Consider the following 57,671-nt stretch of genomic DNA (forward strand, 5'->3'; position numbering starts at 1 on the left):
GCGGGGTGGAGAAAGTGTCTTAAACAGGGACGTTTCTGACAAGCCTCCATGGATGGATTCACGGCGGCTTTCGGAACCCTGCCAGGCTGGGAGCTCGCAGACGCCGAGGCTGTCGACATATCGACTCTGGAAAAGCCGGCCCGGCCAGCGATCACAGATCGCTGTCGTTCGCTGCGCGAAGATCAAAATGGATTCCCGTCTTCGCGAGAATGACCGGGGTGAGAATTGCCGGTTGAGCGCACAGCCTGTCGGGGTGGAGAAAGTGTCTGAAACAGGTCGATAATTGCTCCTGCATAATCGACACTTCCGCCATCCCTGGCGGTCGGGACTGCCGCCAAGCCTCCATGGACGGATTCACGGCGTCTTTCGGAACCCCGCCAGGCTGGGAGCGATGAACTTCGACTCAGCTGAACAAACCGATTTTCATCAGCCCCGCAAACTCAACACCGGCCACCCATGCTTTTGCGCATGCTCACGCAAGGTATCGTCAGGATCGACCGCCACAGGGTGATCCACCATGCTCAGCAGCGGCAGGTCATTATGTGAATCACTGTAGAAATAACTGCCGTCCAGACTCTCCTCGTTCTCCACCAGCCAGCGCTCGAGCCGGGTTACCTTGCCCTCACGGAAACAAGGGATATCCGTAGTTCGTCCGGTATAGCGACCCTCGGCAGTTTCGCATTCGGTAGCCAAAAGAATATCGATACCCAGGCGCGCAGCGATTGGGCCGGTAATGAAACGGTTGGTCGCCGTGATGATCATCAGCGTATCGCCCGCCTGACGGTGCTTGTCGATCAGCGTTAGAGCCTGAGGCAGAATGATCGGCTCGATCATCTCCGCCATAAAGCGGCCATGCCATTCATCGAGCTGGGCTTGAGGATGCTCGGCAAGCAGCTGCAGACAGAAATTGAGATAGATCTCGATATCCAGCCGGCCGGCTAGATAATCATTGAAGAATCTGTCGTTTTGCGCCTGATAGGCCTGCGCATCAACAATATTGTTCTGGACGATGAACTCGCCCCAGCTGTGGTCGCTGTCGCCGCCCAGCAGCGTATTGTCGAGATCAAAAATAGCCAGTGGCACGGTGTACTCCCGGGTGATTGGAATGGCAGCCTGCAAGGATAATCCAGACTGTAGACAAAAGCTTGGGCTGTGGAGTCAAGTTGTTTCAACTATGCAATTGCTGCGCCGCGCGTCTTTGTGGAACAATGCAGTGGATCATCAAACAAGGAACAAGGCAGTGATTGACCCTGATGGCTTCCGTCCCAATGTAGGCATCATCCTGACCAACGGGTCAGGGCAGGTGCTGTGGGCACGCCGTATCGGTCAGGATGCCTGGCAGTTTCCCCAGGGCGGGATACAGCGCAATGAAACACCTGAACAGGCCCTGTATCGAGAACTCCATGAAGAAGTCGGGCTCATGCCCGAAGATGTCGAGATTCTCGCCTGTACGCGTGGCTGGTTGCGTTACCGCTTGCCGCAGCGGCTGATCCGCAGTCACTCGCAACCCATTTGTGTAGGACAGAAGCAGAAGTGGTTTTTGCTACGCCTGACGGCTGACGAGCAACGCGTTTGCATGACCAAGACACCCAAGCCCGAGTTCGATGGCTGGCGCTGGGTCAGTTACTGGTACCCCCTCGGTCAGGTGGTTGCGTTCAAGCGTGACGTCTATCGCCGTGCGATGAAGGAATTGGCACCTAGGTTGCCTCTGGAACTGGTGCAGTTTTGAGCATGCTCAATACCCTGCGCCGCATAGTGCAGGAGGTCAACGCGGCGCGGGACCTGACGACGGCCCTGGATATTATTGTCCAGCGCGTGCGCGAGGCCATGGGCACGGAAGTCTGTTCGGTCTACCTGCTTGATCCGGTCACCTCCCGCTATGTCCTTATGGCCACCGAAGGTCTCAACAAGGATGCCGTAGGCGCCGTCAGTCTGGCCAATAACGAAGGTCTTATCGGTTTTGTCGGTGCCCGCGAAGAGCCGGTCAACCTTGAGGATGCCGCGTCCCACCCCAAATTCCGCTACTTCGCCGAAACCGGCGAAGAGCGCTTCGCCTCCTTTCTTGGAGCGCCAATCATTCACCACCGGCGGGTAATGGGTGTACTGGTGGTGCAGCAGAAAGAGCGGCGCCAGTTTGACGAGTCGGAGGAGTCTTTCCTCGTTACCATGAGCGCTCAGCTCGCTGGAGTCATTGCCCATGCCGAAGCGACCGGCTCCATCCGCGGCCTGGGTTGGGGCGGCGAGCCGGTGCAGGACACCCGCTTCGATGCAGTGCCCGGGGCGCCCGGCGTTGCCATAGGCCAGGCCGTGGTGATTCTGCCCCCGGCTGATCTAAAAGCCGTACCAGACAAGACCGTCAAGGATATAGACGCCGAGATCGAGCTGTTTCGTAGCGCTGTGGCGACAGTACGCCAGGACATGCAGGACCTGTCCGCCCGGCTTTCGACCCAGTTGCGCCCGGAAGAGCTGGCACTGTTCGATGTCTATCAGATGATGCTTGAAGACGCCGCGCTGGGTAACGAAGTAGTCAACGTCATCCGCACGGGTCAATGGGCCCAGGGGGCGCTGCGCGAGGTCGTCAGCTCCCATGTCGGGCGTTTCGAGATGATGGATGATCCGTACCTGCGTGAACGTGCCTCGGACGTCAAAGACCTGGGTCGACGCATTCTTGCCTACCTTCAGGAGGCGGGAAAGCAGGAACTGGTATTCCCGGAGCACACGATTCTCGTCAGCGAAGAACTGTCGCCTGTCATGCTGGGCGAGGTGCCGAAGGATAAACTGGTAGGCCTGGTGTCGGTTTTGGGTTCGGGCAGCTCCCACGTGGCTATCCTGGCTCGGGCCATGGGCATCCCTACGGTAATGGGCGCAATTGATCTGCCCTACACCCGCATGGACGGTCTGGAACTGATCATCGACGGTAATCACGGTGAGGTGTACGCCAGTCCGTCGGCAGAGTTGCGCCGGCATTACCTGGAACTGGTGCGTGAAGAGCTCGAACTGACCCAGGGCCTGGAAAAACTCAAGGAAGTGCCCTGTGTGACCACCGATGGTCATCGCATGCCACTGTGGGTCAATACCGGTTTGCTGGCCGATGTGGCGCGATCGCTTGATCGCGGCGCAGAGGGTGTGGGTCTGTATCGTACCGAAGTGCCGTTCATGATTCAGGACCGCTTTCCTAGTGAAAAGGAACAGCAGGCTACCTATCGGGAGCAGCTCGAGGCTTTTCATCCTCTACCGGTCACCATGCGCAGCCTGGATATCGGCGGCGACAAAGCGCTTACCTATTTTCCAATCAAGGAAGACAACCCGTTTCTTGGTTGGCGGGGCATCCGGGTCACCTTGGACCATCCCGAAATCTTTCTGTTGCAGACCAGAGCCATGCTCAAGGCCAGTCGTGGTCTGAACAACCTGCGCATCATGCTGCCCATGATCAGCAGTGTGTATGAAGTCGAGGAAGCATTGCACCTGATACACCGGGCGCACAGTGAAGTCTGCGACGAAGGTGTTGCGGTGCCCATGCCGCCAGTAGGTGTGATGATCGAAGTGCCAGCTGCCGTGTACCAGGCCCGAGAGCTGATTCAGATGGTGGATTTTCTCTCGGTGGGTACCAACGATCTCACGCAATATCTGCTCGCGGTCGATCGTAACAACCCTCGTGTGGCGGATCTGTATCACTCATTGCATCCAGCAGTGTTGCAAGCGCTTCTCAAGGTGGCAGCAGCCTGCCGTGACGCGGGCAAACCCATGAGCGTGTGTGGCGAGATGGCCGGCGACCCGGCTTCTGCTGTGTTATTGATGGCCATGGGCTGTGATGTGCTGTCCATGAACGCGACCAATCTGCCCAAGGTGAAATGGCTGCTACGCCAGATCAGTCTGTCCGACGCCAAGGCTTTGCTCGACGAAGTGATTGAGCTGGATAACCCCTATCTGGTGCAAAGCACGCTGCACCTGGCCCTGCGCAACATGGGCCTGGAGCGGGTACTACGGCAGGGCCGCTAATCCAGCTGCCATGATGACTCGCCGAGCATCACTCCCATCGAGCCGTAGCGTCTCTCCAAAAATTCAATCTCGCCCTCTCTGCCCAGTCGCACAAAGGTGCTGGCCCGTGTGCCGTATTCCTTGCCGATAATAAAAGCAGCGGAAAGGGCGCGCTCGAGCTCCAGGCGGATGCCGGTGTCAGGCAGTTCGGCGTCAGGATAAATACGGTTGTTGGCCAGTAGCTCGAGCAACTCCACCGGCTTACCATCAGGGTCTGCTGCAAGGCCGTCGCGCAGGCATCTCTGCTTCGGCCAGTCACTGTCCAGATTGCCGTTGGACAACCCATATATCCCCGGACTGACCAGGATCGCCTGTTTATCGTGGCTATTGAAATACCAGAGCTGCTGCGCATCGCCAATGATCAGGTTGAAGCCGCCATACTCATCTGCTTCGGCGACCAACTGCTCCAGATACTCACCTGGTGCAATATCCGATGCCAGGTAGTTCAACGCCAGCCCGCCACGCGAGCGCGGTGCAGCCTTTGCAATCGGTGCACGGATATTGGTCAGAGCGGCAAATCGCTGGCTCCGGGTTACTCCCAGCCAGGTGCCGCCGGCGTCGAGATCCTTGCCGGCGAGCAGATCCGGCAGTTTTTCCTCAACCCAGAAGCCCGCCTCATGGGTGGGGCGGGCATGAAACTCGTCTCGATTGCCCAGTAACGTCAGCGGGTATTCACCCACCTGCCAGGCAAAAGCCATCAGACACATTGGCGTCTCCTTGTGTGGATGCCAAGTCTAGCGGCTTTTTGTCTGGTGGCGGAAATCGGAATTTCCGATCTGTAGGTATTTCCTGATTTCCATACGCATGGAAAAAAGGCCGATCTTTTCAGATCGGCCTTTCATCGCACTGCCGCAGGGATATTACCGGCAGGCGTCAGTCAACAATCGGCACCGGTGTGAGTGGTGCAGGGAGTACATCGGTAGCGATGACGGTATAGATGCTGCCAGCGTTCAATGCCGTTGCCGGGAGATCGATCACCGTGGTGGGTGTCGCAGTAATATTCACCTTAAGGTCATAGCTTCCCGCTGGCACGGTCAGATAGCTCGAGGCGGTGAAGTAGGGGACGTTCTCCAGCGGTTGAAGGACTGTGTCGTTGGCGAGAACGTCCACATTGGGCGCATCGGGGGCGGCGTGGATGACCCGAATCTTGGCGTTGTCGCCAGTTGCTGGAGTCAGGTCGTCCTCAAGGCTCCCGACCCGGGAGCAGGATTTAGGCAAAGGCCACAACCGAATAAAGATCAATACCCATACAAAAACCATCTACAAGTTATACAAAAGGCGTGTTCGTGTTTTTCTGTGTATAGGTGTGCGGCTTCTCGGCCTACTCCCTGATCTTGTAGCCGCCGTCTACTGCGGTCGGGGCAGGCTTGAAACACATATTTCAGCTACACTAGCGGGCCCGCAACGCGGGGCTACAAATTCAAAACAGCCGGGGGTGTTGTGGAGTTTCTGGTCTATCTCGTTCTGGGCGGTTTTGCCGGTGTGCTCGCCGGGCTGTTTGGTGTGGGTGGCGGTATGATTATCGTGCCGGTACTGGTTTACAGCTTTGCAGTTCAGGGGTTTTCTCCGGATGTTCTGACGCATATGGCGGTGGGTACGTCGCTCGCTACTATCGCATTCACATCGATCAATGCCATACGCGCGCACCACCTCAAAGGTGCGGTTCGTTGGCATTTATTCGTTTGGATGACCCTGGGTATTGTTTTCGGCACCGCCCTTGGCGCGCTGACAGCGGCGACGCTGGCTGGTCCCTTGCTACAGAAAATCATCGGTGTGTTTGCTATTTGTGTGGCTGCGCAGATGGCCTTTGAGCTCAGACCAAAGGCTGCCCTGGATGTTCCGGGTAAGCCCGGTCTGACTCTGGCCGGTGGTTTTATTGGCTGGGCATCGGCTATTTTCGGTATTGGCGGCGGCAGTCTTACGGTACCCTTTCTGGTCTGGCGTAGCGTACCCATGCAACAGGCGGTCGCCACATCCTCTGCCTGCGGGTTAACGATTGCGATTGCCGGTGCTATCAGTTTTATCGTCACTGGCTGGGCCATCGAGCCGCGCCCGGAGTGGAGCTTGGGTTACGTGTATCTGCCGGCCGTGATAGGTATCGCTGCCACCAGTATGCTGTCTGCTGGCTTCGGCGCGCGGTTGGCCCATCGCCTGTCACAGCGACTGCTCAAGCGACTTTTTGCGCTTTTATTGTTGTGCGTGGGTATCAATTTCTTGATGTAGGGAACCGTCATGCTGGCTTATCCGCAGATCGATCCGGTAGCAATTTCGCTGGGTCCGTTACAGATTCACTGGTACGGTCTGATGTACCTGGTAGGCATTGGGGGGGCCTGGTGGCTAGCCAGCCGCCGACTGAAGTCCTTCGACTCCACGTGGACCAAAGAGACTCTGTCTGACCTGGTGTTCTGGGTCGCGCTAGGGGTGATGGCCGGCGGGCGACTGGGCTACATTCTGTTCTACGACTTGCAGTCCTATCTGGAAAACCCCTTGCTGGTGTTACAGGTCTGGAAGGGCGGAATGTCCTTTCACGGCGGGCTGTTAGGCGTTTTGCTGGCGGTCTGGTGGTTTGCACGCCGCACCGATAAGCGTTTTTTCGAACTGATGGACTTCGTCGCCCCGCTGGTGCCGATAGGGCTGGGAGCTGGACGCATTGGTAACTTTATAAATGCGGAGCTCTGGGGTAAGGCCACCGATGTTCCCTGGGCGATGATCTTCCCGACCGACCCGCTGCAACTGGCCAGGCATCCGTCGCAGCTGTATCAGTTCGCGCTGGAAGGCGTGGCGCTGTTTATCATTCTCTGGTTGTACTCGAGCAAGCCGCGACCAACGATGGCTGTGAGCGGGCTGTTTGGTGTCTGCTATGGCGCCTTCCGGTTCTTCGTCGAATTTTTCCGTGAGCCGGACGCACATATCGGTTATCTGGCTTTTGGCTGGCTGACCATGGGGCAGCTATTGTCGCTGCCGATGATTCTGATTGGGGCTGCGCTGATGGTGTGGGCCTACCGTAATGAGGGTGCCAAGCGTGAAACAGTATCTTGATCTGATGCGCCACGTGCGCGAGAAAGGAACCTTCAAGAGTGATCGTACCGGTACCGGCACCTACAGCGTGTTCGGCCACCAGATGCGCTTTGATCTGGCTGAGGGCTTCCCTCTGGTGACCACCAAGAAGTGCCACCTCAAGTCGATTATTCATGAACTGTTGTGGTTTCTGCAGGGCGACACCAATATCGCCTATCTCAAGCGCAATGGCGTCTCCATCTGGGACGACTGGGCAGACGAGAATGGGGACCTGGGGCCGGTGTACGGCTACCAGTGGCGCTCTTGGCCGGCGCCCAGTGGTGAGTCTATCGACCAGATCAGCAAGTTGCTGGAGATGATCCGCAGCAATCCGGATTCCCGTCGCCTGATCGTTTCTGCCTGGAACCCGGCACTGGTCGATGAAATGGCGCTGCCGCCTTGTCATGCCTTGTTCCAGTTCTACGTGGCAGACGGCAAGCTGAGTTGCCAGTTGTATCAGCGTTCGGCCGATATCTTTCTGGGCGTGCCATTCAATATTGCCAGCTACGCACTGCTTACCCTGATGGTTGCTCAGGTTTGCGGCCTGCAGCCGGGCGATTTCGTCTGGACTGGCGGCGACTGTCACCTGTATGCCAATCATCTGGAGCAGGCAGATCTGCAGCTCAGTCGCGAGCCTTTTCCGCTGGCGACCATGCGTCTGAATACCGGAGTGACGGATCTGTTTGCTTTCACCGCAGAGGATTTTGCTTTGGAAAACTACCAGGCACATCCCCATATCAAGGCGCCGGTGGCTGTATGAGCGATGCCTCCAGCCCGCGTATTGCCATGATTGCGGCCATGGGTCTGAATCGGGTCATCGGCCGTGACAACAAGTTGCCCTGGCATCTGCCGGAAGATCTCAAATACTTTCGCAGCGTGACCTGGGGCAAGCCCATTGTGATGGGGCGCAAGACCTTTGATTCTCTTGGGCGGCCGCTGCCGGGTCGCACCAATATCGTGATCAGCAACAGGCAGGGGTTACAGATCCCGGGTGCTTCGGTCCAGACAACCATTGATGCGGCCATGCAGCAGGCCTCTCGACAGGCGGTGCTGGATGGCGTTGAAGAGGTAATGGTGATCGGCGGTGAGACCCTGTATCGGCAAATGCTGGAGCGCGCTGACAGGTTGTATCTGACTCTGGTTGAAGCCGAGCCGGAAGGGGATGCCTGGTTCCCTCCGATTGACGCGGATGACTGGGAGTTGCTGGAGAAGCGGGATGTACTAGGTTCGGATAGTTATCCCGCGCATTCCTATCAGGTTCTGGACAGGCTCAGGGGCTGACCAATCACGTCCTCAAGGGGGCGCGGTCGACCGATCCAGAAGCCCTGGAGAAAATCGCCTCCCCAGTTGGATAGCTGATCGGCACTGTGCGCGTTCTCAACGTAATTGGCGACTGTCTGCTTACCCATCCCGCGCGACAGGGTTACCAGGTTCTTCAGGTAGTTGGCGCGATCGTCAGAATCCCTCGACAGCTGACGGGCGTCCAGCTTGATACCCTTGATCGGCAGTCGAGCCAGATAGCCCAGGGCACCGTACTCCTCACCAAAATGGTCCAGCCAGATGTCCACTCCGAGCGCTGCCAGGTTCCGGCATAAGGTTTCAGCCTGTCCGGCATGCTTCAATAGGGCGTCTTCGCGGAGCTCCAGCTGGACCACGCCAGGGCTTATACGATGTTTGCTGAGAAGCTGTCTGAGCTGATCGGTGAAGCGCGGTTGTTTCAGCTCGCGGTCGCTGAGATTGATCGACAATCGACAATCAATCCCTGCATCGCGCCATTGTTTGACGGCCCCCAGGGCCTGGCTGATGACCCAGTGCCCCATGGGTAATATAAGGCCGCTGTGCTCTGCCAGGCGCAGAAATCCATCCGGCGTCAACATGCCCAGTTGCGGGTGTTGCCAGCGCAACAGTGCTTCCCAGGCTACGGTATGCCCGTTTCGGGTATCCACGATGGGTTGGTAGTGCAGCCGGAACTGGCCCTCCAGCAAACCGTGGCGCAGGCCCTGTTCTATGTCCAGGTTGTGCTGGGTTTCAGCGTCTTCCTCGGGGCTGTAGAAGCGATAGCCGTTACGTCCGCCTGCCTTGGCCCGGTACAGCGCCTGATCGGCGTGGGAGAGGAGCTCCTGCGCGGTTGCCCCGTGTTGCGGATGTGTGGCAATACCGACACTGGCAGAAATGAGCAGATGATGGCCGTTCAGGGTGATGGGCTCACTCAGCGCATGAATGATCTTGCTCGCAATCAGCGCGGCATCATTGGCGTCGTGTAAATCGTTAAGCAAGGCTACGAACTCGTCCCCGCCAATCCGGGTAATCAGATCGACATCACGCATACTGCGACGCAAGCGGTTGGCAATGACGGCAAGCAACAGGTCGCCAAGGCCATGACCGAAGCTGTCGTTGATCTGTTTGAAATAATCCAGATCGATATACAGCAGCGCGAAACTGGTATGGCTGCGCTTGCTGCGCAGTAGCAGGCGGTCCAACTCCTCTTCGAGCATGGCCCGATTGCCCAGCCCGGTCAGCGGGTCCTGTTTGGCCTGCTGCGCAAGCTTGCCACCGCTCTGGCGGCGCCAACCAGCGTGGCGGAGTGCCCGCTGCAAACCCGTTGTTGTAATGCTCCGCCGCAACAAGACCTCATCGGCGCCGTCCCTGATAGCCTGACTGTCGGTTTCCGGGGAGTCATCATCACGGATCATCAGGGTCAGGGTGGGCTGGGAAACACGACGAACTTCTTGCAGTAAAGCAAGGTCTTCGGGGATCAGGCAATAGCGAAAGTCACCGTTGGCCAGTCGATGGGAGGCTTCTTTGGGGCGGTTGCAGACTTCAATTTCCAGCACAAGTTCGTCAAGGCTCCGTAGAAGTGCAAGCAAATGCTCACGCTTGTCCGGGTCCGCTTCTACCAGCAGTGCCCTGTGTTCGACTGTGTCCATCTGTCTGCGCCCGGTCTCTTTTTGCTTATATCATTTAGCCATTAGTCGAATGATTTTACCGCCGCAGTCCTTCCCTGGCTCAATGTTGAGTTGCGAAAGGACGCTCTGTCCGACAGATGGTAAGACAATCTCGCTGACCGTCCGGTTCATTGACGCTTTCAGATGCTGCCTGTGCGTCATGTCGTATCGCTGGCGCTACTAATGCTCACCCGTCCAGCATTGCCTTGTCGCGCACGGCACCTTTGTCCGCACTTGTTGCCAGCAGTGCATAGGCTTTAAGTGCAGTAGTTATTTTGCGCGGACGCTTCTCAACCGGTTTCCAGCCTTTTTTGTCCTGCTCAATGCGGCGATGGGAAAGCTCTTCATCACTGACCAGCAGATTGATGCTGCGGTTGGGAATATCGATGAGCACCTTGTCGCCATCGCGTACCAGACCAATCGCGCCGCCAGCGGCAGCCTCGGGGGAGGCATGGCCGATTGACAGGCCGGAGGTGCCGCCTGAAAAACGACCGTCAGTCAGCAAGGCGCAGTCCTTGCCAAGCCCCTTGGATTTAAGGTAGCTGGTGGGGTAGAGCATTTCCTGCATGCCGGGTCCGCCTTTGGGACCTTCGTACCGAATGATCACGATATCGCCGGGCTTTACTTCGTCAGCGAGAATGCCTTTTACAGCGCTGTCCTGACTTTCGAAGATTTTTGCGTTGCCTTCGAACACATGGATGGACTCATCTACCCCGGCTGTCTTCACCACGCAGCCATCCAGGGCGATGTTGCCGTATAGCACAGCGAGGCCGCCTTCCTGGGAGTAGGCATGTTCTACGCTGCGGATACAGCCGCCTTCGCGGTCCAGGTCAAGGGTGTCCCAGCGGGTGGACTGGCTGAATGCAGTCTGGGTCGGGATGCCGGCCGGGCCGGCGCGAAAGAAGGTATGCACTGCTTCGTCGTCGGTAACCGTGATATCCCATTTCGCAATGGCTTCCTCCATGCTGGCGCTGTGCACAGTAGGTACCTGGGTATGCAGCAGACCACCGCGTGCCAGGGAGCCGAGGATGCTGAAAATGCCTCCGGCGCGGTGCACGTCTTCCATGTGGTACTTCTGAATGTTCGGGGCTACCTTGCATAACTGTGGCACCTTGCGTGACAGCCGGTCGATGTCACGCAGGTCAAACTCGATCTCACCCTCCTGAGCAATCGCCAGCAGGTGCAAAATAGTGTTGGTCGATCCGCCCATGGCGATGTCCAGGGTCATCGCGTTTTCAAACGCATCAAAACTGGCGATATTGCGGGGCAGCACGCTTTCGTCGCCATCGCCGTAGTATCGCTGGCACAGATCAACAATGGTGCGGCCTGCCTGTAGAAACAGCTGCTCACGGTCGCTGTGTGTCGCGAGCGTGGAGCCGTTGCCTGGCAGGGCCAGGCCCAGCGCTTCGGCCAGGCAGTTCATCGAGTTGGCGGTGAACATGCCAGAGCAGGAGCCGCAGGTGGGACAGGCGCTGCGCTCATACTCGGCGACCTTTTCGTCGCTGGCAGTTTCATCGGCGGCGATAACCATAGCATCGACCAGATCCAGGCCATGGCTGGCCAGTTTGGTCTTGCCGGCTTCCATCGGCCCGCCGGAAACGAATACGACTGGTACGTTGAGGCGCAGGGCGGCCATCAGCATACCGGGGGTGATCTTGTCGCAGTTGGAAATGCAGACAATGGCATCGGCGCAGTGGGCGTTGACCATATACTCCACTGAGTCGGCGATGATCTCACGCGATGGCAGGGAATAGAGCATGCCGTCATGGCCCATCGCGATGCCGTCATCAACGGCAATGGTATTGAATTCCTTGGCAACGCCGCCGGCTTTTTCGATCTCGCGCGCGACCAGTTGGCCCATGTCTTTCAAGTGGACGTGGCCAGGTACGAACTGCGTAAAGGAGTTGGCTACCGCGATAATCGGTTTCTTGAAGTCTTCATCCTTCATGCCGGTTGCACGCCACAGGGCGCGTGCACCAGCCATGTTGCGACCGAAGGTAGAGGTTTTCGAGCGGTAATCGGGCATGACGGCAATCTCGTTGGCTTGGCAATCACGCAAGCATACCAAGTTGCCGACCGCCGTGCAGCAGGACGGGCATCCAGACGGTTGGTCGGCCTGGTTTAGAGGGCCTTCTCGAACACCTTGGAGTTACGCTGGAAGTTGTACAGCGACGCGCGCTTGGCAGGCAGGCGCTCGACCGAACTGGGCACGAAGCCACGTTCGCGAAACCAGTGAGCAGTACGTGTTGTCAGCACGAATAGGGTGTCGAGTCTCAGAGCCCGGGCCTGGGCCTCAATGTGGTCGAGCAACTGATCGCCGCGACCGCCATGGCGGTAGTTTGGGTCGATCGCGACGCAGGCCAGTTCTGCTGCACTGGAGTCTTCCAAGGGGTAAAGCGCCGCGCAGCCGATGATCATTCCATCACGCTCGACCAGGGTGAACTGGCCGATCTCGGTTTCCAGGATTTCCCGCGAGCGCCGGACCAGAATGCCGGCCTCTTCCAGTGGACGCAATAGTTCGAGCAAACCGCCCACATCGTCTATCGTTGCAGTGCGGATTACTTCGAAAGCTTCCTGGGTAACCAACGTACCGCCGCCATCGCGGGTGAAAAGCTCGGTCAGAAGTGCGCCATCATCGCTGTAACTGACAATGTGCGCGCGTCTTACGCCCTTGCTGCAGGCTTTGCAGGCAGCGGCGAGCAATGAACCCGGCAGGCTGTTGCCCAGGGTATTCAGAAATGGCTGTGCGCGGGTGGGTTTGAGTTCGCGAAGCAGTTCGCCCTCGGCGCTGATTATGCCCTGATCAGGGCCGAACAGAATCAACTTGTCGGCTTCAAGTGCGCTGGCTGCACTGGTGGCCACGTCTTCGCAGGCCAGGTTGAATACTTCACCGGTGGGCGAGTAGCCGATCGAGGACAGCAGCACGATGGCGCTTTCGTCCAGATGCCGGCTAATGGCCTTGCGGTCGATGCGCCGCACTTCACCGGTATGATGGAAGTCCACGCCATCAACTACACCAATGGGTTTTGCGGTAACGAAATTGCCACTCACTACCCGCAGTCTCGACCCCTGTCCGGAGGCTGAGGGAGCAGAACAAAGCTGCGCCTCGATGGCTATGCGCAGACTGCCCACAGCGTCCATGACGCAAGCAAGGGTGTCGTTATCGGTAATGCGCAGGTCGTTATGGTATCGGGAGGAGATGCCTCGGACGCTCTGCCGCTCCTCAATCTGTGGGCGAGAACCATGGACCAGAACGAGCCTGACACCGAGGCTGTTGAGCAGGATAATATCGTGCACGATATTGCCAAAATTGGGATGTGCGAGAGCCTCGCCCGGCAACAACACGACAAAGGTGCAGTCACGGTGGGTGTTGATGTAAGGCGTCGAGCGGCGGAACCAATTGACGTAATCGAGCATGTTTGGACGGTCCGGGCAAAACAGCAGTTTAGGGACATTGATGGATTTGCTTCAAGCGCTGTTTGCGCGCAACTGGGGCAGGGGCCATGACCGCGGAGCCTATTGAGGGCAAGATAGCCATTAAACCTGCAGCAAAAGAGAGTGAGATGTGAGCGCAAAAGACCAGGACTTCACGATTGTAGATACGCCGGATGCGGCTGTTGATCGACTGGCTCAGCTATTTGAGCAGGCTACCGGTGCGTTGCGGGTAGCGCTTGATGACTATCTGCGCGACCGCAGCCGGCCCAGTGAGGAGCAGTTGCGGCAGTTTCGTTATCCGGAGCTGCGCCTGACCTACGAATCCCAGGGCGAGGCTGCCGCGACGGTCCGCGCCTACGCCAAGGTACAGGTGCCGGGTGTCTACAGCGTCACCGTCACTCACCCTGAGGATTTTCGCCGCTATCTTCTCGAACAGTTGGGCCCTTTGATGCGTGATTTCACCCTGCAGGTCGAGGTTGGCGTCAGCGATCAGGCGATTCCTTATCCCTACGTGCTTGAATACGCTGACCTTGCTGCATCGGGCGTAACGCCCAACGAGCTCGCACGGATTTTTCCCAGTACTGACCTCTCGGCGGTCACTGACAGCACGGCAGATGGACTGTATGACTGGGAGAGTGCTTCGCGGCTGCCCTTGGCTCTTTTCGATGCGGCGCGGGTGGACTTCTCGCTTCGGCGCCTGGTGCATTACACCGGTAGTGACTGGCGGCATGTACAGCCATGGATATTGCTGACCAACTACCACCGCTATGTGGATCAGTTCATCCGCCATGGCCTGGATATGCTGGCGCAGGACTCGCGCTTTGAGCGTATGGTGCTGCCCGGCAATGTGGTAATCGAGCGGGGTATGTCCGAGGAGCACGCGCAGACATTGGTAGCGGGCGTACTCTGGCACCGCTATCAGATGCCGGCCTATCACCTGCAAGCATCCGAGGGTGATGGCATAACGTTGGTCAATATCGGAGTAGGCCCTTCCAATGCGAAGAACATCACCGATCACCTTGCGGTACTGCGACCGCACTGCTGGCTGATGATCGGGCACTGTGGAGGCTTACGTCAGTCCCAGACCATTGGCGATTACGTGCTGGCCCATGCCTACATGCGTCGTGATGGTATTCTGGATCGGGTACTGCCACCGAACATTCCCCTGCCGGCGCTGGCAGAGGTGCAACTGGCGCTGCAGGAAGCGGCGGCGCAGGTCACCGGCGAGCGGGGCGATGATCTGAAGCGGCGTCTGCGTACCGGCACAGTATTGACCTATGACGATCGCAACTGGGAGTTGCGTTGGGCTCAGGAACGTCCGCTGATCAATCAGGCCCGCGCTATAGCCGTCGATATGGAAAGCGGTACCATTGCTGCCCAGGGTTATCGCCTGCGGGTGCCCTACGGAACGCTGTTGTGCGTGTCGGACAAGCCACTACACAGTGAGCTCAAGCTTCCCGGCGCTGCGGGTGCCTTTTACGAGCGCGCCGTGACGCAGCATTTGCATATCGGTATTGCAGCTGTGGATTTGCTACGCAACCAGCTGAATGCGTTGCACTCGCGCAAGCTGCGCAGTTTTGACGAGCCACCGTTTCGTTAGACCGGACGCTGCTCAGGTCAGGCAGAATTGCTTGATCAGGCCGCGCAAAACCTTCACGGCCGGATCGATGCGGTCCATCTCCAGATACTCATCAGGCTGGTGGGCCTGATCGATGTCGCCGGGGCCAAGTATCAGCGTTTGCATGCCGAGACGGTTTAGGTAGGGGCCTTCTGTAGCAAAGGCCACGCTTCCGGCGGTATAGCCAGTGAGCTGCTCGCAGGCCTTGACGATCGCTGCGTCTGCTGCGGTTTCGAATGGTGGCACGCCGGGAAAGAGCGGGTTATAACTGATATCCACCTGCTGCTCTGCAGCGATTATCTTCAGTTGCTGGCGAATATCCGCGCGCAGTGCGTCCGGGTCCATGCCCGGCAATGGGCGGATATCGAATTCCAGAGCACATTTGCCACAGATGCGGTTGGGGTTGTCGCCACCATGAATGCAGCCCAGATTCATGGTCGGAACCGGCACGCCGAACAAAGGGTCGTTCCAGCGCTTTTGCCATTGCTTGCGCATGCTCAGCAAATCGCCGATGACCCGGTGCATGGCTTCCAACGCGTTACTGCCCAGGGAGGGGTCCGACGAGTGGCCGGACTGGCCCGCGATGTCGATGCGCTCCATCATGATGCCCTTGTGGACCCTTACTGGCTTGAGCCCTGTTGGTTCGCCGATGACTGCGTGACGCGCGTTGGACAGGTCACTTGCGGCCAGCGCCTGGGCGCCACTCATGGAACTCTCCTCGTCGGCGGTGGCGAGAATGATCAGTGGATGCTTGAACTGGTGGTCGGTGTATTCCTTGAGCGCCTCTATGACCAGCGCAAAGAAGCTTTTCATGTCGCAACTGCCCAATCCATACCAGCGACCATCCGCTTCGGTCAGTTTGAAAGGGTCGTGCTTCCAGAGTTCGGGGTCGCAGGGCACTGTGTCCGTATGGCCAGCCAGCACCAGCCCGCCAGGACCTGATCCCAGTGTGGCTATGAGATTGGCCTTGCCAGGCTCATCGGGTATTGGCTGAATTCGACAGCTGAATCCCAAGTCCTCAAACCAGGCGGCGAGCAGGTTAACCACGTCGAGGTTGGACTGATCGAGCTCCGGTTGGCTGCAGCTGATCGATTGGGTCTGGAGCAGGGCATCGAACTGTGCCCTGAGAGAGGGAAGAGCCATAGAAACTCCTGGCGGTCTGAGCTGACTGATTCAGGTCAGCTTAGCCCGCCAGGCTTTCAGCGTCAGCCGAAAATGCTGCTGAGGATAAAGAAAAACACAATTGAGAGTGCGGCACCGGCGGGCAGGGTAATGACCCAGGAACTGAAGATGGTGCCAATCACGCGCAGATTCAGAGCGCCGATCCCGCGCGCCATGCCTACCCCCAGCACCGCCCCGACCAGGGTGTGGGTGGTTGAAATAGGTAGGCCAATGCCCGAGGCAGAAACCACTGTGGTGGCGGTTGCCAGCTCCGCGGCGAACCCGCGGCTGGGCGTCAGCTCGGTGATGTGCCGCCCGATAGTGGCAATGACCCGGTAGCCATAGGTAGCCAGACCGATAACGATACCCACCCCGCCCAGCAACAGGACCCAGGCCGGCACGACTGAGCGCGCAGCAACTTCGCCACCGGTCTGCAACACGCCGACGATTGCCGCCAACGGGCCTACCGCATTGGCGACATCGTTGGAACCATGGGCAAAAGCCATGGCGCAGGCGGTGAAAATCATCAGGACCGCAAAGACCTTCTCCACACTGGCGAAGTGGAAATCCTTGTCCGCTGCTGGGTCGGCCTTGATCCGCGTCAGCAGAATCATGCCCAGCGCCATCACCAGAACCCCGACGCCGATGGCAAGAAGAAAGCCCTGGAAGTTGCTGATATCCAGGCCGACATGTTTGAGTCCCTTGGTCAGCGTCATAAGGGTGACTACAAAGCCCACTGCAAACATGTAGATGGGGACGTAGCGTTTGGCGTTGGTGAACGGATCATCGGTGTTGAGGATCAGCTTGTGCACGCTCATGAAAATCATGAAAGCGACAATGCCCGACAGCAGCGGAGAGATAACCCAGCTGGCGACGATGGGCACCACTCCGCCCCAGTTCACCGCGTCCATCGAAACACCCACAGCGCCAAAACCGATGACAGCGCCGATAATCGAATGCGTAGTGGATACCGGCCAGCCCTTCAGCGAGGCGATGAGCAGCCAGGTCCCGGCGGCCAGCAGTGAGGCCATCATGCCGAAGATCATCTGTTCGCCGCTGATCAGGTCCGAATCGAGAATGCCGCTACGGATTGTCTGGGTAACCGAGCCGCCAGCCAGATAGGCACCGAGAAACTCGAAGACGATGGCAATCATGATTGCCTGTTTTATGGTCAGCGCGCGGGAGCCCACGGAGGTCCCCATGGCGTTGGCGACATCATTGGCGCCAATGCCCCAGGCCATGAAAAATCCGAACAGGCAGGCAAGTATCAGCAGGATGGTGCCGTATTCTGCAATAAGGGTCATGTCGGAGTTACTCTGTTTGGGTGCATGAAGAGACTGACCACTAGCGGGCCATCAGTTGTTCCAGGCGGTTGCCGACGCGCTGAGCGCGGTCTGCAACATCGCCGATCCATTCGATGATCTGGTAGAGAAACATCACGTTGACTGGGGGGAGTTCGCTTTCCAGTTTGAACAGGTCTGCACGTAACTTGATCTGTAGCGTGTCGGTGTCGTGTTCGATGGCGTCGAGCTCTTCGATCAGGCTTTCCACCAGGGCCACTTCGCGGCCGGAAAATCCGGTTTCCAGCAGCTCGTCCAGCTCGTTCATGGCCTTTAGCGCCTGTGCTACGGCATCCACCGAACGCTGGACGAAGGTCTGGAATACAGGCCGAATCGGCGCGGGTATTTCCATCTGACGGCCGAGCATCAAGCCGGCTATATCCTTGGCGCGATTGGCCACTTTGTCCTGTACACTGAGTAGCTCCAGCAGGTCTGAGCGTGGCACCGGCAAAAACAGACTTTTGGGCAGGTGTACCCGGACATCTTTCTTCAATTTGTCGGCATCGCGCTCCAGCTGGGAAATGTGCTGCTGCAGGCGTTCGGCTTCGGTCCAGTCATTAGCCGCTACGGCGTCCATGAAAGGCACCAGTTGGGCTGCACACTCATGAGCCTTGACCATATGGTGCTGCATCGGGCCAATCGGCGAGCGGCCAAACAGGCTGAGAAAGGGGTTGCTGGGCATGAGGCCTCCGGGATGTATTTGCCGCGAGATTATAGGCGCTGAGCGGTCAATCGTCACCAGAGCGTCATGTTAACGTCATTTAAAAGTCATAAATGACCCTGGCAGCACATCACTTCTGTTGCCTGTCTCACGCGTTGCGTCCTGCGCCTGAGCCGTAAAGAATTCCGACATTGGACCCTCTCCCTGTCCAGTGTGCTTGTTGAATACAATCGAGATCATGGAACACCCGATGGCCAAAGAAACCGAAATCAAGTTGCGCACTACGCCCGAAACCCTTGAAGCCTTGCGCGCGCATCCATTGCTGGAGGCCCGCCGCCAGGGCGAGTGGCAATCAGGGCCCTTGCTCAACCAGTACTACGATACCCCCGAGCGGGATCTCTCCGGGGCGAAGGTTGCATTGCGGATGCGTCGCGACGGTGATCGTGCGATTCAGACTCTCAAAAGCAGAGGGCAGAGCGTGTCGGGTCTGTCCGAGCGTAACGAATTCGACTGGTACCCCGACAAGCCGGAGCTTGACGTATCCCTGCTGGATGACAGCTGTTGGCCCCAGGCGCTGGCCGATCTGGACAAGAGTCTGTTGCAGCCGATATTCACCACGGATTTTCAGCGTACCAAGGTACTGCTGCGCTGGGAGCGTGAATCGGCAGACGGAATGGAAGTCGTCGAGGTAGAAGCCGCGCTGGACCTGGGTAAGGTAGTAGCTCAGGAGCGCGAAGAGATCATTTGCGAGCTGGAGCTGGAAGTTCGTCAGGGCCCAGCAGTTGCGGTTCTTGAACTGGCCCTGGAGTTGGCCGGAGATCTGCCGCTGATGCCTTGTGACATCAGCAAGGCCGAGCGGGGTTACCGGCTCTTCGATCAGGCCAGTTACGATCTGCGACTTCAATCCCCGCAATGGACGGCTGAGTCGACAGTCGATGAGGTCATCGCCGGCTCGACCCGGCAGCTGCTGGGGCAAAGCCAGCGCCTGGCAGAGCAGTACCGCTATTCCCAACAGTGGCGCCTGTTTCGCGACATGACTACGCATCTGGCAGCGTTACGTGCGTCTTTTGGCGTTTTCGATCTGGCCTTGCCCAAATCGAGCGCGCAACAGTTCACCCGGCCGCTCGACTCTCTGCTTGAGCGTTTCAGGCCATTGGTGCTGGCAGGCTGGGCTGATGATGATAGTGGGCGCAGTGCCCGTGATCAGGCGCCGGATGTATATGCTGGTGCCGTGAATGAGCTCGCCTGGGGTCAGTTGTTTATCGGTCTGGCATTATGGCTGGAGCAGGCAGCTTGGCAGCATAACCGGCCGCCCAAGGGCGATCGCATTGGAGCGCTGCCACTACCGCACTGGTTGCTCGCAGCCGTGGCCAAGGAAATCCAGGAGCTGAGAGTACCGCACCATAACGATCCGGACGGCGCCGTCAGCCAATGGCAGGATCAGCAGCCGCGGCTGGGCCGGTTGTACTATCTTCTATCCCAGTTTCGCCAGTTCCTGCCGGTTCCGGAGCCTGACCGTCTGTTTGGCGAACTGAACAAGCTGCAGGCATTGCTTGAGCAATATCCGTCCATCGACGACGAGCAGAGGCCCTTGTTGCTGGATGCATTACGTAAACAGGGTCAGCGTTTGCGCAAGCTCAACGCCTGGCGCGAGCTGAATGCCTGAGCACAATGCCATCTGGTGATACGGGGGATGCGTGGAGAAACTGAATCAACTGGCGATACCCGGAAGTGACCGCCCGCTGGATCTGGGCGATTTTCTCAATGTGCTGGCGTCCCAGGGACGCCTGAGTATGGACACCGCGGAGCAGCTGAGCATGTTGCGCCGCGCTGCTACCGGGGAGACTGCCAAGCTGCACCCGCTGGAGTTCATTGCCGCGCAGGCGCCAGAGGATTTGTCCCGCCCTGGCAAGATACTCGACCTGGAGACTCTCTCGCGCTGGCTTGCTGATGAGGCGGAGCAGCCGTTCTATCGTATCGATCCGCTGAAGATCAACGTGGCAGCGGTTACTCCATTGATGTCCTTCGCCTTCGCCCAGCGCCATCGCATTCTTGCGCTTGAGGTCAACGAGCGCGAGGTGGTGATCGCCAGTGCGCAGCCCTTCGTCAGCAGCTGGGAAACCAACCTGGTGCACGTGCTCAAGCGTGAGATTCGGCGGGTGGTGGCCAGTCCGGCGGATATTCAACGTTATTCGGTGGAGTTCTTCAGACTCGCACGGTCGGTAACCGGGGCCAACGCCACGGATCAGAAAAGCAGCGCGATAGGCAACTTCGAACAGTTGCTCAATCTCGGCAGCATGGGCCAAGAGCCTGATGCCAATGATGCTCACGTGGTCAATATCGTCGACTGGCTGTTCCAGTACGCCTTCGAGCAGCGCGCCAGCGATATTCATATCGAGCCGCGGCGCGAGGCGGGCAGTGTACGCCTGAGGATCGACGGTGTGCTGCACACGGTTTATCAATTCCCGCTGCAGGTGTCGGTTGCGGTCGTCAGTCGGCTGAAAACCCTGGGGCGCATGAATGTGGCGGAAAAGCGCAAGCCACAGGATGGCCGGATAAAGACCAAGTCGCCCCAGGGCAATGAAATAGAACTGCGCCTGTCGACCCTGCCCACCGCCTTCGGTGAGAAAATGGTCATGCGGATCTTTGATCCCGACGTGCTGTTGCGCAGCTTCGATCAGTTGGGATTTTCCTCCGAGGATCAGCGACGCTGGCAGGCAATGGTCGGGCAGCCCAACGGAATTGTATTGGTTACCGGGCCAACCGGGTCAGGCAAAACGACCACCCTGTACACCACCCTCAAGCAGTTGGCCACGCCCGAGGTGAACGTATGCACCATCGAAGACCCGATCGAAATGGTCGAGGACAGCTTCAATCAGATGCAGGTGCAGCACAATATTGATCTGGATTTTGCGGGTGGCGTACGCGCCCTGATGCGCCAGGATCCGGACATCATCATGGTGGGTGAAATTCGCGACCTTGAGACTGCGGAAATGGCCATTCAGGCTGCGCTCACCGGTCACCTGGTGCTTTCGACCCTGCACACCAATGACGCACCCAGTTCGATCAGCCGGCTTATCGAGCTGGGTGTGCCGGCCTATCTGATCAAGGCTACGGTGCTTGGGGTCATGGCGCAGCGTCTGGTACGAACCCTGTGCAACCACTGCAAGGCGCCGGCCGAAGTGGATGCTGATGCCTGGACAGAACTGACTAGGCCCTGGAATGCGCCGCTACCCACTCGCGCACATCGTCCGGTAGGTTGTCCGCAGTGTCGAGAAACCGGTTACCGCGGACGTGCAGGGGTTTACGAGTTGATGACCCTGAGTGACGCGCTCAAACCCCTGGTGCAAGCCGATATCGACCTGAACGCTCTGCGCCGGCAGGCCTACAAGGACGGCATGCACAGCCTCAGGTTGTCGGGTGCGCAAAAGGTCGCGGCCGGCGAAACGACCATCGAGGAAGTGCTGCGAGTGACGCCCAGCAGTCAGCAGGCCTGAGCACTGCTCGTCGCAGTGCTGCCGAGTGGGTAGAATGCGCGCACTGATGTTAATGGGATCCCTTAGATGAATTACCGCCATAGCTACCACGCCGGAAACCATGCCGATGTTTTCAAGCATGCGGTGCTGCTGCGCATGTCGCAGCTCATGCAGCGTAAGGAGACGCCCTACTGTTATCTCGATAGCCACGCGGGCACTGCGCTCTATGATCTGCAGGGTGAGGCGTCCGGCAAGACCGGGGAGTATCTCGAGGGTATAGCTCGCCTGTGGGGGCGAAAGGACCTTCCGGCGTTGCTGCAGGGGTATGTGGACAGTGTGGGTGAGCAAAATCAGGACACTGATTTGCGTTACTACCCCGGCTCACCTCAGCTGATCGCTGCTGGACTGCGCGAACAGGACCGGATGATCCTGAGTGAGCTGCACCCGGAAGATGCCGCTATTTTGCGCGAGCATTTTATCGGTGATCCCCGCGTCGCAGTTCACCAGCGTGACGGTTATGAGCTGGCCAAGGCGTTCTTGCCAGTGGCCGAAAAACGCGCGCTCTGGTTGCTGGATCCGCCTTTCGAGCGAGGTGACGATTTTGATCGGTGTCTGACTGCCATGCAGGTGGCGATCCAGCGGATGCGCCAGACGGTCATAGCCCTCTGGTATCCGATCAAGGACGAGCGCCTGTTGCGTGACTTCTATCGACAGACTGCAGCTGCAGGACTGCCGAAGGTCCTGCGAGTCGAGCTGACCGTCCGCCCGGCTGATACCTCTTTGGGGCTCAATGGATCAGGCCTCATACTGGTCAATCCGCCATGGCCGCTCTGGGAGGAACTGGAAGAGGTATTGCCCTGGCTCGCCAGTCAGTTGGCACAGTCGGGCAGTGGCGCATGGCGCCTGGACTGGCTGGCAGGTGGCCCCTGAGGTCCGGAATTCGACTCGGTCCCGGTCACCGGTGCCGCCCGAGACTGGCAAAAACGGCTCTTTTGGCTAGGCTTACCTGTGTAGACGTGGGCGCCGTCGGATATCCCCGTGAGGGCGGACACTTATAGAGAGCGAAATCTGCGCCGGAACATATCGCATCTTTTGGTGTCCATGTATTGTCCGGCTCACAAGGCCGGACAATTTCGTTCCAGGATCTCAACTTTAAGGAGCTCGACCATGGCTGAAGCTAAAAAGAGTACACCGGTAACCGACAATTCGACGGTTAATAGCGAAAAAGACGCAGGTAAGGAGGCAGTTATGGCAGCCTATAGCAATCTGGTAGAAGCCAAGGAACACTTCAAGCACGCAGCAGAAGCCGCGGGCCTGGATCTGAAGAACGAAGCGTCGGATCAGTTTTTGAAAGGCAAGGCGAAAGCGGGTGAACTGAGCAGTCAAGCCAACAGCTACGTTCAGGAAAAACCCCTCACCAGTCTGGGTATCGCATTTGCGGCCGGCTTCCTCATTTCGCAGCTGTATAGCAGGAAATGAGCGAGATCCCAGGCGAAACCAATCTGCAGAGTGGCGATCCTGGGAGAGGCCCCGAGCCTGGGCAGGATGAACTTCAGGCCTGGTTAGACTGGTTCAAACATGCGGCCTCGGCCGGGGGTGATCTGGCAAAGCTGGCGAAATTGGAGCTGAGCCTTGCCCTGGGCGACACCAAAAGGATTGTGCTGCTTGCCTTGGTGGCTGTTCCTCTGGTCGTGCTTGCCTGGTTGGGGCTTTCCATCCTGGTGGCCTGGCTGGTGTTTCTGCCGGTGCAATCGGTGGGGGCCGCGATTGGGATATTTATTGCAGTACAGATCATCCCTCTGGCGATTATCCTGTGGTGCATCAAACGGTATAGTAAAAGCTGGGCCTTCGCGGCAACCCGCGAACACCTGCAGGCGTTCAAGGAGGGTGCTGAGAGTGCCGCGAAAACAACTGATTGAAGATATTCGCCAGCTGGATGGCAAGCTGTCACTCGAGCAAAGTCTCCTCAAGCTGAATGGGCGGGAACGTGTTGCGTATCTGCGCAGCCTCTCACCATGGCTGCTCATCGGTGCTGGTGCGGCGGGTGGAGTAGCCCTGGGCCTGCTTGGTAGCAATGGTAGGTCCAAGCTGATGTCCGCTGGCATGACTGGGGTGCATCTCTGGCGATTGAAATCGTTGGCGAGCTCTCTGGCTGGCGGCGGCGAAGCGGAAGTGGCTAATGTAGCCGTCTTTGGAGGAGACATCGCTTGACCACCGCCGATGGCGGTGATCTACCCAGCAAAAAGCGGCAGTTTGATTCCCGGGAGGCTGGTGCTCAGGGCAAGTCGCCTATGTACAAGGTGACGCTCTGGCTCCTGGCACTTGCTCTTCTTTATACCCTCTATTTCGCCAAATCACTGTTGATGCCCCTGGTCGTGGCGTTGCTTTTTGCGCTCTTGCTCAGCCCGTTGGTGGCGGTGTTGAAACGTCTCTACGTGCCCAGAACACTGTCGGCAATCCTGATTATCTGTGCGATTGGCGGGCCCTTCACTTTGTTGGCCATCGAGCTTGCCGAGCCTGCGCAAAAGTGGGCCAAGCAACTGCCCGAGCTATCCGAGCGCCTTACCAAGCAACTCGATAATCTGACCGAGTCATCCAAACCGGTTTCGATTCAGAGTGCCGTGCAGGAAGAGGAGTCGGATGGATTCAGCTTCTTCGGACTCTTTGAACGAGAGAAAAAACAGCCAACCCCACCCCCGGTTTCACAGTCGTCCGATGATGTAGGGGAAAGCGTCAGCAAGCATGTAAAGCAGGGTGGTATGGAGTTGATGGTGGCTATTCTGGCAGCCACGCCCGTTATGATTGCTCAGCTCCTCACCTGCGTTATTCTGATTCTCTTTCTGCTGATATTCGGTCCGCGATTATTCAATGCGTATATTCATATATTCGTGCCACCGGACACGCGTGAGGAAAGGGTCAATCTCGTAGGTACCATCCAGCTTGAGCTATCACGGTATATCGGCACGGTCAGTGTGATTAATGCTGGGCTCGGTATGACAACGGGGCTGGCGCTGTGGCTCTTCGGAGTGGAAGACGCTCTGCTCTGGGGAGTACTGGTCGGTTTGCTCAACTTTGCTCCCTACGTAGGGCCTATCTTCGGCATGGCCATGCTCTGTCTTGCGGGGCTTGCCCAGTATGGTCCGGTAGCCCTGGCGGCGTTGCCGGTGTTGATCTATTTTTCCATCAATCTTCTCGAGGCGCAGTTTGTCACGCCCCTGGTGCTGGGTAAGAATATGCGCCTGAACCCCTTGATACTGATTGTCTGGCTGTTCATCTGGGGCTGGTTGTGGGGCGCGGTGGGTGTGTTGATCGCAGTACCCTTGCTGGTCTGTATCAAGCTCGCGGTCGGCAAGCTGCCAATGACTGATCGCTGGGTAAGGCTCATAGAAACCCGGGCCTGAGGGCGTCGGCCTGAGGTTCGCTCGGGCGGGTTGAGGGTTGGGTTTCAGGCCGGTTTGGGTGGCTGCCGGACCAGGGCGAGTGCTGACACAATCAGAACCCCACCCAACAGCATGGAGAGGGTGGGCTGCTCGGCAAACAGAAACCAGGCAAACAAAATGCCGTAGACTGGTTCCAGCGCGAAGAACAGCGAAGCCACCCTGGCTTTGAGAACCTGCAAGCTGGCTACAAATAGCCCGTGGGCCAGCCCGGTGCATAGCAAGCCGAGCAGGGCGATCCACAGCCAGTCCAGAGGTGCCATCTGGCCGACGGCCATTGGCGCGAAGGGTAACAGGCACCCCAAGATCACCAGGTTTTGCCAACAGGCAATCTGCACAGGGTGTAGGTCGCCAGCGGTATAGCGATTGCCTACCGAGGCGCCGGCAAAGCAGAGGCCCGAGAGCAGCGCCCAGAGCAGGCCGGCTGTCGCCTGGTTGCCCAGGCTGAAGTCGGGCGTAACCAACGCCAGGCCGATACAGATTAGCACGACCTTGAGCAGGTCCAGACGACTTGCCGACTCCTTCCACAGCAGCCATTCAAGCATGACAACAAAAGCCGGAAAGCTGGCAAACCCCAACGTGGCTATGCCAACACCAGCAATTTTCACCGCGTGAAAAAAGGTCATCCAGTGTACGCCCAGCAGAATGCCGCAAGCTGCCAGCTGCATGAGGCGCGTTCTGTTAATGCCGCGCAAGATGGGAGAGCTGAATATGCGCGCAAAGATCAGTAGCGCGAGCACTGCAAAGAATGCCCTGCCCAGCACTATGGCGATGGGCCCCGCCTGGGTGAGTTTGCCAAAGATGCCGGTAAGTCCGAACATGAGCGCGGCGACGTGCATGCTGGCGATCGCCCGGCTCGTTGTCATCTGCATGCTGTCATCCTGGTTCGTCAATGGTGGTCTGGCCGCGCAGTCTACCCAGCGCTGCCAACCTGGCCAAGCTACAGCTATGGCCGCACAGTTCACCGCCGCGGTGGGTAGATGTTACATTGGCATCATTTGGTAACATTCAAACAAGAGCAAGGGTCCCGAATTGAGTGATCAAACCCACGGTCTGGCGCAATGGACGGCTCGCCTGAATAATGCCGAACTGCCTGCAATGGCAGTGGTAGTACATGACTTGCTGCGACTTTCCCAGTCGCAAACCGCTTCGGTCAGGCAACTGGCGGAAGTTCTTCTACGTGATGCCTCACTTACTTCCAAGGTGCTGCGGGTCAGCAATAGCGTTTACTGTAATCCGGGCCGTGAGGTTATCCGCACGATTTCCCGAGCTGTTGTGGTGATCGGCTTCGACCAGGTGCGGATGATCGGCCTGTCAGTCAGCCTGCTCGATGGTCTGCTGAAGGACTCGCCGCGTGAACAGCTGCAGTCACTTTTGGCGCGTTCCTTTCACGGTGCAATGCAGGCGCGCAATCTTGCGGACTACAGGGCCTTGCCGGAAAAGGAAGAGATTTTCATAGCGACACTTTTGCGCCACCTCGGCGAGATGGCGTTCTGGAGTCACGGCGGCAAACAGGCTGACCTGCTTGCGGACGCGCTCGCGGTGCCTGGGGTTGACCGGGACAAAACGGTAAAGCGTGTAGTAGGCGCCAGTTTTGATCAGTTGACCTTCGGTTTGCTCAAGACCTGGAATATGGGTGAGATCGGTCAGTTGGTCAAAGCCAGTCATAGCTCCTCCGGGCCTGCCGCGCGAGCAGTTACTTTGGGCTCTGCCATTGCCGAGGCTGCCCGAGAGGGTTGGGCAGGGGAAACAATGCAGGCCTTGCTGGATCCGGTTGCGGAGCTGACCGGAACCACTCGCGAAGAGGCCATGCAGCAGATTCTGGCCAGTGCTGACGAGGCGGTCCGGGTCGCTGGCACTTGCTCCAACGCCGACCTGGGAGCATGGATACCCCGTACCGATGACCTCCCTCTGGATCTCTCCGAGTTGCTACAGATGGATGCTGTGCCCGCGCAGTCGGCACGCACAGCGGTACAGGAGCCCCTGTTGCAGCCAAATGTAGAGATGCTCAAGCTGTCGGTGCAGAACATGATGCTGATGACCAAAAGCCCGATCAATCTCGAAAATACCCTGACCGGTGTGATCAATGGAATGCACTTGGGAGCTGGGCTGGAGCGGGTCATGCTTGCTGTTTTGGCGGATAACCAGACGCGTTTTCGGGCACGGCGAGTAGCCGGTAAGGGAACCCAGAGCTGGGCCCAGGATTTCAATTTGCCCTGTGTGGTATCCAATCCTCATATATTCAGTTACGCGTTGCAAAACAACGAAGTGATTTGGATGGGTACGCCGACTAGCAGCGGCTTAAAGGATTTGATTACGTCCGACATTACCAGCTGGCTGGGTGAGGGCCCGTTCTTTATTGCGCCGGTAATCGCCGGCACCCGGCGAATTGGCATTCTTTATGGCGATATGCGACTGTCGGGAAGGCCCTTGACCAAGGCTCAGTTCACGGCTTTTCAGCGTCTGACCGAACTCACTGGAAGCTGCCTGAAAGCCCTGAGCGGGCGCGGCTGATCAACTACCCTGCATGCATATACCTGTACCGGCAAGATTGCAGTAGCCACCCGGATTCTTGTGCAGGTATTGCTGGTGGTAGGGTTCTGCATAATAGAAGGTCGGGGCCGGAATGATCTCGGTAGTGACCGCATCCATGCCGGCTTGCAATAACAGATCGGCGTAATTGGCCTTGCTGACTTCTGCCGCCGCCTGCTGTGCCGGAGTACTCAGGTAAATGCCCGAGCGGTACTGTGTGCCGGTATCGTTGCCCTGACGCATGCCCTGGGTAGGGTCATGATTTTCCCAGAAAGTCTTGAGCAGCTCCTCGAAGCTCACTTCCTCCGGATCGAAGACCACCAGAACCACTTCGTTGTGACCGGTCATGCCCGAGCAGACTTCCTCGTAGGTGGGGTTGGGAGTCAGCCCTGCGCAATAGCCGACGGCGGTGGTGTGCACCCCAGGAATCTTCCAGAACAACCTTTCCACTCCCCAGAAGCAGCCCATGCCAAAGATGACCTGCTGCATCCCCGCTGGAAAAGGGGCATGCAAGGAAGTGCCGAGCACGGTGTGGATCTGGCTGGTCTGGATGGCTTCATCCCGGCCTGGCAGGGCCTCTTCAGCGGTGGGCAGGCGCATTTTATGTTCGGGAATACGGCGGAAAAACATGGGCGACTCCGGGCAGAGGGGCAGGGCGAATTTGAATTTCATGGTGCGCCTGGCAGTGACTACCTGTCCAGCCGCGGATTCATTGCTGTGTGTGTCCTGTCAGATGCTCAGGTCAAGCGCCTGGAGCAGGTCAGGAGGCAGCTTGCCCGTCGCGACAAAGTGCGGGTTGAGCCAGGTGTCTCGAGCCGGATAGCCGAAACGCTGTCCGTCCAGGCCGAGAACCTGCCCGCCGGCGCCTTCGAGCACCGCCTGGGCTGCGGCTGTATCCCATTGACTGGTAGGGGCGAACCGCGGGTAGAGATCGGCGTTGCCCTCGGCCAATAGGCAGAACTTGAGTGAGCTGCCGATATTCACCAGATCGATCTGCTGTAGTGATGTCAGGCGGCTGAGCAGTGCTTCTTGTTCCGGACTGGTGTGTCTGCGACTGGCAACCACTGTCAAAGTCTCGCTCGTACTGCGGCAGCGGATAGCTTCGGCGGGCTCCCTGCCGGAGCGGCGCCATGCACCGAGCGATTGGCCTCCCCAATAGAGATTGTCACGGGCTGGCACGCCTACCACTCCAAAACGGATCTGCCCCTGCTCTATCAGCGCTATGTTGACGGTGAACTCATCCGTGCCGGCAATAAACTCCTTGGTACCGTCTAGCGGATCGACCAGCCAGAACCGTTGCCAGTGTTGCCGCTCAGTCAGGGGCACTTGCGCGTCTTCCTCAGATAGTACCGGGATCTCGGGCGTTAGCTGGCGCAGGCCCTCCAGAATCAGGTGGTGTGCTGCAAGATCCGCTGCGGTCACCGGAGAGTCATCGGATTTGGCGGTAACCTCAGGCTTCTGACGCCACCATTTCAATGTTTCCCGTCCCGCCCGCTCGGTCAGCGCCAGTAGTGCATCGGTATTGAAGGGCAGGCTGTCGAGTGAGCGGGTCATCTGTGCAGCTCTCCGCGCTGCTCGAGCAGGTCGCGCACAAGGTATAGTGCGGCGAGGGCGCGGCCTTCTGTAAAGTCCTCACGTGCAGCCAAGTCGCTGAGTGCGTAGAGGTCGACACTGTCGACCCGCATGGGTTCGGGTTCGTCACCCGGCAAACGCTTTTCGTAGAGGTCGCGGGCCAGCACTATGGCAATCTGCTGACTCATGTAGTTGGGAGACAGGGAGAGGTGGGTCAGATATTCCAGGCGGCGGGCGCCAAAGCCGGCCTCTTCCATCAATTCACGGTTAGCGGCATCAAGTACATCTTCGCCAGGTTCCACCAGGCCCTTGGGGACGGACATCTGGTAGTTGCCCATGCCGCCACAATATTCCTCTATCAAGACCACCCGGCGCTCGTCCTGCATGGCTATCACCATCACCGCCCCATACCCCTGGCTGCGGTTGACCAGGCGCTCGTAGGTGCGCTCGACGCCGTTGCTGAAACGCAGTTGCACCTGCTCGACGGTAAATAGTCTGCTCTTTGCGACGATCTGCGCCTCGAGGGTTTCGGGCAGTTTTGGCATTGGGTGCTCCGTGGTTAACAGCGTTTGGCTTGGGTATCATAGCGGCACATGTCACCAAAGCCCAAACGCCCATGCTGAACTGGAACAACATCGATACCGTCCTGCTGGATATGGACGGGACCCTGCTGGACCTGCATTTTGACAACCACTTCTGGGTCGAGTATCTGCCGCAGCGTTACGCCGAGCATCATGGTCAGTCGGTCGAGTGGGCCAAGGCCGAGATTTATCCTCTGATGAAGGAAAAGCAGGGGCAACTGGACTGGTACTGCCTGGATTTCTGGACCCGTGAGCTGGCCATGCCGATCGTTGAGCTCAAGCGCGAAGTAGCGCACCTGATCAGCCTCAGGCCTGACGCGGAAGTATTTCTGCGGGCGCTACAGGCCAGTGGCCGTGATGTGATATTGATCACCAATGCGCACCGTGGCTCCCTGTCATTGAAGCTGGAGCGCGTCGAGTTGCGAACCTACTTTCAGCGTCTGATCAGCTCCCATGACTTCGGTTTTCCGAAAGAGGCGCAGGCTTTCTGGGTTGCATTGCAAGCTGAAGTCCCCTTTGATCCGCAGCGCACGCTCTTCATTGATGACAGCCTGGGAATTCTGCGAGCTGCCAGGGACTACGGTGTCAGCCACCTGCTGGCGGTCAGGCAGCCAGACAGTCGCGGAGCCTTGCGTGATACCGAGGAGTTTGATGCCGTGGAGGACTACCGCGATCTGGCGGCAGCCTGCCAGGGCTAATATTGTTCAGCCTTCGCCCTTGGTCCGGGTCTGATTGGGCTTGGCGTTCTTTTCAATGTACTCGATGATCAATCCGGCGATATTGCGGCCGGTGGTTGACTCGATACCCTCCAGCCCCGGGGAGGAGTTGACCTCCATGACCACCGGGCCATGGTTGGAGCGCAGAATATCCACACCTGCGACGTTAAGGCCCATCACCTTGGCAGCGCGTACTGCGGTCATGCGCTCTTCCGGGGTGATCTTGATCAGGCTGGCGCTGCCGCCGCGATGCAGGTTGGAGCGAAACTCGCCAGGCTTGGCCTGGCGTTTCATTGCTGCGATGACCTTGTCGCCCACGACCAGGCAGCGAATGTCCGCTCCGCCCGCTTCCTTTATATATTCCTGCACCATGATGTTGGCCTTCAGGCCCATGAACGCCTCGAGCACTGATTCAGCAGCCTGCTCGGTTTCGCACATCACCACGCCAATGCCTTGCGTGCCTTCCAGCAGCTTGATAACCAGCGGCGCGCCGCCGACCATGCTGATCAGGTCCGGTATGTCGTCGGGTGAGTGAGCGAAACCGGTGACCGGCAGGCCAACCCCCTTGCGGGCCAGCAGCTGCAGTGAGCGCAGCTTGTCCCGGGAGCGGGTGATGGCGACTGATTCGTTCAGGGGGAAAACGCCCATCATCTCGAACTGGCGCAATACCGCCGCGCCATAAAAGGTAACCGACGCACCAATGCGCGGAATGATCGCATCGAAGCCTTCCAGCTCGGCGCCCTTGTAATGGATGGTCGGCTTGTGACTGGCGATGTTCATGTAGGCGCGCAGGGTGTCGATAACGCGCACCTCGTGGCCGCGTTCGCGTGCCGCTTCGACCAGTCGGCGGGTGGAATACAGGTTGGCGTTACGCGACAGTACCGCAATCTTCATGGTGGTTCCTTCAGGGGGTTACGGCGAACAGAGAGGTTTGGGGTTTTTCCTGGACAAATCGGCGGCCGGGATCAATTACCAGCTCGCCTTCCAGCATGGCGGTACAGCCCATCAACACGCGATAGCGCATGGATTTACGGCAGGTGAGCGTGAAATACACCGACCAGCAACGGTCACCGAGTACCAGTGGCGTACGTATGACATGACGCTCCTGCAAATGACCATTGGAGCTGCGGATGGATTTGTATTCCACCAGTTCCGCCTCGCAGCGCTGGGCCCGTTGTTTCTTCTGGCTACCAATGTGCGCATTGAAGCGCACCCAGGTTGCACCTTTGCGCTCGAACGTCTCGATATCACTGGCATGTAATGCCGAGGTTCTTGCCCCGGTATCTATTTTTGCCATGATCTGGTCGATGCCAAGCTCGGGCAGGCCAATCCACTCGCGCAACCCGATAACATTAAGGTGATCAAAAGTTTTCAAGCAGACAGCTCCTGGTGCATTTGGCGCGCATCATGGGGCAAGTCATGGGCGACGACAAGCCTGATACACTCGGCCTGAATGAGGAGTACAGACCCTATGGGCGATGATAGCAAGGTACGGTTGGATAAATGGCTCTGGGCCGCTCGATTTTTCAAGACTCGAGGTCTGGCGAAGGCGGCCATAGAAGGCGGCAAGGTGCAATGCCGGGGTGAGCGCTGCAAGCCCAGTAGAGAGCCGAAGGTGGGTGAGCAATTGCAGATACGTCAGGGCTTCGAGCAGCGTACGGTGACTATTCTCGAGCTCAGCGGCCAGCGGCGTGGGGCTGCTGAGGCGCAGTTGCTTTACGAAGAAACGGCCGACAGTCTTCGCCAGCGCGAGGAAGCTGCAGCCAAGCGCAAGGCCATGGGGCCCGGTCTGCTGATCAGTGAGCATCGCCCGAACAAGAAGCAGCGCAGACAGATCCATCAGTTTCGCAATGCACGCAATTCACCCGAGGATGGGTGAAGGGGTATAATCGCCATTTGCCAGGGGCTGATCATGGCGTATCAAGATACCACCCAACGTTTTCTGTTTGAAAACGCCGACGTGCGCGGCGAACTGGTCGCGCTGGAGACCAGCTACCGCGAGGTGCTGGCCAAGCACGACTATCCCGAGCCGGTTCGTGAGCTACTGGGCCAGATGCTAGCTGCGGCGGTGTTGTTGTCGACGACTATCAAGTACGACGGCCTGCTGATACTGCAGGCGACTTCTTCGGGTCCTGTTTCGACACTGATGGTCGAGTGCGCCAGTGACCAGGCCGTGCGAGGGATAGCCCGGTACGATGTGGATATGACCGATGGCAGTCTGGCCGATCTGATGCCCGGCGGCATCCTGGCCATTACCGTAGATCCCCAGGAGGGACAGCGCTACCAGGGTATCGTCTCCCTTGATGGGGCCACCCTGGCCGAGTGCCTTAACGGCTACTTTGAAAACTCCGAACAGTTGCCGACCAGGTTCAGGTTGCAGGCCGACGGGCGCTCTGCCAGGGGATTGTTGCTGCAGGCGCTGCCTGCCGATCGTCAGCGGGATCCGGAGCAGCGCGCAGCAACATGGGAACACCTGAATATTCTTGCTGACACGCTCACGGCTGAAGAGCTGCTGTCCCTCGATAACCAGACAATTCTGCGCAGGCTCTTTCACGAAGAGGACGTACGATTGTTCGATCATCAGGCGGTGCGATTCGAGTGCAGCTGTTCAATGGAGCGCTCGGGTAATGCCCTGGTGAGCCTGGGGCGAGATGACGCCATGGCATTGCTCGATGAGCAAAACGGTGAAATCGAGATCGACTGTCAATTCTGCAATACCCGCTATCTGTTTGATCAGGCCCGCCTGGAGGCGCTGTTTCACTCGGCACAGGAGCATGCCAGGCGGTTGCATTGATCAGCGAAGGCGAAATACATGCATTGCAACTCAAGTAGATAGTCAACGGCTATGGTCATGATGAATAACGAGTGCTGATCAGGTTTAGCGCGGCTGGTTTTTTTTTGGCATAATGGCGCGCCCGCGCGCTGACCTGGCGTACACACGAAGAGCTGAGGCCGATCTGTCGGTCCCATGGAGATTTCGGCCCACGCCGAACGAGGATGAGGTTTGATGACGCACAGTAACCATACGGTTTATACCGACCTGAGTATTCCACACCTCGTTGAGCTGGCTATTCAGCGTAACGAAGGTCAGTTGGCCGATAACGGCGCGCTCGTGGTCAAGACCGGTGAGCGCACCGGCCGTTCACCCATGGACCGCTTCATTGTCGAGGAGCCATCGACGCAGGACTCCATCGCCTGGGGCCCTATCAATCGTCCGTTTCCGGCTGACAAGTTCGATGCCTTGTGGAAGCGCGTTGCAGGCTATCTGGCTGAACGCACCAGTTTTGTGTCCCACGTGCATGTTGGCGCCGATCCTGAGCATTATCTGCCTGTGGTGATGGCTACTGAAACAGCCTGGCACAACCTGTTCGGGCGCACGCTTTTCATCAACCCGGAAGAGTTCAATCCGGCTGCCAGGGACCGTTGGCATATCATCAATGCGCCGCATTTTGTTTGTGAGCCCGAGCGCGATGGCACCAACAGTAATGGTTGCGTGATCATCAACTTTGCCGAGCGCAAGGTGCTTTTGGCTGGCATGCAGTACGCCGGTGAAATGAAGAAGGCGATGTTTTCGGTACAGAATTTCCTGCTTCCGGCCAAGGACGTTTTGCCTATGCACTGCGCCGCCAACGTCGGCGACGAAGGTGATACCACGCTGTTCTTTGGTTTGTCCGGCACTGGTAAGACCACACTCTCTGCTGACCCTGCGCGTAATCTGATTGGTGATGACGAGCACGGCTGGGCTACCGGTAGCGTGTTCAACATCGAAGGTGGTTGCTATGCAAAGTGTATCGACCTGTCGGAAAAGAATGAGCCAGTCATCTGGAAGGCGATCAAGTTCGGATCCATTATCGAGAACGTGGTCATCGATCCTCAGAGCCGGACTGCGGACTACGCTGATGTCAGCCTGACCCAGAATACCCGGGTTGCCTACCCGCTGAAGCACGTTGAAAAGCGTGTTGAAGCAAACCGTGCCGGTGAGCCGAACGCGATTATCTTTTTGACCTGCGATCTTACCGGTGTGCTGCCCCCTGTATCGATTCTGAACAACGAGCAGGCCGCCTACCATTTCCTCTCCGGTTACACCGCTCTGGTCGGCTCGACCGAGATGGGTTCCGGCGATGGCATCAAGTCGACTTTCTCCACCTGTTTTGGTGCGCCATTCTTCCCGCGGCCTGCCGGCGAGTATGCCGAATTGCTGATCAAGCGGATCAACGCCTTCGGCAGCAAGGTGTACCTGGTTAATACCGGTTGGACCGGGGGCAGCTACGGTACCGGCAAACGCTTCAGCATTCCTACCACCCGCGCAATCATCGCGGCTGTGCAGTCCGGTGCGCTGATTGGTACCGAAACTGAACACCTGCCAGTGATCAACCTCGATGTGCCAACCTCGGTACCCGGTGTCGATACCCATTTGCTGAACCCGCGTAATACCTGGGCAGATCCGTCCGAGTACGACGCGGCTGCACAGGCCTTGACTAAATTGTTTGTCGACAATTTCAAGAAGTTTGATGTTGCGCCCGAGATTGTTCAAGCGGGCCCGCAGCTCTAAGCCGCCAGGCGCTGCGTTGTAAAGCAAGACCAAGCCCGCCATTGGCGGGCTTTTTTGTAGGCGGGAGCGGGCCTCTGAGGAGGCTGGCTGCTATTTCGGCTGCTTTGGAGTGTGGGCTTTGCACGCTATTGGCTGGCCACTACCCAGGCTTTTTCAAGATAGTGTCCATAACCGCATTTTTAGGGTTGACAGTCTGACTGCGCCCGGTAAAATGGCGCGCCTTGGCAGGGGATATGTAACGACAGTTACTGCCCAAGTCAGGTTGTTTTAGGTAATTCCGCGATAGCTCAGTTGGTAGAGCAAATGACTGTTAATCATTGGGTCCCAGGTTCGAGTCCTGGTCGCGGAGCCATCTAGAACCGGATCGGGGTATAGCGCAGCCTGGTAGCGCGCCTGCTTTGGGAGCAGGATGTCGAGAGTTCGAATCCCTCTACCCCGACCACTTTTTTCCCGGATGTGTCGCTTGACATGTCCTTTGAGTACCGGGTCGTTAGCTCAGTTGGTAGAGCAGTTGGCTTTTAACCAATTGGTCGTAGGTTCGAATCCTACACGACCCACCACTCACTCCCTTTCGCTTCAATCATCCACGCAAAAAATATTCATCGGCATTTGGCCGACCTTTCCCGTGTCTGACTTTGCCGCGGCCTGCGTCTGCAGGGACGCGCCACTATGGTAGTGGCCACGCCCGGCTGCAGGGCTTGTGGGCTAGTGTAATTTCAGCCTTGGCGCTGTGCTGCTACCGATCCTGTCGCTGAGCATCAACATCAGGGTGCGTGGCACGCCGTACAGCGCCATCTGGTGCATTCGGTACAGGGACACATAGAACATCCGCGCCAACTTGCCTTCAAGCATCACGCTCCCTGTGAGGTTGCCCATCAGGTTGCCTACCGCGCTGAAGGTCGAGAGTGAGATAAGTGATCCATAATCCCGGTAGACGTATTCCTGTAACGGCTTGCCCTCTATTAGCCGTTTGAGATTTTTTGCCAGCAAGGTGGCCTGCTGATGAGCTGCCTGCGCCCGTGGCGGTACAAAACGTCCGTCTTCACCCGTAGGGCACGCAGCGCAATCGCCAAAGGCGAATATTCGTGAGTCTAGTGTCGTTTGCAGGGTGGTATAGACTGCCAACTGATTGATCCTGTTGGTCTCCAAGCCAAGGTGGGCAAGAAACGCAGGTGCCTTGATGCCCGCCGCCCAGACTTTCAGGGAAGCGGCAATGTGCTCGCCATTGGCCAGGAGCAGGCCTTCGTTGGTTACCGTTTTGACCGGCGATCCGGTATGCAGATGGACACCCAGCTCCTTCAAGGTTTGGGTCACTGGCTCGCTGATACGCTCGGGTAACGCCGGAAGTACCCGTGCACTGGCTTCCACCAGATTGATGTGCAGGTCTTCGGGGCGAATGCGGTTCAACCCATAAGCCTGCAATAATCGCGCGGCGTGGTGCAGTTCGGCAGCCAGCTCGACACCGGTAGCGCCGGCACCGATGATCGCGACATTGATCTTCTCGCTGATAAGCCCCTCGCTGCTGGCCTGCGCTTTCATGTACTGATTGAGCAGCAGTCGATGAAAACGTTCAGCCTGTTCACGCGTATCCAGAAACAGACAATGATCTGCGGCGCCTTCGGTGTTGAAATCGTTGGTGTTGCTGCCTACCGAGATTACCAGATAGTCGTAGCCGATCTCCCGTCGGGGGATGAGTTCTTCACCATTCTCGTCCTGGATTGACCGAAGGCAAATGACACGACGCTCACGGTCGATGCTGTCCATGGCGCCCAGCTGAAAGTGAAAGTGGTTCCACTTGGCCTGGGCCACGTAGTTGAGTTCATCGCCACTGGAGTTGAGTGATCCGGCCGCCACTTCATGAAGCAGTGGTTTCCAGATGTGGGTCATGTTGGTATCAACCAGGGTAATTCGCGCCTTGTTGCGCTTGCCCAGGTGTCGGCCCAGGCGGGTAGCCAGCTCAAGACCGCCGGCGCCACCACCCACGACCAGGATGCGGGGTAAAGATTCGAATGTTGTTGCTTGGGACATGGCAGAGACTCGACACAAAGAATGATTCCGGGTCGGTCAAGCAGCGGTACGCCCGTTACACCAGTACCAAGGAGGCGAGCATACGTGCGATGAGGCCCATGCCAATGACTGAAGCGAGAATGACTCCGAGCAACAGCCAGACATTGAAAGGCTTGCGCTCGACTCGGTTGGCCGGTTGATTGAGATACGCATCAACGCGTTCCTGATCTTCTGGATAGAGGCGGCTGGGCATGCTGGGACCTTTGGCTTGGGCGCAACGCAGGGTTACGGGAGCTGGCTTGACTGATAATGGCATTATTCTAGACCCTGACGACATATATTGCATCAGGCGCTTCTGCGTGCCTGGAGCGCGCTCACTGTATTTCGGGATATGAGTGCGTTACCGTAAGCAGTGAGTGGGCCGGGCCTTGGTGCTATGCTCCTGCGGATATCCTGACGAGGTTCCCCCATGCTCGCTGCCGCTCTGTTGACCCCGATACAGTTGGTGCTTGGCGCCACGCTTTTCGCTCTGGCGGCGCTCTGGGCATTGGCCCGGGTGTCATGGGTAGAGTTGCTGGCCGATGATCGTCGTCAACATCTGTTCTTCGGCAGTATCTTCGTTCTTTTTGTACTCTGGCTGGTGCGTCGCGATTTCGACAACGGACTGACCTTCCATTTTCTCGGACTGACTGCGGTTACCCTGCTGCTTGATTGGCCGCTGGCTGTGGTTGCCGGCGGCCTGGCGCAACTGGCGCTGGTGCTTCTGGGATTGGATGACGCTGAGGCTTTCGGTATCAATGGCATTCTTCGAGTGCTGGTGCCGGTGCTGATTACTGTTTTGATCAGCCGTGGTCTTGAGCGCCTTGAGCCGCGTAACCTGTTTGCCTATATATTTGTCAGCGGCTTTTTTGCGGCCGCTGTGGCTGCCGCTGCGGTGATCCTGGTAGGAATGGGGCTGCTGGCCTGGTCAGGAGAGCTGGCGCCCCCCTCCAGCTTGATGGAAGCATTTGGCTATCTGTTGCTGGTCGCGTTTCCAGAGGCGTTTATCAACGGTACGGTGATAAGCGCGTTGGTGGTTTTCTGTCCTGATTGGCTGGAAACTTTTGATACCGACCGCTATCTGCAAGAGCCGTTCGACAAACCATGATCCTGAGCCAGATCAATAACCCGGTACGCCTGATGTGCTGGAATAGTGATTTTTGAGCGGAGAATTCGAATGTCTGTCTACAAGCTGGCTGAAAAAATAGTTGTCGAGGGAGTCGAGCAAGCCCAGCGGGCTGGATACAGTGAGCAGGATCTGGCCAGAGCCCTGATGGCTGAGGTGCTCAATGTATACAAGCGTGAGCGCTCACTGACGGACATAGCCCATGAACTGAATTTCCTCGCCGAGAATCTCGACGAGGATACCGATTACGCCTTTATGCGGCCCTAGACTGGGGTAATGGCATGCGTGCGGGGGGCGGGCTTCTGTTTACGGCATTGTGACTTCGATTGTGCCGTTGGCATTCAGTGTTACGTCGGCCTGGCCACCCTCTACCGATGGCGCGATTGACTCGCTGTCTGCCATGCTGGCCATCTTGGCACCGCGATAGGCCATAGGTTGCATGAACTGGGTATCAAGGCTGAGGTTGACAATCCGGTATCCGTTACCGCCCAGGCTCTCGGCCGCTATGTCTGCGCGCGCCTGAAAGGCAGCAATGGCCTCTCGCATAAGCTGATTCTCGGTATCGCGACGCGCTTGCGGTGACAGGCTGAAGCGCATGTCAGCGAGGCTCAGATCATCCATGAGCTGGCCTGTCAGCGTGGATAGCGCAGCGAAGTCGGTGCTCTCGAGTACGATTTCGCCACGCTCGCGCCAGGCAACGATCTTTTCACCCTTTTCATCGTAAACCGGCTGGCTGCTGCGTGTGCCGCTGGACACCTCGATATTTTCGGTTTTACGTGCGGTGTTCAAGCTCTCGTTCAACCGCTCGGAAATACGTCGTGCCAGTTCGCTGGCATCCTTTCCCTGGTCTTGCGCGTACATTCTTACGGTCAGAATGTCATGGCTGACCGCCTGCTGTACTTCGGCCCGCAGCGACACCTGGTTGTATTGCAGTTCGTTGGCTACCGCCTGGGTAGCTCCCAGGGCGCAGGTCAGGCCAAGTAGGAGAGCGGAGAATGGCAACTTACGCATAGATTGCTTCCTGTGCAGTGTGATAAGTGGAGAGAGAATTGTAGTCAGTATTGGGGGTATGTGCTTGAGGATCTGCTGCGTAATACATTCTCGATAGTATCGGGTATCAGGCAGTGTGGTTTTGTGCGACGCTGTGTCGCACTTCAAGGACCCTCGTCCTGGTCCGTGGGCCACCTATAATCGGAGGTTTACTCTTGGTGCGATGGGCAGTCATGGGCTTCAATACTCTCGCTTTATCGCCTACCAGGCAGAACCTGTGGCGGCTCATACTGATCCGTCTGCTGGTTCTGCTGGCGCAGAGCATCTCGGTGATGGGCGCTTACCTCAGTGGTTGGTTTCCACTGCCCTGGACGGCGCTACTGATTATCCTCGGCATATCGGCGCTGGTCAGTATCCTGACGCTCCTGCGCCTTTCGCGTCGCTGGCCAGTGACGGATATGGAGTACGGAATTCAACTGGCCTTCGATGTGCTCGTGCACAGTATTCTGTTGTACTTTTCCGGCGGTCCGACCAATCCGTTTGTTTCCTATTATCTGGTGCCCCTGACTATAGCAGCAGCGACCCTTCCCTGGTTCTACACGGCTTTTCTGGCAGGGCTGTCAGTTTTTGCCTACAGCCTGCTGCTGCTCTGGTACGAGCCCCTTCAGGCGTTCGAGTTCACCATGGGGCGGGGAGTCATCAACCTGCACATGATAGGCATGTGGTTGAATCTGGCAATGAGTGCCGGTTTGATCACGTTCTTTGTGGTGCGCATGGCCGCCGCCCTGCGTCAGCATGCCGAGCGGCTGGCGGATAAACGGGAACAGGGTATTCGCGATGCGCAGCTGCTTGGTATTGCCAGTGTGGCAGCCGGAGCTGCACATGAGCTCTCCACGCCGCTGTCGACAATGAGTGTGTTGCTCAAGGATCTGCGTAGCGACTACCACGAGCCGGCATTGCAGGAAGATCTGGCTCTGCTGCAGGAGCAGGTAGGTCTATGCAAGGAGAGCCTGCAGCAAATGGTGCGTCGCGCCGAGTTGACGCCCAGCCACCCCGTACAGGTCGAGCCGGTAAATGCCTGGATGAAAGCGTTGTTGGCGCGCTGGCAGTTGATGCGCCCCGAGGCCTCATGGCAGTTGCAGCCCATGCCGCCCGGCGCGATACCGCTCGTCAAGGCGAGTCCGGAGCTGGGGCAGGCGATGCTCAATTTGCTGAATAACGCGGTCGACGCCTGTCCTGATGATATAACCATCGCCATGGAGTGGGACCAGAAACGCCTGCGCCTGCTGATTCGTGATCATGGTCCGGGGGTTCCCTTGCATATTGCCGAACAGATTGGCACGGCTTTCGTCACTACCAAGGGCAAGAAGGGGTTTGGCCTTGGCCTGTTTCTCAGCCATGCGGCAGTCGAGCGGATGGGTGGGAGCGTTAAATTATTCAATCAGGACACGGGGGGCACGCTGACGGAAGTCCTCCTGCCGATTGTGTGGGAGACAGAGCATGACTGAAGACATCGAACAGGAAGAGCAGCCACTGTTATTGCTGGTGGATGATGATCCAACCTTTACCCGGGTTCTCGCCCGGGCTCTGACTCGGCGTGGACTGCGGGTCAACACGGCTGGCGATGCCGAGGAGGCAATGCAGCTGGCAAGGCAGGAACAGCCGGATTTTGCGGTTCTGGATCTCAAGATGGAGGGCGACTCGGGGCTTGTGCTCCTGCCGCGGTTGCTGGAGCTCTACCCGGATCTGCGGGTAGTCATTCTTACCGGTTATTCGAGTATTGCCACCGCGGTGGAGGCAATCAAACGGGGCGCCTGTAACTACCTGTGCAAGCCTGCAGATGCCGATGACGTATTGACTGCGCTGCTATCCGAGCAGGCTGACCCGGAATCCCTGGTTGCTGAACATCCAATGTCGGTCGATCGCCTGCAGTGGGAGCACATTCAGCGCATTCTTGCCGAGCATGAGGGCAATATTTCGGCAACCGCCAGAGCCCTGGGCATGCATAGGCGCACCCTGCAGCGCAAGTTGCAGAAGCGGCCGGTTCGGCGCTAGGGGTTTGCATTGGGTTTTTTCCAAATTGCGTATAGGGTGGTAACAGGCTCATCGGAAACAGGCGATACTCCATGTTTGCAGCAATGCGGTCAGACAAGATGCAGGCGCTTCATCTCTTTTCTGATGAGGCGACCGGGCTGGAAGCTATCATAGCCATTCACAATACCCGGCTGGGGCCGGCGCTGGGCGGCTGTCGCTACATGCCCTATGCAAGTATCGAAGCCGCCAGCGCTGACGCAATGCGGCTTGCTCGAGGCATGAGCTACAAGGCTGCACTGGCTGGACTGGAGCAGGGCGGTGGCAAGGCGGTTATCATTCGTCCGGCTCACGTTCCAGATCGGGCAGCTCTGTTTGAAGCCTTCGGACGCTGCATAGAATCCCTGCGCGGGGGCTACATTACGGCAGTGGACAGCGGCACCAGTAGCCAGGATATGGACTGCATCGCGCAACAGACGGGGCACGTGACCAGTACCAGGCAAGCGGGCGACCCGTCACCCCATACAGCTCTTGGCGTTCTAATGGGCATCAAGGCTGCGGCGCGGCGGCAGCTTGGGCAGGAAAGTCTCGCCGGCGTGCGCGTCATGCTGCAGGGACTTGGCAATGTGGGCTATGCCCTGGCTGAAATGCTGGTAGCTGAAGGTGCCGACCTGCTGGTTGCCGATCTGGATGCCGGTAAGGTACGTATGGCAGAGGACGACCTGGGCGCCACGCCGATAGCCCCCGACGCCGTATTCGAAGCACCTTGTGATATCTTCGCTCCCTGTGGGTTGGGTGGGGTGCTCACACCCGCCAGCATCGCCCAGCTACGTTGTGCCGCCGTCGCAGGTGCCGCCAACAACCAATTGATCAACAGCGACGCGGCTGACCTGCTGGATGCGCGCGGTATTCTCTACGCGCCGGATTACGTGATCAATGCAGGTGGTTTGCTACATGTGGCACTGACTCACCAGGGCGTAGCAGCCGGAGAGATTGCCGCCCGGGTGCGCCTTGTTGGCGACCGGCTTGATAGTATATTCGCCCAGAGCTTAGCCGAAGGACGCTCTCCGTCGGAGATAGCCGACCACCAGGCTGAGGCAATTATCTACGCCGACTTAGCGCTTTCCTGAATATCAATTTCTGTCCAGGCCAAAACGCTTGCGCAGTCGTGCGTCAAGTATCGAAGCGGGCAACCAGCGCTTGAGCCGCACCATGCTGCGGCTGCTGGTTCCGATCAAGGCCACTTCCGGGCGCAGCGGATTCTTTATGTAGCCCATGAGTTCCCGGGAGAAGTCTGCAGCGCTGGTGGATGTCGACTTCTGCGAGGCCTTGGCGCGGGCCTGTACCGCCTTTTCCCATGGTTTGAACCAGGAATCCTCGGCGATGGTAATGGCTGCACTGGCGTTATTGCCGAAGTCCGAGGCGATTGCTCCGGGCATGACGGTAAGCACCTTGATACCAAAAGGTGCCAGCTCCAGACGCATCGCATCCGACAGCGCATGAAGGGCAGCTTTGGACGCGCAATAAACGCCCGAGAATGGTGTGGTTGTGACGCCTGATACACTGCCTATATTGACAATCAGACCCTTACTGTCGCGGAGCAGGTCACTCACGGCGCGTACCATTGCAACCGGAGCGAATACATTGGTATCAAACTGCTTGAGCAGCGTGGCCCGGTCGGCATCCAATATCGGTCCCATGGCGCCGTAACCGGCATTGTTGACCAACAAGTCCAGGCGGCCCGCCTCAGTGCGCAAACGCTGTGCACAGGCCAGTACCTGGGCATCGTCGTTGACATTAAGCTTCATGGCCATTGCCCCGCGTGCCACCAGAGCATCCAGGCTGTGCGGATCACGGGCGGTCGCCCAGACCTGATAGCCCTCGTCGAGGCAAACTGTGGCCAGGGCCTGGCCAATGCCGCTGGAGCAGCCGGTTATCAATGCGACGGGTTTTGTCATGGTGTGTAGGCCTTTGTTGTTATCTTTTGTCTGTTTCGATCAATCGTGAAAATGGGCACTCAAATCTGCTGCTCGGTAGCGAAGATCGGATGGGCGATAACCGCTGCGTAGCGGTGGAACGCGAAAGCAGCGCTCCCAATCACCGCCGGCCGCGACTGGCTCGCCAACACGATAGCCGCCACCGGTCACGCTGGAATCCAACAGGTTTCTTTGCTGGCCTGCCTGACCGGCGTGCAGTTGCCATTCAATATTGCTGGCAATCCGACCGCTCTGATTGTCGATCCGGACACGCAGAGGCTTGCCAAACTCACAGGCCTCAGGCTGATAGTCGATACTGATGTGCAGTTGGTCCAGGTGCTGACTGTTCTGCCATTGACGCACCCCGACAAATGCAGCGAGTATCAGGGCGAGAGCAACCAGCACGCCGCTTGCGGGGAGCATGATGCGGGGATAGCGTAACAGCAGAAATAGCCAGACAAGCAGCAGGACTATGCCCAGAGGCATGAGTGTCTCCTTCGCGGAACAGGGGTATGACTTTACCAGACCTGGCGCTTCAACACATCGCAGATGGATCCCAGCCGAATAATTCACAGCTGTTCTGCAGGCAGGCGCGAGCAAGAACATCGGCCGGTTCTTGGCGAATCATGGCGAGTATTTCACAGATACGTGGAAGATTGCCGGGGGTATTTCGTTGATGAGGATAAAACGCCGGCGCCATGTCCGGCGAGTCGGTTTCCAGCACCAGGCTGTCGATCGGCAGCTGCGCCAATACACGATGCATTCGCTTGGCCTGGGGCCAGGTAGCTGCACCGCCGAGGCCTATCTTGAAGCCGAGCCGGATGTATTCCCGAGCCTCCTCCTGGCTACCGGAGAAGGCGTGCACGATGCCTGCGCGGCGGAGTTTCACATGCTTGAGCAGGGCTATGGTGGGTGCATGGGCTCGCCGTACATGTAACAGCGCGGGCAGGTCGAAATCAGCGGCCAACGCCAGTTGGGCCTCGAGCAGATGCTGTTGGCGCTCGCGATTCAGTCCTTTCACGAAGTAGTCCAGCCCGATTTCACCTACGGCGCAGCATTTGGGGTTTCCAGCCAGCTGGCCCAGCCACTCACGCAACTCTGTCAGATGTTCATCCCGATGCGCTTCGACAAAGACCGGGTGCAACCCCAGCGCGGCATAAACGCAGGTTTCCCTCTGGCTCAGATCCCATACCTCCCGCCAATTGGTCTGGCTTACCCCCAGTACCACCAGGCGAGTCACGCCCGAACGGCGGGCCTGTTCGATAACGGCAGTTCTGTCGGCTGCAAAGACGGGGAAATCCAGATGTGTGTGGGTATCGATGTAGCGCATGGTTCAGCGCCGGGCGGAGGAGCTTGTAAAGGTGCCCGAATTCGGAAACAGGTTTTCGAGCAATATGGGGCGCCCGATATGGTAGCCCTGGGCGTAGTCCACACCAATGGAGCTGACCACGTCGAGAATTTCCGGACTGGAAACAAACTCGGCCACAATCTTCTTGTTCAGGAAGTGGCCCATTTCAGTGATGGAGCGCACCAGTGCGTAGTCGAAGTTGTCCGTGACGATATTGCGCACGAAAGTGCCGTCGATCTTGATGAAGTCGACCGGTAGACGTTTGAGGTAGGCATAGGATGATTGGCCCGTGCCGAAATCATCCAGGGAGAAACGGCAACCGATCTCTTTCATCTCGTTGATAAAGTCTGCAGCATCCTCGAGGTTGTCGATGGCCGCGGTTTCGGTAACCTCGAAGATCAACTTGTCGCGTGGTACATCAAAGCGCACCAGAGAAGCAAAGATAAAGTCGAGGAAGGAGTCATCGTTGAGCGAGCACCCCGACAAGTTGATAGAGAAACCGCCAAACTCATCCAGCTCCTCCCTGTGCTCGGCCATCCAGCTGAGCACGGTTTCAATTACCCACCGATCCACCGCGCCCATTCGATTGTATTCTTCGGCGGCACGGATGAAATCGGCAGGCGGCAGGTGCTCGCCATTCTCGTCTACTACGGTGAGCAGGGTTTCGTAGTGCATGTCGACTGCCCTGTCGCTCTGGATGGGCTGGATTTTCTGACAGCGGACTTTCAGCAGGCCCTCATCCAGGGCGTGGTTGATGCGGGTGACCCAGGAAATCACCTCGTCGCGCTCGCGGAAACGGGTGTCACCCGGCTTGATCGTCTGAATATCCCGGTGGCCGGATCTTTTGCTCAGGTCTGCTGCTGATTCAACTGTTCTCAGCAGCTCCATAGGATCTACGGCATCGCCATCAACAGCCATCATGGCCACAGCGGACTGTATGGTAAAACTGTGCTCACCGCTGACAAATCGACTGCGCTCCACAGCGTTTTTAAGCTGCTCGGCGGTCTGATGGTCCGCCTGACGGGATTGGGAGGGAAGAAGCACGCAGAACTGATCAACACCTACCCGTCCGGCAATAGCCTCCGGTTCCAGTTCAGCCATGATGGTCGCGGCGATATCCCGCAGGAACTGGTCGCCTACCTCATAGCCACAGGTATTGTTGATCAGCTTGAACTGCATGATGTCGATGAAAATCAGGATATAGCGGTTCTTTCCTTCCCGAGCCTGGTCGACGCTCTGCGTCAACCAGCGGACAAATTCGCGGCGGGTGCGCAGGCCGGTCAGCGGGTCGTGCGCGGTTTCCAGCGCCAGCTTGTCATAAACCTTCTGGACCAGCGCGTCGAGCCCCTGTTCGAGGGCCGGCATGCTCTCGTCGTTGAGGATGCTGAGGCGGCCGTCGCGAAGTCGTTCGGCGACCTCTTCGAGCGTCAGTTCAGCGGCCTTCATACCACGATGGTTGCTGAATACATAGCGGCTGCACGCTTCGGCGACCCAGGCCAGATAGAGCAGCTGTGGCTCGGAGTCGGGCGCATTGCCTTCCAGCCATTGACCCACTTTCAGGTTGCGTGCGCGCTTGAGCCACCGTTGCAGCTGACGATCCTGTGCCCCGCCACCAGATGGCTCCTCCTGCAAGGGGCTGACAAACTGCACCTGATTGATTGAGGGATCATCCGGGTTGGCCAGTAACATTTCCAGGTTGCGCACCAGGGTCTTGTGACCCAGCCCTGAGTGGGGGATCTTTGACAGTCCCTTGGCGATCAGCCCCAGCAGCTTCTGCGAACTGAAGCGCAGACGGCTCTCGTCGTACGCCCCGGGCACGGTTCGCACCAGTAGTTGATCAATCACTACCAGGGTCATTTCCCACGCCAGGCTGGAGACCCCTTCACGCAGGTAGCTGAGACGCATCAGCTCCTTCCAGCCATTATCCACCAGGTCGATTATCGGCTGGGCGACAGGCTGCGATCCGAGCAGACGGTACAGCTCCCAGTCAATCAGCAGATTGGCCTGGACGATCCGCTGCTGGCCCTCACAGGCTTCGGTTACACGGGTCAGGTTGCGTTCGAAAAAGTGTTTTTCACGCCCAACCAGTTCGTCCAGACTTTCCAGAGCACGGGTAAAGCCGCTGTTATCGTCACCCTGGTCCTGCAGAAGGCTGGCAATGGTGTCGATAATGACGGGGCGGTTCTGGTTGATATTGATGCTGCGTCTGTCTGATAGCAAAGCCAGGTAGTTGACTGTCTGACGCGCCGGGTGAAAGTCTGCGGAGAACAGAGTCGGGTCCTTGAGCATGACCTTGAGGATCGGAACCTCGAGTTTGCGCAATTCATGTCGGAGGTCTTCGAGCACCCGTTCGTTCTGAACAATATTGTCGAACAGTCCTTCGACCATGTCTGCAGAGTCACACTCATGGCTGCTGACCTTGCCATCTATCCCACCGGCTTCAAGCAGATAGCGCTTCAGGGCGCCGGGTTCATCCAGCCGTGCAGACCCTCTGAGGACGTCATTTTGCACCTGATGCAGCGCATCGAGCACTTCTATCTGGGGAGGACCCGACGGCGTAATATCCTCGACTGCAGGGCGGCTTGTGCCGCTGGGGGCGCCGGACAGATGGCGCTGCATCGACCAGAGACGGGATGCCGCGGTAAAGGCGGCCTTTATACGTCCGACCGGACTGCTTGCGGGTTGTACCTGGCCGCCAATGCTGGCGAAAGAACCTGTATGGCGGGTGGTGCCCGGGGCGTCCGCGTCGCCCCCGGTTCTTTGCTCTTCGACGATGGCTGTTGGGGTCAGTGTGGGTGCTGTTGGTTCCTGCGCCGTTGGCACATTGGAAACCCTGTCGGCCTGAGACGGATGCGCATTCTGGCTGGCCAGGTAGCGACTGACGTTGAGATCGGGCAGCACTCCGGCGTCGATCAGCAGCCCATTGAGTGCCGTATAGACAGCATCAAGCTCCAACAATATGACTTCGTGAAAAACCTGAAAAATCAGCCTTAGTGCCTGGTTGCCCAGATGCAGATGGCGGATTGCATCTGCCAGGGCAAGCCCCAGAGCCGATGGCGAATAGGGGTTACTGACCTCGGGAGTCTGCGGGTTCGAGAATGCGGCATCCAGGCGAAGCTGCAATTCGAGCAGTTGTGAACGCAGGTGTAGTTCCGCCTTGGAAATCGAAACGCGGACCACCAGCCAGTCTTCGAATTCGTCTTTCTCGATCAGAGCCAATGTCGACCGTGTATGTCCGGGCTGTTCGTCAGCGCCCACCTGGCCAGCCTGCGATATGCCGGTAAGGGCTAGTGCTTCGCTGGTAACCGAGTCGATAACCTGAGATCCGATGCGTGATTCCTGCACGTGCAGCAGGGCTCGGGCGTCGAGTAGTTTCTGGCGTCCATCGAGTGTTTTGCCTGCATCTGCTTCCTGGCCCAGCACATCGTCCAGGTGCTTGAAAAAGTGCGGCATATGGGTGTCGAAAAAGCGGCGTACCAACTGGTTTGTGCCGCCTATAAGGCTCGCTTGCCGTGCGTGGGTCAGCGGGCGCTGACCAGGGGTAGGATGCCAGTGCGCACTATCGCTCGTTGCGGTTTGTTGCAACATGTCCAGCTGTGGAGGATTGTCCTGATGAAATCGCAGACCAATGCCATTTCCGGAAGCATGGACGATATGGACGGGGACCTGAGTGCGGTCAGCACCTCTGCCAAACAGAACAGCCGTATTGATAGTGCTGTTATCGACCAGTGCATGCAGCTGCCTTGTGCGACGGACGTCATTGAGCGAAAGCAGTAGTCCGCCCTGACTGAAATCCTTGATGCAGCAGCCAAAGTCCTCGATTCCATCGACGCGGAAGATGGCATCTATCGAAACACTCTGGCGCGCGTATCGCCTTTTATCCACAACTGAATCCTGATAACGACCGCTGGAAATTTCCTTGCGTTTCAGTCTAGCGCTGTTAGACCGGAAAATCAGTCAATATGCGAGAACGCATTAAATATTCACCTCTTCGGGTGATCTTTTGAGTGGCCTTCAGTTACAAATGGCGAGGCGCAGGATCAGTGGTGCTCCCGGGTCGCGAGGAAGCGAATGTCTGGCCAGCGCTCCTCTGTCAGACCCAGGTTGACCCGGGTTGGCGCGAGGTAGGTCAGGTGTCCGCCGCCATCGATCGCCAGATTCTCCATCGCCTTGTTGCTGAACTCCTCGAGCTTTTTCTTGTTATCCGACTCGACCCAGCGCGCCGACCAGACGGTGACCGGCTCATATATGCACTCGACCTTGTACTCCTCCTTCAAGCGACTGGCGACCACATCGAACTGTAGGACGCCGACCGCGCCGAGGATAATGTCGTTGCTGCGCTCGGGGAAAAATACCTGGGTCGCACCTTCTTCGGCCAGCTCCTGCAGCCCTTGGCGTAACTGCTTGGACTTGAGCGGATCCTTCAGACGAACACGACGGAACAGCTCGGGTGCGAAATGCGGTATGCCGGTGAATCCAAGGCTTTCGCCCTGGCTGAAGGTATCGCCAATCTGGATTGTGCCGTGGTTGTGCAAACCAATGATGTCCCCAGCCCAGGCTTCTTCCAAGTGCTCGCGCTCGGCGGCAAAGAAGGTCAGGGCATCGGGTACCCGCAGCTCCTTGCCAGTACGCACGTGATGCAGTTTCATGCCCTTCTCGTACTGGCCGGAACAGATACGCATGAAGGCGATACGGTCGCGGTGCTTGGGGTCCATGTTCGCCTGAATCTTGAACACGAAGCCGGTAAAGGCGTCTTCGGCGGGCAGTACAGTGCGTTCGTTGGCGGCGCGCGGCAAGGGTGGTGGAGCCCAGTCGACGATCGCATCAAGCACCTGGTCCACACCAAAGTTACCCAGGGCGGTACCAAAGAATACCGGTGTCATCTTGCCGTCGAGGAAGGCCTGACGGTCGAAGTCGTGGCAGGCGCCCTGTACCAGTTCGAGCTCCTCGACGAAGCTGTCGTAAAGGTCGTCGAGATGTTCGCGGGCCTCGTCCGAATCCAGCTTGCTGATGATGCGGCTAACGGTGCGTTCATGCCCATGGCCGGTCTCGTACACGATGATCTCGTCCCGAGTCAGATGGTAGACACCCTTGAAGTCCCGGTAGCAGCCGATGGGCCAGGTAATGGGTGCAGCCTTGATATTCAGTACCGCCTCGATTTCATCGAGCAGTTCGATAGGGTCGCGTATATCCCGATCGAGCTTGTTCACAAAACTGACGATAGGCGTGTCGCGAAGACGACATACGTCCATCAGGGCAATGGTCCGTGGCTCCACGCCCTTGCCGCCGTCGAGCACCATCAGCGCCGAGTCGACCGCGGTCAGGGTGCGGTAGGTGTCTTCGGAGAAATCTTCGTGGCCGGGGGTGTCCAGCAAGTTGATCATGCATTCACGGTAGGGAAACTGCATGACCGAGGTACTTACCGAGATGCCACGCTGCTTCTCCATCGCCATCCAGTCGGACGTCGCGTGGCGGTCGGACTTGCGCGCCTTTACGGTGCCCGCCACGTTGATCGCCTGGCCCATCAACAGTAGCCGCTCGGTGATGGTTGTCTTACCCGCGTCGGGGTGCGAGATAATGGCGAAAGTACGGCGTTTGGCGACTTCGGCGGCGTTGTTGCTCATTGAGACCCTTGCTGAATAGCTGGCGTATTGAATTTAGCCGGCGATTATACCCCATAAGCCGGGTTGATCTCATGCCTGTGCCGCCATCTCTGCCCGGATCAGGCGGGACAGGGTGTCCTGTCCAGTCGGTTGGCACTGGCCCGCTCGATGCAGGCACTTAGCTGAGCGGTATCGGCATGCTGAAGATGCAGGCCAAGCTTGGTTCGGCGCCACAATATGTCCTCAACCGTGATTGCCCATTCGTGGGTTACCAGATACTCCACTTCTAGGGCATACAGACCAGCACCGAAATGTTCACCCAGATCGCCCAAGCTGGTGCAGTCGCGCAGCAGGTTCTGCACAAGCGTGCCATAGGTGCGCACCCAGCGTGCTACCAGTGTGGTTGGCAGCCATGGGCGGTGACGCGCGATATCTGCAGCAAGGGAGGCATGATCAGCAAAATCCCCTCCCGGTAAGCTGGCATAGCGTGTCCAGGCTGGCCCAGCCTCAGGAAAGAATTCGCCAAGGTTGTCAACTGCCGCCTCTGCCAGTTTGCGGTAAGTGGTTATCTTGCCGCCAAATACGGAGAGCAGGGGCGCCTGGCCAGGTGCAGCGTCCAGTTCAAAGCTGTAATCGCGGGAGGCTTTTTGCGCGGAGGACGACTCATCGTCCATCAGTGGGCGGACCCCGGAAAAAGTCCAGACTACGTCATCTTCTCTCAGCTTTTCACGAAAGTGATCGTTGACCACCCTGATCAGATAGCTGGTTTCGTCGGGGGAAATGCTCACTACGGAAGGGTCGTCCTGGTAGTCGACATCCGTAGTACCGATCAACGAGAAATCATCCTCATAAGGGATGACGAAAACGATTCGCCCATCCTCGTTCTGGAGGATGTAGGCTTGCTCGCCAATAGCCATCCGCGGCACTACGATATGGCTGCCCTTTACCATGCGTATCTGTTTGGGAGCGGGTTGCTGCAAGGCATCACTGAACAGACTGCTGACCCAGGGGCCGGCTGCATTGATCAGGGCGCGGCATTGATGTTGGCTGGTTTTGCCGGTTGACAGGTCCTGCAGGGTCACATGCCACATTCCGTCTACCCTCTCGGCCCGGATACAACGGCTGCGGGTGCGTATCGTAGCGCCTTGCTGACGTGCGGCCGTAGCGCAGAGCACCACCAGTCGCGCATCGTCTACCCAGCCATCGGAGTATTCGAAACCACGATCAATGCTCTCTACCAGAGGGCTGTCAGGTCCGAATCGCAAGCCGCGGGAGGCCGGTAGCAGTTCGCGCTTGGCCAGATGATCATAAAGAAACAGACCGATACGGATCATCCATGCTGGCCGAAGATGTGGTCGGTGGGGCAGGCGAAAGCGCATGGGCCACATTATGTGCGGAGCATTGCGTAGTAGCGCCTCCCGCTCGGCCAGGGCCTCACGTACAAGGCGGAATTCGTAGAATTCGAGGTAGCGCAAACCGCCGTGAATCAGCTTGCTGCTGCGCGAGGAGGTGGCCGAGCCAAGGTCGCCCATCTCACAAAGCAGCACCTTCAGGCCTCTCCCGGCAGCATCCATTGCAATACCGCTGCCATTGACGCCGCCACCAATGACGATGACGTCCTCAATTTGCTGCGCTGACTGAAGCTGTGACATCGAACAGACCTGATCGCTGATAAAAGTGTCGTTCAATAATACACATCAATGTGTATCAGGGTCATGCGCCTGGATGTTACGACACCCTTAGGAGTGTTGCAGCGCACTACGGCACGTAGCTTTGTATTGTCGTCTATGGCTCCAGATGTGGGCCGGGGACGCCCAGATGGTCCAGGAGCACCGGCAAACCGTGGACATGGCCCTGAGCGTAGTCGACACCAATCGCCGTGACCGTCGCCAGTATTTCCTGGTTGGATACGTGTTCAGCCACCACCTGCTTTTGCAGGTAATGACCCATCTCGGTAATGGAGCGCACCAGGGCAAAATCCACATCGCTGCTGGTGATATCCCGTATGAAAGTGCCGTCGATCTTGATGAAATCCACTGGTAGCCGCTTGAGGTAGGAATAGGACGATTGGCCTACACCGAAATCGTCCAGGGAAAAACGACAGCCGATACTGCGCATTTCAGCGATGAAGTCCGCGGCGTCTTCAAGATTGGCGACGGCGGTACTTTCGGTTATTTCGAAGATCAGCTTGTCGCGGGGTACCTGGTAGCGCACCAGGGCGTCAAATATGAAATCCAGAAAGGTCTCGTCGTTCATCGAGTGTCCGGACAGATTGATTGAAAAACCGCCAGACAGGCGCAATTGCTCAGGGTGCTCCATCATCCAGCGCAGGACAGTCTCGATAACCCAGCGATCTACCGAGCCCATGCGGTTATAGTCTTCTGCTGCTTTGATAAAGCCAGCCGGTGGCATGTGTTCGCCCTGGTCATCGATGACGGTCAGCAGGACTTCGTAGTGGGGCAGTTTCTGGCCACCAGCGCCGGCCAGCGGGGCGATCATCTGACAGCGCAGTTTCAGATTGTCGTCGTCAAGGGCGCGGTTTATGCGCGTAACCCAGGTCATGACCTCATCCAGCTGTTCGAGTCGCCCATCGCCGGGTAGTACCACCTGGATATCCTTGGAGCCGGCTCGTTTGGACAGCTCCGAGGCCGTTTCGACCGAGCGCAGGAGCTCCATGACCTTCTTGTTGCGGTGATCAAAACCGAGCATCGCGATGGCAGCGTGGATGACAAAACTCTGGCCGTTTTCGACAAAACGGTTGGTTTCTATCGCTGACTTGATCTCCACCGCAAGGCGGTAACCCAGGCTGTCTGAGGGCACCGGCAGCAACAGGGCGAACTGGTCTGCACCTACCCGGCCAATAATGGTCTCTTTCTCTTTCTCTTTCTCTTTCTCTGTGACAAGGTTTCCCGCGGTGCCAGCAATGGATCGCAGGCGTTCGGCAAGCTCGCGAAGAAACCGGTCCCCGGCTTCGTAGCCACAGGTATTGTTAATGACCTTGAACTGCTGGATGTCGATAAAAATCAGCGTATAGGTCTGTGTGGCTTGGCTGGCCCTCTCAACGCATTGGGCCAGGCGGCGTGAGAATTCCTTGCGGGTCTGCAGTCCGGTCAACTGGTCGTGGGAAGAGTCAAACGCCAGCTTGTCATACATTTTCTGGATCAGTGCATCCAGCCCCTGATCCACTGCGGGCAGGGCAGCCTCATGCATCGGCTCCAGACTGCCGTCACGCAGGCGCCTGGCAACGTCATCGAGGGGCAGGGCGAGACTGCGGGTACCCTGGCGGTTGGCGAACATGAACTGGTCGGTGTCCTCTGCTACCCACAACAACTGCAGCAGTTGGGTTGGAGTTGACTCTGATGTGACCTCAAACCATTGCCCGGTTTCCAGTGCCCGCGCGCGCTTTAGCCAGCGCAGGAGATGCTCATCAGTATCTGTCTGTTCAGCCAGACGTTTTTCCAGAACCTCGCTGTCCAGCTCGGCACCGGTGTAGTGCGCCATCGGGGTTGTAGGGGTGATGCCGGTATCTAGCAGGACACGCAGTGAGTCTGTGAGCGCATCCCTGGAATCTGTCCCCTGGGACACCCTGGACAGTCCGCAGGCCACGGGTTCGATCAGCTCGCTCGCGGAGCCTGCGGGTAGCTGATCAGGAGCACGCTCGGGTTGCAGGTACAGAAGAATCGCCTGAAGCGCCTCGATGGTATCAGCAAACTCCTTGCTGTCAGCGCCCTGGCGTAGACATGCCAGGCGCATGTATTCCCGCCAGCCCTGCTCCACAATATCTAGAATGACTATGGGTATGGCCCGGTCCAGCATGTACGTCAGCTCGCGTTCGACCCGTCGTGTGGCCTGAGTCAGGCGTTGCTGACCAGTGCATTTTTCCCTGATGCGCTGTCGGTTCCGATCGATGATGCGTTGCTCACGCAGCACCAGTTCCTCCAGTGCGGGCAATGCCTGGACGAACCCGTCGACATCGTCTTCGCTTCCCAGAATCTGTTGAATGGACTGACGGATCGGTTGGCGATTGGCGGTCAGGTTGATGCTGTCCTGATCCACCAGCAGCGCCAGATGGTTCATGGCCTGGCGGGCAGGGTGGGCGGGTGCATTGAACAGCTCGGGATCTGTCAGCATGATCCGCAACAGGGGGATTTGCAGGCTGTGCAGATCGTCCTGCAGGTCGTCGGCTACCCTTTCGCTGCTGGCGATGCTCTGGAACAGACCCTCGATCATCTCCACTGCGTCCAGCTCGCGCTCACACATCATATGACCCGCCGGCGCCGCATCAAGCAGTTGCTGCCTTAGTGACAGGGGTCTGTAAACCGCGGCTGTATTCAGTAGTCGCGCCTTCATGTTTCCAAGCGCCAGCATCGTCAGCACAGCGCTTTGTTCATCAAATTCAGGCATTTCTGCCGCGGCATCCGCGGGCGCGTACCACGCCGAGTTTGAATCGGAGCGGCGGTGCAGGGAATTGAGCCGGGTGACAACATTGAATGCACTGGCAGGCACTCGGGGTGACGAATCGGCGGTTCCCGGCTGGTCTGCTACCTGGGGCTTGTCTGGTGGTATCTCTGTTGGGCCCAGCTGGCGTGGTAGCTCGTTGTGCGTGGCTTCGGAGCGCGCCTGGTCGGCCAGGTAGCGGTTCACATCCAGGCGTGGCAGCACCCGGGCCTCGGTAAACAGGGTGTTCAGTTCGGTGTAAATCCCCGGCAGCTTGTCCAGAATATGGCTTTGAAACACGCGAAACACCACTTCTAGCACGGCATTTTTCAGGCCCAGGGGGCGGATGACCTCGGACAGGGTGTGGCACAAGGCGGCGGGAGAGAAGGGGTTGAACAGCCGATGCCCGGTTTTACTCGCAAAAGCAGCATCAATGCGCAGCTGCAGTTCGATCATCGCTTCGCGCACCTGGGAGTCTGCGCGCGAAACTGCCACTCGAACAACCAGCCAGTCCTCGAAGTCCTCTTTTTCCACCAGCTCCAGCGTGTTGCTCGCTGCCGGTTCGCGCGCCATCGGTTGCTTTGCGGCCTGATTGCCGGATGCGGCGTTCAGAACGGCTTGGTTTAGACGATTAACCACGGCAAGTAATACGCGTGGTCGTTGCCTGCGCAGTAGCGCAACAGCATCAAAAAACGGCTGCTGAGCATTCTGGTTTTTTTGACGGTCGGTTTCGAGCACCAGTGCCCCTTCCAGCTGGTCAAAATAGCCGGGAAGCTGAAGTTCGAGAAAACGACCGAACAGGCTTTGCGCCGCTCTGGCGAGCGTTTCTTTCTCTGCCGGATCCAGCATTTTGCTGGGGCCGGATGCAGTCTGGTTGGCTGTGCTTGCCGAGTTGTCGGCCAGCCCGGCAGCGCACTGCAAGGCGTAATAATGATCACTGCCGGGGTTAAGGAGGCGCAGGCCGGCGCCCTGGTCGGTAACCCGTGCGAGCTCGACCTCAAGTACTGTGCTGCGGCCTGCGCTGGTAAGGTGCAACTGCCCTGTAAGCGGTTGCTCGAGGGCGTGCTGGCCAAGTGAGTTCAATGCCTGCCTGCTTAGGCTGGCAAGTACGCCTGTCTGGCTGAAATCGCGGACCACGCAGGGATAATGGCTATGCAACAAGCTGAGTCGGGCATTGAATCTGGCGGCCTTTCTTGGCCAACTTCTCTTTTCCATGACGACACCCAAGGGGACTATAGACGAAGACGGTCTTATGCGGGTTTTGTCTCTCACGCGGGACTGTAATCTTGCTAGATTACTGTGAGTACGAATTAATTTGTTAATTTATTGACGCATGTGTTGTGATACTTTTCACAGGTGTTAGTATTTTGGCATAATAGCAGTTAGCTATATTTTGTGGCGACAATGTGAACCGTTTCATAAAGTGACAGTCGGATTGTTGCCTATGCAAAATCAAGGGATTGGAATGATAGATTGTAGTTTTCGCCAGTTAGCAGTCAGTATCGGTAAGCCTTTCGGGCTCCTGATTACCCTTTTCCTGTCGCTTTTCGCAATGGCTGGCCTGGTGAGAGCCGAAGCCGGTGCTTCTGCTCCTGCTAGCGTGGCTTTCTGGTACGCAGAGCAACCGCCCCTGTCGGAATTGTCCCAGTTTGATTGGGTCGTGTTCGAACCGGCACACGTGTCTGCAGCAGACGTCCTTTTCGTTACCGCGCAGGGCTCAGAGCCATTTGCCTATCTTTCCGTAGGTGAGCTTGATGAGCACCAGGCTCAACTGGATCCTGGTCTGCGCGACGAGGCAGCCAGTGAGGCGCGCAACGATAGCTGGAACAGTAGCGTGATGGATCTCACCAGCCCACGCTGGCGTAATCACCTTCTCGAGCGGGCCTCAGACTACGCTCGTCTGGGCTACAGCGGTTTGTTCCTTGATACCTTGGACAGCTTTACTCTCCTTCCCGAAGACCGACGCGCAGCCCAACGTTCCGCACTATTAAGTGTTTTGCAGGAAATAAATCGGCTTCATCCGCAACTCAAACTGTTTTTCAATCGGGGTTTTGAAGTACTTCCCGATATGCATAAGGGTGTTGCAGCCGTTGCAGTTGAATCCATTCATGCGGGCTGGAATGCCCGCAATCGGGCTTATAGTCCGGTGCCGGAAGAAGATCGCGCCTGGTTAGTCAATGCACTGCAGCCGCTGCGTGAGCGGGGCATTCCTATCGTTGCCATTGATTATCTGCCCACCGACCGTCGTGAAGAGGCACGGGAGCTGGCCGGTCGTCTCGTGGACGAAGGTTATGTCCCATATGTGGGGACGCCCGAGCTGGCAACGCTCGGTGTGAGCAGCATCGAAGTACAGCCCCGCCGCATTGCGCTGCTCTATGATCCCCGCGAAGGCGAGCTCACCCGAAGTGGGGGCTTCAGGTCTCTCGGCGGCTTGCTTGAGTACATGGGTTACCGCATTGATTACATGCCGGTGGATGATTCTCTTCCTGCCTCCTCGATGACCGGGCTCTATGCAGGGGCCATTATCTGGATGACCTCTGGCGCGCCGCCTGAAAGTGGCAAATTCAACAGGTGGATACTCAACCGGATGGAGGAGGGTATTCCGCTGGCATTCTTTCAGGGCCTGCCGGTAGATGACGCTGCCATTCTCAACAAATTCGGCCTGCAGCGTAATGGTGATCAGCCGGCTTCTGGCCTGAAAATGGTCAGCCATGACCCGCTGCTTATCGGTGAGTTCGAAGCCCCCCTGATCGTGCGTTCGCGGGGAATGATTGCCATCGGCACTCAATCGGCGTCCAGTTCAGACCACGCAGCTCTGGTGCTGGTTGACGACAATGGCCGCGAGCATACCCCTGTAGTGACGGGTGACTGGGGTGGTATAGCGCTGGCGCCCTACGTATTCGAGGGTGAGGACGACACCCGTCGCTGGATTGTAGACCCCTTCGCTTTTCTGCAAAAAGCCCTGCAGCTGGCCCCGTTTCCGGCCCCTGATG

The 57,671-nt window shown here is 57.9% G+C and carries 50 protein-coding genes and 3 tRNA genes (1 of these 53 cut by a window edge); 28 read left to right on the forward strand and 25 right to left on the reverse strand.

From position 1 onward, the window contains the following. Window positions 1-426: 426 nt before the first annotated feature. A complete protein-coding gene (locus tag FZF01_RS09845; RefSeq protein WP_150278194.1) occupies window positions 427-1,083 on the reverse strand; it encodes a histidinol-phosphatase in 657 nt (218 codons plus the stop codon). A gap of 157 nt (window positions 1,084-1,240) precedes the next feature. Here FZF01_RS09845 and FZF01_RS09850 point away from each other — a divergent pair, with 157 nt between their 5' ends. Together FZF01_RS09850 and ptsP are read left to right on the forward strand one after the other, a co-directional pair. Further along, window positions 1,241-1,729 (forward strand): RNA pyrophosphohydrolase, encoded by a 489-nt coding sequence (locus FZF01_RS09850; RefSeq protein WP_150278001.1) that lies wholly within the window; start codon window positions 1,241-1,243, stop codon window positions 1,727-1,729. Between the two features lie 2 nt (window positions 1,730-1,731). Further along, a complete protein-coding gene (gene ptsP / locus FZF01_RS09855) occupies window positions 1,732-3,999 on the forward strand; it encodes a phosphoenolpyruvate--protein phosphotransferase (protein ID WP_150278002.1) in 2,268 nt (755 codons plus the stop codon). Here ptsP and FZF01_RS09860 read toward each other — a convergent pair. Together FZF01_RS09860 and FZF01_RS09865 are read right to left on the reverse strand one after the other, a co-directional pair. Then, window positions 3,996-4,745 (reverse strand): NRDE family protein, encoded by a 750-nt coding sequence (locus FZF01_RS09860; RefSeq protein ID WP_150278003.1) that lies wholly within the window; start codon window positions 4,743-4,745, stop codon window positions 3,996-3,998. The genes ptsP and FZF01_RS09860 overlap by 4 nt on opposite strands. 166 nt (window positions 4,746-4,911) lie before the next feature. Next, entirely contained in the window at window positions 4,912-5,256 is a 345-nt protein-coding gene (locus FZF01_RS09865; RefSeq protein WP_188434457.1) for a DUF4397 domain-containing protein, read from the reverse strand. 222 nt (window positions 5,257-5,478) lie between these two features. Here FZF01_RS09865 and FZF01_RS09870 point away from each other — a divergent pair, with 222 nt between their 5' ends. Genes FZF01_RS09870 through FZF01_RS09885 form a run of 4 tightly spaced genes read left to right on the forward strand, consistent with a single transcriptional unit; the run spans window position 5,479 to window position 8,376 of the window. After that, a complete protein-coding gene (locus FZF01_RS09870) occupies window positions 5,479-6,261 on the forward strand; it encodes a sulfite exporter TauE/SafE family protein (protein ID WP_150278005.1) in 783 nt (260 codons plus the stop codon). Window positions 6,262-6,270: 9 nt separating this feature from the next. Continuing rightward, window positions 6,271-7,077, forward strand: a complete 807-nt coding sequence (gene lgt, locus FZF01_RS09875; protein WP_150278006.1) for a prolipoprotein diacylglyceryl transferase — start codon at window positions 6,271-6,273, stop codon at window positions 7,075-7,077. Next, complete coding sequence (locus tag FZF01_RS09880; RefSeq protein WP_150278007.1) at window positions 7,061-7,855, forward strand: thymidylate synthase; 795 nt, start codon at window positions 7,061-7,063, stop codon at window positions 7,853-7,855. The genes lgt and FZF01_RS09880 overlap by 17 nt, the downstream gene beginning before the upstream one ends. After that, entirely contained in the window at window positions 7,852-8,376 is a 525-nt protein-coding gene (locus tag FZF01_RS09885) for a dihydrofolate reductase (RefSeq protein ID WP_150278008.1), read from the forward strand. Before FZF01_RS09880 ends, FZF01_RS09885 begins: the two co-directional genes overlap by 4 nt. Here FZF01_RS09885 and FZF01_RS09890 read toward each other — a convergent pair. The 3 genes from FZF01_RS09890 to argA form a co-directional block, all read right to left on the reverse strand. After that, window positions 8,349-10,022 carry a putative bifunctional diguanylate cyclase/phosphodiesterase gene (locus FZF01_RS09890; protein WP_150278009.1) on the reverse strand — a complete coding sequence of 558 codons (1,674 nt, stop codon included), beginning with the start codon at window positions 10,020-10,022 and terminating at the stop codon, window positions 8,349-8,351. The two genes, FZF01_RS09885 and FZF01_RS09890, sit on opposite strands and share 28 nt — an antisense overlap. 205 nt (window positions 10,023-10,227) lie before the next feature. Next, complete coding sequence (ilvD, locus tag FZF01_RS09895; RefSeq protein WP_150278010.1) at window positions 10,228-12,066, reverse strand: dihydroxy-acid dehydratase; 1,839 nt, start codon at window positions 12,064-12,066, stop codon at window positions 10,228-10,230. A gap of 95 nt (window positions 12,067-12,161) precedes the next feature. After that, window positions 12,162-13,457 carry an amino-acid N-acetyltransferase gene (gene argA, locus FZF01_RS09900; protein ID WP_150278011.1) on the reverse strand — a complete coding sequence of 432 codons (1,296 nt, stop codon included), beginning with the start codon at window positions 13,455-13,457 and terminating at the stop codon, window positions 12,162-12,164. Between the two features lie 148 nt (window positions 13,458-13,605). On the opposite strand from argA, the gene amn reads away from it, so the two are divergent. Next, window positions 13,606-15,075 carry an AMP nucleosidase gene (amn, locus tag FZF01_RS09905; protein WP_150278012.1) on the forward strand — a complete coding sequence of 490 codons (1,470 nt, stop codon included), beginning with the start codon at window positions 13,606-13,608 and terminating at the stop codon, window positions 15,073-15,075. Between the two features lie 12 nt (window positions 15,076-15,087). Here the strand turns inward: amn and argE are convergent, their stop codons facing one another. The 3 genes from argE to FZF01_RS09920 all read right to left on the reverse strand — a co-directional run bounded on the left by argE (window position 15,088) and on the right by FZF01_RS09920 (window position 18,276). Next, the gene (argE, locus tag FZF01_RS09910) at window positions 15,088-16,236 is read right to left on the reverse strand and encodes an acetylornithine deacetylase (RefSeq protein WP_150278013.1); all 1,149 of its coding nucleotides are present in this window, start codon (window positions 16,234-16,236) and stop codon (window positions 15,088-15,090) included. Window positions 16,237-16,298: 62 nt separating this feature from the next. Then, a complete protein-coding gene (locus FZF01_RS09915; RefSeq protein WP_150278014.1) occupies window positions 16,299-17,558 on the reverse strand; it encodes an inorganic phosphate transporter in 1,260 nt (419 codons plus the stop codon). A 40-nt stretch (window positions 17,559-17,598) separates the two neighbouring features. Beyond that, window positions 17,599-18,276, reverse strand: coding sequence for a TIGR00153 family protein (locus FZF01_RS09920; RefSeq protein WP_150278015.1), 678 nt, complete (start codon window positions 18,274-18,276; stop codon window positions 17,599-17,601). Window positions 18,277-18,505: 229 nt separating this feature from the next. Between FZF01_RS09920 and FZF01_RS09925 the strand changes: the two genes are divergently transcribed. The 7 genes from FZF01_RS09925 (at window position 18,506) to FZF01_RS09955 (ending at window position 25,132) form a co-directional block, all read left to right on the forward strand. Then, the gene (locus tag FZF01_RS09925) at window positions 18,506-19,921 is read left to right on the forward strand and encodes a CYTH domain-containing protein (RefSeq protein WP_150278016.1); all 1,416 of its coding nucleotides are present in this window, start codon (window positions 18,506-18,508) and stop codon (window positions 19,919-19,921) included. A gap of 40 nt (window positions 19,922-19,961) precedes the next feature. Next, entirely contained in the window at window positions 19,962-21,752 is a 1,791-nt protein-coding gene (locus FZF01_RS09930; protein ID WP_223825478.1) for a GspE/PulE family protein, read from the forward strand. 66 nt (window positions 21,753-21,818) lie between these two features. Then, window positions 21,819-22,661 (forward strand): 23S rRNA (adenine(2030)-N(6))-methyltransferase RlmJ, encoded by an 843-nt coding sequence (locus FZF01_RS09935; protein ID WP_150278017.1) that lies wholly within the window; start codon window positions 21,819-21,821, stop codon window positions 22,659-22,661. A gap of 237 nt (window positions 22,662-22,898) precedes the next feature. Further along, complete coding sequence (locus tag FZF01_RS09940; protein WP_150278018.1) at window positions 22,899-23,210, forward strand: DUF883 family protein; 312 nt, start codon at window positions 22,899-22,901, stop codon at window positions 23,208-23,210. After that, complete coding sequence (locus FZF01_RS09945; RefSeq protein ID WP_150278019.1) at window positions 23,207-23,650, forward strand: hypothetical protein; 444 nt, start codon at window positions 23,207-23,209, stop codon at window positions 23,648-23,650. Before FZF01_RS09940 ends, FZF01_RS09945 begins: the two co-directional genes overlap by 4 nt. After that, entirely contained in the window at window positions 23,628-23,942 is a 315-nt protein-coding gene (locus FZF01_RS09950; protein ID WP_150278020.1) for a hypothetical protein, read from the forward strand. The genes FZF01_RS09945 and FZF01_RS09950 overlap by 23 nt, the downstream gene beginning before the upstream one ends. Further along, window positions 23,939-25,132: an AI-2E family transporter gene (locus FZF01_RS09955; protein WP_223825467.1), complete on the forward strand. Its 1,194-nt coding sequence runs from the start codon at window positions 23,939-23,941 to the stop codon at window positions 25,130-25,132. Before FZF01_RS09950 ends, FZF01_RS09955 begins: the two co-directional genes overlap by 4 nt. 44 nt (window positions 25,133-25,176) lie before the next feature. Here the strand turns inward: FZF01_RS09955 and FZF01_RS09960 are convergent, their stop codons facing one another. After that, window positions 25,177-26,040: a DMT family transporter gene (locus FZF01_RS09960; protein ID WP_223825468.1), complete on the reverse strand. Its 864-nt coding sequence runs from the start codon at window positions 26,038-26,040 to the stop codon at window positions 25,177-25,179. Window positions 26,041-26,200: 160 nt separating this feature from the next. Here FZF01_RS09960 and FZF01_RS09965 point away from each other — a divergent pair, with 160 nt between their 5' ends. After that, window positions 26,201-27,682: an HDOD domain-containing protein gene (locus tag FZF01_RS09965; protein WP_373286450.1), complete on the forward strand. Its 1,482-nt coding sequence runs from the start codon at window positions 26,201-26,203 to the stop codon at window positions 27,680-27,682. Here the strand turns inward: FZF01_RS09965 and msrA are convergent, their stop codons facing one another. The 3 genes from msrA to nudE all read right to left on the reverse strand — a co-directional run bounded on the left by msrA (window position 27,683) and on the right by nudE (window position 29,817). Then, window positions 27,683-28,330, reverse strand: a complete 648-nt coding sequence (gene msrA / locus FZF01_RS09970) for a peptide-methionine (S)-S-oxide reductase MsrA (RefSeq protein WP_150278199.1) — start codon at window positions 28,328-28,330, stop codon at window positions 27,683-27,685. Between the two features lie 99 nt (window positions 28,331-28,429). Beyond that, window positions 28,430-29,254 (reverse strand): 3'(2'),5'-bisphosphate nucleotidase CysQ, encoded by an 825-nt coding sequence (cysQ, locus tag FZF01_RS09975; protein WP_150278021.1) that lies wholly within the window; start codon window positions 29,252-29,254, stop codon window positions 28,430-28,432. After that, window positions 29,251-29,817, reverse strand: coding sequence for an ADP compounds hydrolase NudE (nudE, locus tag FZF01_RS09980; RefSeq protein ID WP_150278022.1), 567 nt, complete (start codon window positions 29,815-29,817; stop codon window positions 29,251-29,253). The genes cysQ and nudE overlap by 4 nt, the downstream gene beginning before the upstream one ends. 71 nt (window positions 29,818-29,888) lie before the next feature. Between nudE and yrfG the strand changes: the two genes are divergently transcribed. Continuing rightward, window positions 29,889-30,551: a GMP/IMP nucleotidase gene (gene yrfG, locus FZF01_RS09985; RefSeq protein ID WP_150278023.1), complete on the forward strand. Its 663-nt coding sequence runs from the start codon at window positions 29,889-29,891 to the stop codon at window positions 30,549-30,551. Window positions 30,552-30,557: 6 nt separating this feature from the next. Here yrfG and rimK read toward each other — a convergent pair whose 3' ends face one another. Next, complete coding sequence (gene rimK / locus FZF01_RS09990) at window positions 30,558-31,463, reverse strand: 30S ribosomal protein S6--L-glutamate ligase (RefSeq protein WP_150278024.1); 906 nt, start codon at window positions 31,461-31,463, stop codon at window positions 30,558-30,560. Between the two features lie 10 nt (window positions 31,464-31,473). Then, window positions 31,474-31,944 (reverse strand): retropepsin-like aspartic endopeptidase RimB, encoded by a 471-nt coding sequence (gene rimB / locus FZF01_RS09995; protein ID WP_150278025.1) that lies wholly within the window; start codon window positions 31,942-31,944, stop codon window positions 31,474-31,476. 96 nt (window positions 31,945-32,040) lie between these two features. Between rimB and FZF01_RS10000 the strand changes: the two genes are divergently transcribed. The 6 genes from FZF01_RS10000 (at window position 32,041) to FZF01_RS10025 (ending at window position 35,681) form a co-directional block, all read left to right on the forward strand. Next, a complete protein-coding gene (locus FZF01_RS10000) occupies window positions 32,041-32,448 on the forward strand; it encodes an RNA-binding S4 domain-containing protein (protein WP_150278026.1) in 408 nt (135 codons plus the stop codon). 33 nt (window positions 32,449-32,481) lie between these two features. Beyond that, window positions 32,482-33,363, forward strand: coding sequence for an Hsp33 family molecular chaperone HslO (gene hslO / locus FZF01_RS10005; RefSeq protein ID WP_150278027.1), 882 nt, complete (start codon window positions 32,482-32,484; stop codon window positions 33,361-33,363). Window positions 33,364-33,576: 213 nt separating this feature from the next. Then, complete coding sequence (locus FZF01_RS10010) at window positions 33,577-35,121, forward strand: phosphoenolpyruvate carboxykinase (protein ID WP_150278028.1); 1,545 nt, start codon at window positions 33,577-33,579, stop codon at window positions 35,119-35,121. Window positions 35,122-35,397: 276 nt separating this feature from the next. After that, a tRNA-Asn gene (locus FZF01_RS10015) sits at window positions 35,398-35,473 on the forward strand. Between the two features lie 13 nt (window positions 35,474-35,486). Continuing rightward, window positions 35,487-35,563, forward strand: a tRNA-Pro gene (locus tag FZF01_RS10020). Window positions 35,564-35,605: 42 nt separating this feature from the next. Next, window positions 35,606-35,681 (forward strand) — tRNA-Lys (locus FZF01_RS10025). Window positions 35,682-35,826: 145 nt separating this feature from the next. Here FZF01_RS10025 and FZF01_RS10030 read toward each other — a convergent pair. After that, window positions 35,827-37,149, reverse strand: coding sequence for an NAD(P)/FAD-dependent oxidoreductase (locus FZF01_RS10030; RefSeq protein ID WP_150278029.1), 1,323 nt, complete (start codon window positions 37,147-37,149; stop codon window positions 35,827-35,829). A 55-nt stretch (window positions 37,150-37,204) separates the two neighbouring features. Beyond that, window positions 37,205-37,381, reverse strand: coding sequence for a DUF3094 family protein (locus FZF01_RS10035; RefSeq protein ID WP_150278030.1), 177 nt, complete (start codon window positions 37,379-37,381; stop codon window positions 37,205-37,207). A gap of 216 nt (window positions 37,382-37,597) precedes the next feature. On the opposite strand from FZF01_RS10035, the gene FZF01_RS10040 reads away from it, so the two are divergent. Then, window positions 37,598-38,275 carry an energy-coupling factor ABC transporter permease gene (locus tag FZF01_RS10040; RefSeq protein ID WP_150278031.1) on the forward strand — a complete coding sequence of 226 codons (678 nt, stop codon included), beginning with the start codon at window positions 37,598-37,600 and terminating at the stop codon, window positions 38,273-38,275. A gap of 69 nt (window positions 38,276-38,344) precedes the next feature. Beyond that, window positions 38,345-38,560 (forward strand): hypothetical protein, encoded by a 216-nt coding sequence (locus tag FZF01_RS10045; RefSeq protein WP_150278032.1) that lies wholly within the window; start codon window positions 38,345-38,347, stop codon window positions 38,558-38,560. A 39-nt stretch (window positions 38,561-38,599) separates the two neighbouring features. On the opposite strand, the gene FZF01_RS10050 is transcribed toward FZF01_RS10045, so the two are convergent. Further along, window positions 38,600-39,304 carry an SIMPL domain-containing protein gene (locus tag FZF01_RS10050; RefSeq protein WP_150278033.1) on the reverse strand — a complete coding sequence of 235 codons (705 nt, stop codon included), beginning with the start codon at window positions 39,302-39,304 and terminating at the stop codon, window positions 38,600-38,602. Window positions 39,305-39,516: 212 nt separating this feature from the next. Between FZF01_RS10050 and FZF01_RS10055 the strand changes: the two genes are divergently transcribed. The 3 genes from FZF01_RS10055 to FZF01_RS10065 all read left to right on the forward strand — a co-directional run bounded on the left by FZF01_RS10055 (window position 39,517) and on the right by FZF01_RS10065 (window position 42,444). Next, entirely contained in the window at window positions 39,517-40,791 is a 1,275-nt protein-coding gene (locus FZF01_RS10055; RefSeq protein ID WP_150278200.1) for an ATP-binding protein, read from the forward strand. Beyond that, entirely contained in the window at window positions 40,784-41,338 is a 555-nt protein-coding gene (locus tag FZF01_RS10060) for a response regulator transcription factor (RefSeq protein WP_150278034.1), read from the forward strand. Before FZF01_RS10055 ends, FZF01_RS10060 begins: the two co-directional genes overlap by 8 nt. A 71-nt stretch (window positions 41,339-41,409) precedes the next feature. Continuing rightward, on the forward strand, window positions 41,410-42,444 hold the full coding sequence (locus FZF01_RS10065) for a Leu/Phe/Val dehydrogenase (RefSeq protein WP_150278035.1): 1,035 nt from the start codon (window positions 41,410-41,412) through the stop codon (window positions 42,442-42,444). Window positions 42,445-42,447: 3 nt separating this feature from the next. Here FZF01_RS10065 and FZF01_RS10070 read toward each other — a convergent pair whose 3' ends face one another. From FZF01_RS10070 to FZF01_RS10100, 7 genes are all read right to left on the reverse strand, one after another. Then, window positions 42,448-43,272, reverse strand: a complete 825-nt coding sequence (locus FZF01_RS10070; RefSeq protein WP_150278036.1) for an SDR family oxidoreductase — start codon at window positions 43,270-43,272, stop codon at window positions 42,448-42,450. 39 nt (window positions 43,273-43,311) lie between these two features. After that, complete coding sequence (locus FZF01_RS10075) at window positions 43,312-43,776, reverse strand: hypothetical protein (protein ID WP_150278037.1); 465 nt, start codon at window positions 43,774-43,776, stop codon at window positions 43,312-43,314. Window positions 43,777-43,825: 49 nt separating this feature from the next. Next, window positions 43,826-44,620 carry a TatD family hydrolase gene (locus tag FZF01_RS10080; protein WP_150278038.1) on the reverse strand — a complete coding sequence of 265 codons (795 nt, stop codon included), beginning with the start codon at window positions 44,618-44,620 and terminating at the stop codon, window positions 43,826-43,828. Window positions 44,621-44,623: 3 nt separating this feature from the next. After that, window positions 44,624-48,523, reverse strand: a complete 3,900-nt coding sequence (locus FZF01_RS10085) for a DUF1631 family protein (protein WP_150278039.1) — start codon at window positions 48,521-48,523, stop codon at window positions 44,624-44,626. Between the two features lie 155 nt (window positions 48,524-48,678). Beyond that, window positions 48,679-50,262: a peptide chain release factor 3 gene (locus FZF01_RS10090; protein ID WP_150278040.1), complete on the reverse strand. Its 1,584-nt coding sequence runs from the start codon at window positions 50,260-50,262 to the stop codon at window positions 48,679-48,681. 98 nt (window positions 50,263-50,360) lie between these two features. Beyond that, window positions 50,361-51,893, reverse strand: coding sequence for a glycerol-3-phosphate dehydrogenase (glpD, locus tag FZF01_RS10095; protein ID WP_150278041.1), 1,533 nt, complete (start codon window positions 51,891-51,893; stop codon window positions 50,361-50,363). Window positions 51,894-52,026: 133 nt separating this feature from the next. Then, window positions 52,027-55,893 (reverse strand): DUF1631 family protein, encoded by a 3,867-nt coding sequence (locus tag FZF01_RS10100; RefSeq protein ID WP_150278042.1) that lies wholly within the window; start codon window positions 55,891-55,893, stop codon window positions 52,027-52,029. Window positions 55,894-56,143: 250 nt separating this feature from the next. On the opposite strand from FZF01_RS10100, the gene FZF01_RS10105 reads away from it, so the two are divergent. Next, a protein-coding gene (locus FZF01_RS10105) for a bifunctional glycoside hydrolase 114/ polysaccharide deacetylase family protein (protein WP_150278043.1) crosses the window boundary here: on the forward strand, window positions 56,144-57,671 show its 5' portion. The gene runs 1,307 nt beyond the window's last position; the window shows 1,528 of its 2,835 coding nt (coding positions 1-1,528); it begins with the start codon at window positions 56,144-56,146; its stop codon lies off the right edge, out of view.

Source organism: Halopseudomonas salina, from assembly GCF_008641105.1.

Bases quoted from the DNA above. Each gene is read 5' to 3' on its own strand.
- hslO (WP_150278027.1), top strand. From the start codon at position 32,482: ATGGCGTATCAAGATACCACCCAACGTTTTCTGTTTGAAAACGCCGAC.
- FZF01_RS09935 (WP_150278017.1), top strand. From the start codon at position 21,819: ATGAATTACCGCCATAGCTACCACGCCGGAAACCATGCCGATGTTTTC.
- glpD (WP_150278041.1), bottom strand. From the start codon at position 51,893: ATGTCACAGCTTCAGTCAGCGCAGCAAATTGAGGACGTCATCGTCATT.
- FZF01_RS09890 (WP_150278009.1), bottom strand. From the start codon at position 10,022: ATGGACACAGTCGAACACAGGGCACTGCTGGTAGAAGCGGACCCGGAC.
- FZF01_RS10000 (WP_150278026.1), top strand. From the start codon at position 32,041: ATGGGCGATGATAGCAAGGTACGGTTGGATAAATGGCTCTGGGCCGCT.
- argA (WP_150278011.1), bottom strand. From the start codon at position 13,457: ATGCTCGATTACGTCAATTGGTTCCGCCGCTCGACGCCTTACATCAAC.
- FZF01_RS10090 (WP_150278040.1), bottom strand. From the start codon at position 50,262: ATGAGCAACAACGCCGCCGAAGTCGCCAAACGCCGTACTTTCGCCATT.
- FZF01_RS10065 (WP_150278035.1), top strand. From the start codon at position 41,410: ATGTTTGCAGCAATGCGGTCAGACAAGATGCAGGCGCTTCATCTCTTT.
- FZF01_RS10080 (WP_150278038.1), bottom strand. From the start codon at position 44,620: ATGCGCTACATCGATACCCACACACATCTGGATTTCCCCGTCTTTGCA.
- FZF01_RS10045 (WP_150278032.1), top strand. From the start codon at position 38,345: ATGTCTGTCTACAAGCTGGCTGAAAAAATAGTTGTCGAGGGAGTCGAG.
- FZF01_RS09945 (WP_150278019.1), top strand. From the start codon at position 23,207: ATGAGCGAGATCCCAGGCGAAACCAATCTGCAGAGTGGCGATCCTGGG.
- FZF01_RS10040 (WP_150278031.1), top strand. From the start codon at position 37,598: ATGCTCGCTGCCGCTCTGTTGACCCCGATACAGTTGGTGCTTGGCGCC.
- FZF01_RS10030 (WP_150278029.1), bottom strand. From the start codon at position 37,149: ATGTCCCAAGCAACAACATTCGAATCTTTACCCCGCATCCTGGTCGTG.
- FZF01_RS10035 (WP_150278030.1), bottom strand. From the start codon at position 37,381: ATGCCCAGCCGCCTCTATCCAGAAGATCAGGAACGCGTTGATGCGTAT.
- lgt (WP_150278006.1), top strand. From the start codon at position 6,271: ATGCTGGCTTATCCGCAGATCGATCCGGTAGCAATTTCGCTGGGTCCG.
- rimK (WP_150278024.1), bottom strand. From the start codon at position 31,463: ATGAAGATTGCGGTACTGTCGCGTAACGCCAACCTGTATTCCACCCGC.
- FZF01_RS10100 (WP_150278042.1), bottom strand. From the start codon at position 55,893: ATGGAAAAGAGAAGTTGGCCAAGAAAGGCCGCCAGATTCAATGCCCGA.
- cysQ (WP_150278021.1), bottom strand. From the start codon at position 29,254: ATGACCCGCTCACTCGACAGCCTGCCCTTCAATACCGATGCACTACTG.
- FZF01_RS10060 (WP_150278034.1), top strand. From the start codon at position 40,784: ATGACTGAAGACATCGAACAGGAAGAGCAGCCACTGTTATTGCTGGTG.
- FZF01_RS10055 (WP_150278200.1), top strand. From the start codon at position 39,517: ATGGGCTTCAATACTCTCGCTTTATCGCCTACCAGGCAGAACCTGTGG.
- FZF01_RS10075 (WP_150278037.1), bottom strand. From the start codon at position 43,776: ATGCCTCTGGGCATAGTCCTGCTGCTTGTCTGGCTATTTCTGCTGTTA.
- FZF01_RS10010 (WP_150278028.1), top strand. From the start codon at position 33,577: ATGACGCACAGTAACCATACGGTTTATACCGACCTGAGTATTCCACAC.
- FZF01_RS10050 (WP_150278033.1), bottom strand. From the start codon at position 39,304: ATGCGTAAGTTGCCATTCTCCGCTCTCCTACTTGGCCTGACCTGCGCC.
- FZF01_RS10070 (WP_150278036.1), bottom strand. From the start codon at position 43,272: ATGACAAAACCCGTCGCATTGATAACCGGCTGCTCCAGCGGCATTGGC.
- nudE (WP_150278022.1), bottom strand. From the start codon at position 29,817: ATGCCAAAACTGCCCGAAACCCTCGAGGCGCAGATCGTCGCAAAGAGC.
- FZF01_RS09860 (WP_150278003.1), bottom strand. From the start codon at position 4,745: ATGTGTCTGATGGCTTTTGCCTGGCAGGTGGGTGAATACCCGCTGACG.
- msrA (WP_150278199.1), bottom strand. From the start codon at position 28,330: ATGTTTTTCCGCCGTATTCCCGAACATAAAATGCGCCTGCCCACCGCT.
- FZF01_RS09920 (WP_150278015.1), bottom strand. From the start codon at position 18,276: ATGCCCAGCAACCCCTTTCTCAGCCTGTTTGGCCGCTCGCCGATTGGC.
- FZF01_RS09915 (WP_150278014.1), bottom strand. From the start codon at position 17,558: ATGACCCTTATTGCAGAATACGGCACCATCCTGCTGATACTTGCCTGC.
- ptsP (WP_150278002.1), top strand. From the start codon at position 1,732: ATGCTCAATACCCTGCGCCGCATAGTGCAGGAGGTCAACGCGGCGCGG.
- FZF01_RS09960 (WP_223825468.1), bottom strand. From the start codon at position 26,040: ATGCAGATGACAACGAGCCGGGCGATCGCCAGCATGCACGTCGCCGCG.
- argE (WP_150278013.1), bottom strand. From the start codon at position 16,236: ATGGCTCTTCCCTCTCTCAGGGCACAGTTCGATGCCCTGCTCCAGACC.
- FZF01_RS09940 (WP_150278018.1), top strand. From the start codon at position 22,899: ATGGCTGAAGCTAAAAAGAGTACACCGGTAACCGACAATTCGACGGTT.
- yrfG (WP_150278023.1), top strand. From the start codon at position 29,889: ATGCTGAACTGGAACAACATCGATACCGTCCTGCTGGATATGGACGGG.
- FZF01_RS09925 (WP_150278016.1), top strand. From the start codon at position 18,506: ATGGCCAAAGAAACCGAAATCAAGTTGCGCACTACGCCCGAAACCCTT.
- ilvD (WP_150278010.1), bottom strand. From the start codon at position 12,066: ATGCCCGATTACCGCTCGAAAACCTCTACCTTCGGTCGCAACATGGCT.
- FZF01_RS09885 (WP_150278008.1), top strand. From the start codon at position 7,852: ATGAGCGATGCCTCCAGCCCGCGTATTGCCATGATTGCGGCCATGGGT.